49 protein-coding genes, 1 tRNA gene and 1 other RNA gene are annotated in these 57,184 nt (G+C 72.0%); 39 read left to right on the top strand and 12 right to left on the bottom strand.

The window, feature by feature from the left end; all coding sequences use genetic code 11:
• The first annotated feature begins 257 nt into the window (after positions 1 to 257).
• The 4 genes from ACZ69I_RS33365 (at position 258) to ACZ69I_RS33350 (ending at position 5,819) form a co-directional block, all read left to right on the top strand.
• Positions 258 to 1,913, top strand: a complete 1,656-nt coding sequence (locus ACZ69I_RS33365; RefSeq protein WP_470836325.1) for a serine/threonine-protein kinase — start codon at positions 258 to 260, stop codon at positions 1,911 to 1,913.
• 181 nt (positions 1,914 to 2,094) lie between these two features.
• Positions 2,095 to 3,333 (top strand): serine/threonine-protein kinase, encoded by a 1,239-nt coding sequence (locus tag ACZ69I_RS33360; protein ID WP_467670054.1) that lies wholly within the window; start codon positions 2,095 to 2,097, stop codon positions 3,331 to 3,333.
• A 429-nt stretch (positions 3,334 to 3,762) separates the two neighbouring features.
• Complete coding sequence (gene prfB / locus ACZ69I_RS33355; RefSeq protein ID WP_150218236.1) at positions 3,763 to 4,869, top strand: peptide chain release factor 2; 1,107 nt, start codon at positions 3,763 to 3,765, stop codon at positions 4,867 to 4,869.
• A gap of 281 nt (positions 4,870 to 5,150) precedes the next feature.
• Positions 5,151 to 5,819, top strand: coding sequence for an LPXTG cell wall anchor domain-containing protein (locus ACZ69I_RS33350; protein ID WP_467670052.1), 669 nt, complete (start codon positions 5,151 to 5,153; stop codon positions 5,817 to 5,819).
• A gap of 179 nt (positions 5,820 to 5,998) precedes the next feature.
• Here ACZ69I_RS33350 and ACZ69I_RS33345 read toward each other — a convergent pair whose 3' ends face one another.
• A complete protein-coding gene (locus ACZ69I_RS33345; RefSeq protein ID WP_467670050.1) occupies positions 5,999 to 6,190 on the bottom strand; it encodes a hypothetical protein in 192 nt (63 codons plus the stop codon).
• A 240-nt stretch (positions 6,191 to 6,430) separates the two neighbouring features.
• On the opposite strand from ACZ69I_RS33345, the gene ftsE reads away from it, so the two are divergent.
• From ftsE to dacB, 8 genes are all read left to right on the top strand, one after another.
• Complete coding sequence (gene ftsE, locus ACZ69I_RS33340; protein WP_055569411.1) at positions 6,431 to 7,120, top strand: cell division ATP-binding protein FtsE; 690 nt, start codon at positions 6,431 to 6,433, stop codon at positions 7,118 to 7,120.
• 53 nt (positions 7,121 to 7,173) lie between these two features.
• Positions 7,174 to 8,091 (top strand): permease-like cell division protein FtsX, encoded by a 918-nt coding sequence (gene ftsX, locus ACZ69I_RS33335; protein ID WP_389713114.1) that lies wholly within the window; start codon positions 7,174 to 7,176, stop codon positions 8,089 to 8,091.
• A 78-nt stretch (positions 8,092 to 8,169) separates the two neighbouring features.
• Positions 8,170 to 9,336, top strand: a complete 1,167-nt coding sequence (locus ACZ69I_RS33330; RefSeq protein ID WP_467670047.1) for a S41 family peptidase — start codon at positions 8,170 to 8,172, stop codon at positions 9,334 to 9,336.
• A gap of 18 nt (positions 9,337 to 9,354) precedes the next feature.
• The gene (smpB, locus tag ACZ69I_RS33325; RefSeq protein WP_384255002.1) at positions 9,355 to 9,876 is read left to right on the top strand and encodes an SsrA-binding protein SmpB; all 522 of its coding nucleotides are present in this window, start codon (positions 9,355 to 9,357) and stop codon (positions 9,874 to 9,876) included.
• A gap of 112 nt (positions 9,877 to 9,988) precedes the next feature.
• Positions 9,989 to 10,358: a transfer-messenger RNA gene (ssrA, locus tag ACZ69I_RS33320) on the top strand.
• 216 nt (positions 10,359 to 10,574) lie between these two features.
• Positions 10,575 to 10,847 carry a hypothetical protein gene (locus ACZ69I_RS33315; protein WP_467670044.1) on the top strand — a complete coding sequence of 91 codons (273 nt, stop codon included), beginning with the start codon at positions 10,575 to 10,577 and terminating at the stop codon, positions 10,845 to 10,847.
• Positions 10,844 to 11,632: a collagen-like domain-containing protein gene (locus tag ACZ69I_RS33310; RefSeq protein WP_470836323.1), complete on the top strand. Its 789-nt coding sequence runs from the start codon at positions 10,844 to 10,846 to the stop codon at positions 11,630 to 11,632. The genes ACZ69I_RS33315 and ACZ69I_RS33310 overlap by 4 nt, the downstream gene beginning before the upstream one ends.
• An 81-nt stretch (positions 11,633 to 11,713) precedes the next feature.
• Positions 11,714 to 13,309 carry a D-alanyl-D-alanine carboxypeptidase/D-alanyl-D-alanine endopeptidase gene (dacB, locus tag ACZ69I_RS33305; protein ID WP_470836322.1) on the top strand — a complete coding sequence of 532 codons (1,596 nt, stop codon included), beginning with the start codon at positions 11,714 to 11,716 and terminating at the stop codon, positions 13,307 to 13,309.
• Here the strand turns inward: dacB and ACZ69I_RS33300 are convergent.
• Positions 13,230 to 14,525 (bottom strand): MFS transporter, encoded by a 1,296-nt coding sequence (locus ACZ69I_RS33300; protein WP_470836321.1) that lies wholly within the window; start codon positions 14,523 to 14,525, stop codon positions 13,230 to 13,232. The genes dacB and ACZ69I_RS33300 overlap by 80 nt on opposite strands.
• 83 nt (positions 14,526 to 14,608) lie before the next feature.
• Here ACZ69I_RS33300 and ACZ69I_RS33295 point away from each other — a divergent pair, with 83 nt between their 5' ends.
• The 7 genes from ACZ69I_RS33295 to ACZ69I_RS33265 all read left to right on the top strand — a co-directional run bounded on the left by ACZ69I_RS33295 (position 14,609) and on the right by ACZ69I_RS33265 (position 23,079).
• Entirely contained in the window at positions 14,609 to 15,604 is a 996-nt protein-coding gene (locus tag ACZ69I_RS33295) for a LysR family transcriptional regulator (RefSeq protein ID WP_470836320.1), read from the top strand.
• 208 nt (positions 15,605 to 15,812) lie between these two features.
• Positions 15,813 to 16,535 (top strand): hypothetical protein, encoded by a 723-nt coding sequence (locus ACZ69I_RS33290; RefSeq protein WP_470836319.1) that lies wholly within the window; start codon positions 15,813 to 15,815, stop codon positions 16,533 to 16,535.
• A 158-nt stretch (positions 16,536 to 16,693) separates the two neighbouring features.
• A complete protein-coding gene (locus tag ACZ69I_RS33285; RefSeq protein ID WP_470836395.1) occupies positions 16,694 to 18,895 on the top strand; it encodes a glycosyltransferase in 2,202 nt (733 codons plus the stop codon).
• Positions 18,892 to 20,160: an acyltransferase family protein gene (locus ACZ69I_RS33280; protein WP_470836317.1), complete on the top strand. Its 1,269-nt coding sequence runs from the start codon at positions 18,892 to 18,894 to the stop codon at positions 20,158 to 20,160. Before ACZ69I_RS33285 ends, ACZ69I_RS33280 begins: the two co-directional genes overlap by 4 nt.
• Before the next feature lie 450 nt (positions 20,161 to 20,610).
• Positions 20,611 to 21,207 (top strand): hypothetical protein, encoded by a 597-nt coding sequence (locus ACZ69I_RS33275; RefSeq protein ID WP_470836315.1) that lies wholly within the window; start codon positions 20,611 to 20,613, stop codon positions 21,205 to 21,207.
• A 151-nt stretch (positions 21,208 to 21,358) separates the two neighbouring features.
• Entirely contained in the window at positions 21,359 to 22,027 is a 669-nt protein-coding gene (locus tag ACZ69I_RS33270; RefSeq protein WP_470836314.1) for a hypothetical protein, read from the top strand.
• Complete coding sequence (locus ACZ69I_RS33265) at positions 22,024 to 23,079, top strand: hypothetical protein (RefSeq protein WP_470836312.1); 1,056 nt, start codon at positions 22,024 to 22,026, stop codon at positions 23,077 to 23,079. Before ACZ69I_RS33270 ends, ACZ69I_RS33265 begins: the two co-directional genes overlap by 4 nt.
• Here ACZ69I_RS33265 and ACZ69I_RS33260 read toward each other — a convergent pair.
• On the bottom strand, positions 23,076 to 23,273 hold the full coding sequence (locus tag ACZ69I_RS33260; RefSeq protein WP_470836394.1) for a DUF397 domain-containing protein: 198 nt from the start codon (positions 23,271 to 23,273) through the stop codon (positions 23,076 to 23,078). The two genes, ACZ69I_RS33265 and ACZ69I_RS33260, sit on opposite strands and share 4 nt — an antisense overlap.
• Positions 23,274 to 23,294: 21 nt before the next feature.
• Positions 23,295 to 24,146 (bottom strand): helix-turn-helix domain-containing protein, encoded by an 852-nt coding sequence (locus tag ACZ69I_RS33255; RefSeq protein WP_467670022.1) that lies wholly within the window; start codon positions 24,144 to 24,146, stop codon positions 23,295 to 23,297.
• Positions 24,147 to 24,375: 229 nt separating this feature from the next.
• On the opposite strand from ACZ69I_RS33255, the gene ACZ69I_RS33250 reads away from it, so the two are divergent.
• Positions 24,376 to 24,849, top strand: coding sequence for an ATP-binding protein (locus ACZ69I_RS33250; protein WP_470836311.1), 474 nt, complete (start codon positions 24,376 to 24,378; stop codon positions 24,847 to 24,849).
• Here ACZ69I_RS33250 and ACZ69I_RS33245 read toward each other — a convergent pair.
• Both ACZ69I_RS33245 and ACZ69I_RS33240 read right to left on the bottom strand, forming a co-directional pair.
• Complete coding sequence (locus ACZ69I_RS33245) at positions 24,833 to 25,477, bottom strand: NAD(P)-dependent oxidoreductase (protein WP_470836309.1); 645 nt, start codon at positions 25,475 to 25,477, stop codon at positions 24,833 to 24,835. The genes ACZ69I_RS33250 and ACZ69I_RS33245 overlap by 17 nt on opposite strands.
• 56 nt (positions 25,478 to 25,533) lie before the next feature.
• Entirely contained in the window at positions 25,534 to 26,511 is a 978-nt protein-coding gene (locus tag ACZ69I_RS33240; RefSeq protein ID WP_470836308.1) for an EamA family transporter, read from the bottom strand.
• A 142-nt stretch (positions 26,512 to 26,653) separates the two neighbouring features.
• Here ACZ69I_RS33240 and ACZ69I_RS33235 point away from each other — a divergent pair, with 142 nt between their 5' ends.
• The 11 genes from ACZ69I_RS33235 to ACZ69I_RS33185 all read left to right on the top strand — a co-directional run bounded on the left by ACZ69I_RS33235 (position 26,654) and on the right by ACZ69I_RS33185 (position 38,716).
• Positions 26,654 to 27,208: a MarR family winged helix-turn-helix transcriptional regulator gene (locus tag ACZ69I_RS33235; protein WP_470836307.1), complete on the top strand. Its 555-nt coding sequence runs from the start codon at positions 26,654 to 26,656 to the stop codon at positions 27,206 to 27,208.
• A 53-nt stretch (positions 27,209 to 27,261) separates the two neighbouring features.
• A complete protein-coding gene (locus ACZ69I_RS33230; protein WP_470836306.1) occupies positions 27,262 to 27,915 on the top strand; it encodes a hypothetical protein in 654 nt (217 codons plus the stop codon).
• A 35-nt stretch (positions 27,916 to 27,950) separates the two neighbouring features.
• The gene (locus ACZ69I_RS33225; protein ID WP_470836305.1) at positions 27,951 to 28,661 is read left to right on the top strand and encodes a contact-dependent growth inhibition system immunity protein; all 711 of its coding nucleotides are present in this window, start codon (positions 27,951 to 27,953) and stop codon (positions 28,659 to 28,661) included.
• A 192-nt stretch (positions 28,662 to 28,853) separates the two neighbouring features.
• On the top strand, positions 28,854 to 30,194 hold the full coding sequence (locus tag ACZ69I_RS33220) for a nitrate/nitrite transporter (RefSeq protein WP_470836393.1): 1,341 nt from the start codon (positions 28,854 to 28,856) through the stop codon (positions 30,192 to 30,194).
• A gap of 171 nt (positions 30,195 to 30,365) precedes the next feature.
• Positions 30,366 to 31,523 carry a uroporphyrinogen-III synthase gene (locus tag ACZ69I_RS33215; RefSeq protein ID WP_470836304.1) on the top strand — a complete coding sequence of 386 codons (1,158 nt, stop codon included), beginning with the start codon at positions 30,366 to 30,368 and terminating at the stop codon, positions 31,521 to 31,523.
• Positions 31,524 to 31,670: 147 nt separating this feature from the next.
• Positions 31,671 to 32,264, top strand: a complete 594-nt coding sequence (locus tag ACZ69I_RS33210) for a CGNR zinc finger domain-containing protein (protein WP_470836302.1) — start codon at positions 31,671 to 31,673, stop codon at positions 32,262 to 32,264.
• Positions 32,265 to 32,418: 154 nt separating this feature from the next.
• Entirely contained in the window at positions 32,419 to 33,000 is a 582-nt protein-coding gene (locus tag ACZ69I_RS33205; protein WP_470836301.1) for a sigma-70 family RNA polymerase sigma factor, read from the top strand.
• Entirely contained in the window at positions 32,997 to 33,788 is a 792-nt protein-coding gene (locus tag ACZ69I_RS33200) for an anti-sigma factor family protein (RefSeq protein WP_470836299.1), read from the top strand. The genes ACZ69I_RS33205 and ACZ69I_RS33200 overlap by 4 nt, the downstream gene beginning before the upstream one ends.
• A 109-nt stretch (positions 33,789 to 33,897) precedes the next feature.
• Positions 33,898 to 36,303, top strand: a complete 2,406-nt coding sequence (locus ACZ69I_RS33195; protein WP_470836391.1) for a HelD family protein — start codon at positions 33,898 to 33,900, stop codon at positions 36,301 to 36,303.
• Between the two features lie 404 nt (positions 36,304 to 36,707).
• Complete coding sequence (locus tag ACZ69I_RS33190; RefSeq protein WP_467670000.1) at positions 36,708 to 38,138, top strand: NAD-dependent malic enzyme; 1,431 nt, start codon at positions 36,708 to 36,710, stop codon at positions 38,136 to 38,138.
• A 296-nt stretch (positions 38,139 to 38,434) separates the two neighbouring features.
• Positions 38,435 to 38,716 (top strand): HU family DNA-binding protein, encoded by a 282-nt coding sequence (locus ACZ69I_RS33185; RefSeq protein ID WP_016645140.1) that lies wholly within the window; start codon positions 38,435 to 38,437, stop codon positions 38,714 to 38,716.
• Positions 38,717 to 38,809: 93 nt separating this feature from the next.
• Here the strand turns inward: ACZ69I_RS33185 and murA are convergent, their stop codons facing one another.
• Positions 38,810 to 40,156: a UDP-N-acetylglucosamine 1-carboxyvinyltransferase gene (murA, locus tag ACZ69I_RS33180; protein ID WP_389713153.1), complete on the bottom strand. Its 1,347-nt coding sequence runs from the start codon at positions 40,154 to 40,156 to the stop codon at positions 38,810 to 38,812.
• A 253-nt stretch (positions 40,157 to 40,409) separates the two neighbouring features.
• Between murA and ACZ69I_RS33175 the strand changes: the two genes are divergently transcribed.
• Positions 40,410 to 41,009, top strand: a complete 600-nt coding sequence (locus ACZ69I_RS33175; protein WP_467669998.1) for a YqgE/AlgH family protein — start codon at positions 40,410 to 40,412, stop codon at positions 41,007 to 41,009.
• Here the strand turns inward: ACZ69I_RS33175 and ACZ69I_RS33170 are convergent.
• Positions 40,982 to 41,878 carry a LysR family transcriptional regulator gene (locus tag ACZ69I_RS33170; protein ID WP_470836297.1) on the bottom strand — a complete coding sequence of 299 codons (897 nt, stop codon included), beginning with the start codon at positions 41,876 to 41,878 and terminating at the stop codon, positions 40,982 to 40,984. The genes ACZ69I_RS33175 and ACZ69I_RS33170 overlap by 28 nt on opposite strands.
• A 137-nt stretch (positions 41,879 to 42,015) precedes the next feature.
• Here ACZ69I_RS33170 and ACZ69I_RS33165 point away from each other — a divergent pair, with 137 nt between their 5' ends.
• The 6 genes from ACZ69I_RS33165 to ACZ69I_RS33140 all read left to right on the top strand — a co-directional run bounded on the left by ACZ69I_RS33165 (position 42,016) and on the right by ACZ69I_RS33140 (position 50,594).
• Entirely contained in the window at positions 42,016 to 43,212 is a 1,197-nt protein-coding gene (locus ACZ69I_RS33165; protein ID WP_470836296.1) for an MFS transporter, read from the top strand.
• Between the two features lie 15 nt (positions 43,213 to 43,227).
• Positions 43,228 to 43,524 carry a DUF3039 domain-containing protein gene (locus ACZ69I_RS33160; protein WP_470836294.1) on the top strand — a complete coding sequence of 99 codons (297 nt, stop codon included), beginning with the start codon at positions 43,228 to 43,230 and terminating at the stop codon, positions 43,522 to 43,524.
• Between the two features lie 99 nt (positions 43,525 to 43,623).
• Entirely contained in the window at positions 43,624 to 45,249 is a 1,626-nt protein-coding gene (locus ACZ69I_RS33155) for a beta-N-acetylhexosaminidase (protein ID WP_467669991.1), read from the top strand.
• Between the two features lie 355 nt (positions 45,250 to 45,604).
• Complete coding sequence (locus tag ACZ69I_RS33150) at positions 45,605 to 46,510, top strand: FAD binding domain-containing protein (protein WP_467669989.1); 906 nt, start codon at positions 45,605 to 45,607, stop codon at positions 46,508 to 46,510.
• 98 nt (positions 46,511 to 46,608) lie between these two features.
• Entirely contained in the window at positions 46,609 to 48,300 is a 1,692-nt protein-coding gene (locus tag ACZ69I_RS33145) for a (2Fe-2S)-binding protein (RefSeq protein WP_470836389.1), read from the top strand.
• On the top strand, positions 48,297 to 50,594 hold the full coding sequence (locus ACZ69I_RS33140; RefSeq protein ID WP_470836292.1) for a xanthine dehydrogenase family protein molybdopterin-binding subunit: 2,298 nt from the start codon (positions 48,297 to 48,299) through the stop codon (positions 50,592 to 50,594). Before ACZ69I_RS33145 ends, ACZ69I_RS33140 begins: the two co-directional genes overlap by 4 nt.
• 303 nt (positions 50,595 to 50,897) lie before the next feature.
• Here ACZ69I_RS33140 and ACZ69I_RS33135 read toward each other — a convergent pair whose 3' ends face one another.
• The 3 genes from ACZ69I_RS33135 to ACZ69I_RS33125 form a co-directional block, all read right to left on the bottom strand.
• Positions 50,898 to 54,233, bottom strand: a complete 3,336-nt coding sequence (locus ACZ69I_RS33135) for a S8 family peptidase (protein WP_470836290.1) — start codon at positions 54,231 to 54,233, stop codon at positions 50,898 to 50,900.
• A 209-nt stretch (positions 54,234 to 54,442) separates the two neighbouring features.
• Positions 54,443 to 54,517: transfer RNA gene (locus tag ACZ69I_RS33130), tRNA-Cys, on the bottom strand.
• Positions 54,518 to 54,628: 111 nt separating this feature from the next.
• Entirely contained in the window at positions 54,629 to 55,291 is a 663-nt protein-coding gene (locus ACZ69I_RS33125; RefSeq protein ID WP_467669981.1) for a hypothetical protein, read from the bottom strand.
• Between the two features lie 278 nt (positions 55,292 to 55,569).
• Between ACZ69I_RS33125 and ACZ69I_RS33120 the strand changes: the two genes are divergently transcribed.
• Positions 55,570 to 56,115 carry a DinB family protein gene (locus ACZ69I_RS33120; RefSeq protein WP_470836288.1) on the top strand — a complete coding sequence of 182 codons (546 nt, stop codon included), beginning with the start codon at positions 55,570 to 55,572 and terminating at the stop codon, positions 56,113 to 56,115.
• A 42-nt stretch (positions 56,116 to 56,157) separates the two neighbouring features.
• On the opposite strand, the gene ACZ69I_RS33115 is transcribed toward ACZ69I_RS33120, so the two are convergent.
• Complete coding sequence (locus ACZ69I_RS33115; protein WP_470836287.1) at positions 56,158 to 56,910, bottom strand: VOC family protein; 753 nt, start codon at positions 56,908 to 56,910, stop codon at positions 56,158 to 56,160.
• Positions 56,911 to 57,184 lie beyond the last annotated feature (274 nt).

Here is a 57,184-nt window from a genome sequence, read left to right as displayed (position 1 = left end):
CTTGGACCGTTGGGGACAGGTGCGGGGGATATCGGGCGGAGGTCAATTCCGGACCTCTCGGCAACCAATGCCCACGGGTGAGCGTCTTTCCACCGAACAGCGATCCGGAACGCCCCGGAAAGAAAAGGCCGGGCGGAATCCGACCCGCCGTCGCCCTGTTCTGCGGCACTACAGTGGGTCGGAACACCTTCGGACAGACCCCCGGACAGAACCAGCGTCCGGACGGGAACCAGCCAGATCAGCAGGGAGCGCATGACGTGCGGCCGGTAGGCAGCAAGTACCTGCTCGAGGAGCCGCTCGGGCGCGGCGCCACGGGCACCGTCTGGCGAGCCCGCCAGCGGGAGACCGCGGGTGCCGAGGCGGCCGTTCCCGGCCAGCCCGGCGAGACCGTCGCGATCAAGGTCCTCAAGGAAGAGCTCGCCAACGACGCGGACGTCGTGATGCGCTTCCTGAGGGAGCGGTCCGTCCTGCTCAGGCTGACCCACGAGAACATCGTCAGGACCCGTGACCTGGTCGTCGAGGGCGATCTGCTCGCCCTGGTCATGGATCTGGTCGAGGGCCCCGACCTGCACCGCTACCTCCGCGAGAACGGCCCGTTCACGCCGGTCGCGGCGGCCCTGCTGACCGCCCAGATCGCCGACGCGCTCGCCGCGAGCCACGCCGACGGCGTCGTGCACCGCGACCTGAAGCCCGCGAACGTCCTGCTCAAGCAGGACGGCGGGGGCATGCACCCGATGCTCACCGACTTCGGCATCGCGCGCCTCGCGGACTCCCCGGGCCTGACCCGCACCCACGAATTCGTCGGCACGCCCGCGTACGTCGCGCCGGAGTCCGCCGAGGGCCGCCCGCAGACCAGCGCCGTCGACATCTACGGCGCGGGCATCCTGCTCTACGAGCTCGTCACGGGCCGCCCGCCGTTCTCCGGCGGCTCCGCCCTCGAAGTCCTGCACCAGCACCTCAGCGCCGAGCCGCGCCGCCCCTCGACCGTTCCCGGCCCGCTGTGGACGGTCATCGAGCGCTGCCTCGACAAGAACCCGGACCGCCGCCCCAGCGCCGAGAACCTCGCCCGCGGCCTGCGCGCCGTCGCCGAGGGCGTCGGCGTGCACTCCAGCCCGGCGCAGATCGCCGCGGCGGAGGGGGTCGGGGCCCTGCTCATGCCGGATCCGGCGCCGGCCCACGTACCGGACACCCCGGGCGCGGCCGACCCCACGCAGGTGCTGCCGAGCACCGCGGGCTCGTACGACCCGGCCGCGCCGACCAGCGTCATGCGGAGCACCGGCGGGTACGGCCCGGACGCCGACCCGACGTCCGTGCTGCCCACCGGCCCCGGCGCCGCCGACCCGACCGCGGTCATGCCGCCCGTCCCGCCGAACGGGCCCGGCGGGGACCCGAACGACCCGCACCCCTGGCAGAACCAGATGCGGGCGGCCCGCGACCGCAACGAACAGACCCAGTACCAGGCGCACCTGGACCCGAACGACGACCCGCTGCGCCGCCGCCCCCAGCGCCAGGTGGCCCGCCCCCAGCAGCCGCCGCAGCAGCAGCGCCCCCAGCAGTACGCGCCGCAGCAGCCCCGCGGCCAGCGGCCGCAGCAGTACGCGCCCGCGCAGCATCAGCCGCAGCACCAGCCCCAGCAGTACTCCGCGCCCCCGCAGGCGCCGCAGCCCGCCCCGCCGCCCACGCGCGAGCCGCGGCAGCCGCGCCAGCGCAGCGCCAACCCGATGAAGATCCCGGGTCTTGGCTGTCTCAAGGGCTGCCTGTTCACGATCCTCATCCTCTTCGTCGCGAGCTGGCTGGTCTGGGAGTTCAGCCCGCTCCAGGATTGGATCGGTACGACGAAGGGGTACTGGGAGCAGCTGACCGACTGGTACCACACGGTCGGCGACTGGATGGGCAAGGTCGGCGGCAACTAGCGCCTTCCGTTCGGATCAGGCCGGACACGACACGACACGACCCGGCACCGCCCGTGCCGACGCAATGCACGGGCGAGTCTGGGGATTTGTCGACATCTGCAGAGTGATTTCTGCTCCCGGAGTGAAGGTTGGCGGCAAGGCCGCGTAGTTTTGTCGCCAACACGCATCCGTAGGAGCAGTCTTGACGCGCAAGATCGGCAGCCGGTACACCGCCCACCAGATCCTGGGCCGTGGCAGCGCCGGCACGGTGTGGCTCGGTGACGGCCCCGAGGGGCCCGTCGCCATCAAGCTGCTGCGCGAGGACCTGGCCTCCGACCAGGAACTCGTCGGCCGCTTCGTCCAGGAGCGCACGGCTCTGCTCAGCCTCGACCACGCGCGCGTGGTGGGCGTCCACGACCTCGTGGTCGACGGCACCGACCTGGCCCTGGTCATGGACCTCGTCCGGGGCACGGATCTGCGCACCCGTCTGGAGCGCGAGCGGCGCCTCGCCCCGGAGGCCGCCGTCGCCATCGCCGCGGACGTCGCCGACGGCCTCGCCGCCGCGCACGCCGCGGGCATCGTGCACCGCGACGTCAAGCCCGAGAACGTCCTCCTGGACATGCAGGGCCCCCTCGGGCCCGGCGGCGCCCACCCGGCCCTCCTCACGGACTTCGGCGTCGCCAAGCTGATCGACTCCCCGCGCCGCACCCGCGCCACGAAGATCATCGGTACCCCGGACTACCTCGCCCCCGAGATCATCGAGGGCCTGCCGCCGCGCGCCGCCGTCGACATCTACGCGCTGGCGACGGTCCTGTACGAACTCCTCGCGGGCTTCACACCGTTCGGCGGGGGGCACCCCGGGGCGGTCCTGCGCCGCCACGTCACCGAGACGGTGGTCCCTCTCCCCGGCATCCCCGAGGAGCTCTGGCAGCTCCTCGTCCAGTGCCTGGCGAAGGCGCCCGCGTCCCGGCTGCGCGCCTCCGAGCTGGCCGCGCGCCTGCGGGAGCTGCTGCCGCTGATCGCGGGGATGCCGCCGCTGGACGTCGACGAGCCGGACGCGGAGGCCTCGCAGGCCGAGGAGGCGTACGAGGACGCCGCCCCCGAGCCGCGCGCGGCCGCTCCCCGGCGGGGCGCGGTCCCTCTCGTCCCCGGCTCCGCCTCCGCCGACTCCAACCGCGACACGCACACCTCGATGCGGGTGCCGGGCCCCGACGAGCTGGCAGGCGGCGCCCGCGGCACGGCTCGCGCGCCGCGTGCGTCCGGTGCGGCGCGTCCCGGCTCCGCCAAGCACCGGGCCTCGGCGCGGCGGCGCCGGATCACCCTCGGGGTGGCGGGGGCGGTGCTGGTCGCCGCGGCGGGCATCGGTACGTGGGCCGCGACGAGCGGCGACGACGACGCGCCTCCCTCGGAGCCGAGCGACTCGGCCCCCCGAACCCCCTGACTCCGTCACGGGCGCCTGCGGGCGGCGGGCGAGCGGGGTGGGGGTTGGGGGGGGGCTTCCCGTCCGCTGTTCGCCTGCGGCCGGCGGCACTTGCGCGCGCAGTTCCCCGCGCCCCTGGGGAGCCCCCCTCGTCCCGAGCCGAAGGCGCCCCGTAAGGGGCGCGGGGAACGGCGCGCTCAGCCCATGACGGCCCGCAGGCATAGGCGGTCAGGGCCGCGGGGAACTGCGCGCTCAGCTCACGACGGCCCGCGGCCAAAGGCAGGCGTGGCGTCGGCCCGAGCCGCAGGTGCCCTTTCAGGGGCGCGGGGAACTGCGCGACCGGGCCACCCCCACCCGCAGGGGAACGCGGACGGAAACCACCCCCCACCCCCACCGCCCCGCCCCCCCCGCAGGGCCCGCCCCCGCTGCCGCAACCGTTACGCTGGAGTCGTGGCAGTCGTCGATGTATCCGAAGAGCTCAAGTCCCTCTCCTCGACCATGGAGTCGATCGAGGCCGTCCTGGACCTCGACAAGATGAGGGCCGATATCGCCGTGCTCGAGGAGCAGGCAGCCGCACCGTCCCTCTGGGACGACCCCGACGCGGCGCAGAAGATCACCAGCAAGCTGAGCCACCTCCAGGCGGAGGTCAGGAAGGCCGAGGCGCTCCGTGGGCGCATCGACGACCTCAGCGTGCTGTTCGAGATGGCCGAGGAGGAGGACGACCCGGACACCCGCGCCGAGGCCGAGTCCGAGCTCGAGTCCGTCAAGAAGGCGCTGGACGAGATGGAGGTCAGGACCCTCCTCTCCGGGGAGTACGACGCCCGTGAGGCCGTCGTCACCATCCGCGCGGAGGCCGGAGGCGTCGACGCCTCCGACTTCGCCGAGAAGCTGCAGCGCATGTACCTGCGCTGGGCGGAGCGCCACGGCTACAAGACGGAGCTCTACGAGACGTCGTACGCGGAAGAGGCCGGCATCAAGTCGACCACCTTCGCCGTCAACGTCCCGTACGCCTACGGAACGCTCTCCGTGGAGCAGGGCACCCACCGCCTCGTGCGCATCTCGCCCTTCGACAACCAGGGCCGCCGCCAGACCTCCTTCGCCGGCGTCGAGATCCTCCCCGTGGTCGAGCAGACCGACCACATCGAGATCGACGAGAGCGAGCTGCGCGTCGACGTGTACCGCTCCTCTGGCCCCGGCGGCCAGGGCGTCAACACCACCGACTCCGCGGTGCGCCTGACCCACCTGCCGACGGGCATCGTCGTCTCCTGTCAGAACGAGCGCTCGCAGATCCAGAACAAGGCGACCGCGATGAACGTCCTCCAGGCGAAGCTCCTCGAGCGTCGCCGCCAGGAGGAGCAGGCGAAGATGAACGCCCTCAAGGGCGACGGCGGCAACTCCTGGGGCAACCAGATGCGTTCGTACGTCCTGCACCCGTACCAGATGGTGAAGGACCTGCGGACGGAGTTCGAGGTCGGTAATCCCGAGTCCGTCTTCAATGGCGAGATCGACGGTTTCCTGGAAGCCGGAATTCGCTGGCGCAAGCAGCAGGAGAAGTAAAAGCCGCGGAGAACGGCTTTATCGACAAGGCAACTGCCGCCCAAGAGGCGGCAGTTGCCTTTTACGTCACAGTCACATCTCCGTAGGACGGTCAACTACCCCGATATCGGACATCGCGCCCGCAACGACCTTGACGCTGCTGTGAAAAGTGGAAAGGCTAGCGCGCGGCATGCGTATTCCTGGGGCGCGTGGGATCCGTGGGGGCTGATCGAATCGCCCCCGGCGAATACGGCCCCGGACGCTGCCTCACTGACAATTGAGCTACTGGGGGTAGCAGCCAGATGACCAAGAAGACGCGGATCCGTGTCGCGCGGATAGCCGCCGGCGCCGTGATCGCCGCCGGTGCCTCGCTGACCGCCGCGGGTGCCGCATCGGCCCTCGACGTCGGCGTCGAACTCGGCGGTGTGGGCGTCGGCGCGCACGCCGACGAGAGCGGCGTCGGCGTGGACGTGGACGGGCCGGGCGCCGAGGACCCGCAGATCCCGGGGCCGGACGACCCCACGGACGAGCCGCCGGAGCCCACCGAGGAGCCCACCGCCGACCCGGAGGAGCCGACGGAGGAGCCGAGCGAGCCCACCGAGGACCCGGACCCGACGCAGCCCACCACCGAACCGACCGACGACCCCACCTCGGACCCGGGCGACCCGGGCCACGGTGACGGCGGCAACACCGGCAACGGTGGCGGCCACGGCGGCAACGACACCGACCCCGACGGCGGCGCCGCCCCCGTCGAGCAGGGCAAGGGTAAGGACAGCCTGACCGACACCGGCTCCAAGCCGGTCGAGCAGGGCGGCCACACCGCCGACAAGGGCGGCAAGGGCGGCGAGCTCGCCGAGACCGGCGCCGCTGAGACCACGTTCCTGCTGATCGGTGCCGCGACGATGATCGCCGGCGGCATCGGCTTCCGTGTCCTGCCGCGCCTCGTCGGCAACCGCGGCGCCGCTGCCTGACCCGGGCGGTGACGTACGCCACGTACGTGTGAAAGAAGGGCCCGGAGCTTCACGAAGCTCCGGGCCCTTCCGCACTGCTCATGGCGACACTGCATATGGCGACACTGTCCGTGCCGACCCTTGCCTCTGCCGACGCGTGCCGTGACGCTCCGTGGCCGCTCCGGGCGGTGAAAGTGCCGCTACGCGGTCTGGTGCGCCAGCAGCGCGACCGCCGCGATCAGCACGACGAGCAGCGCTATCAGTGCCGCGGGGTTGAGCCCGGCGAAGGGGCCTTCCTGCTGCATGCGCTCGCGACTGGCCCGGCACACGGGGCAGCGGCCTTCACTCACGGGCGCTGCGCAGTTCGCGCATACCAACCGATCCAGGGTCATGCGCTTCTCCTCCCGCACAGTCTCAGCCTGCCCAACGCTGGGGGGAACTCAATCGTTCCCCCTCCCACTGTGCCAGCTTCCGCGGATTTCGGCGCGGCCCGCCGCCTCTCGACGGTTTACGGCGGATCCGTACCCCCGTACTTCCGAGACAATCCGCGCAACTCCGGACGCCGACTGCGCTCGCGCACCGGCTTCGCGTAGGGTCACGCTCACCTACCCCCGGCAACCCGTGGTGCATCCGTGATCCGATTCGACAACGTCTCCAAGGCCTATCCGAAGCAGACCCGCCCCGCGCTCAGGGATGTCTCCCTGGAGATCGAGAAGGGCGAGTTCGTCTTCCTGGTGGGATCCTCCGGCTCCGGAAAGTCCACTTTCCTGCGGCTCGTCCTGCGCGAGGAGCGCACCAGCCACGGCCAGGTGCACGTCCTCGGCAAGGACCTCGCGCGCCTGTCCAACTGGAAGGTGCCGCACATGCGCCGCCAGCTGGGCACGGTCTTCCAGGACTTCCGCCTCCTGCCCAACAAGACCGTCGGCGAGAACGTGGCCTTCGCACAGGAGGTCATCGGCAAGTCCCGCGGCGAGATCCGCAAGTCCGTGCCCCAGGTCCTCGATCTCGTGGGCCTCGGCGGCAAGGAGGACCGGATGCCCGGCGAGCTCTCCGGCGGTGAGCAGCAACGCGTCGCGATCGCGCGCGCGTTCGTCAACCGCCCCAAGCTCCTCATCGCCGACGAGCCCACCGGAAACCTCGACCCGCAGACGTCCGTCGGCATCATGAAGCTGCTCGACCGGATCAACCGCACCGGCACCACCGTCGTGATGGCCACCCACGACCAGCAGATCGTGGACCAGATGCGCAAGCGGGTCATCGAGCTGGAGAAGGGCCGTCTCGTCCGCGACCAGTCGCGCGGCGTCTACGGCTACCAGCACTGACGACCCCGTCTCGCTCGTACCGTCTGATCCACCTGATCCACTGAAAGGCCGCCATGCGCGCCCAGTTCGTCCTGTCGGAGATCGGCGTCGGTCTCCGCCGGAACCTCACGATGACCTTCGCGGTCATCGTCTCCGTAGCGCTTTCGCTCGCCCTGTTCGGCGGTTCGCTGCTCATGCGCGACCAGGTGAGCACGATGAAGGGCTACTGGTACGACAAGGTCAACGTCTCGATCTTCCTGTGCAACAAGGCCGACGCCGAGCAGGACCCCAAGTGCGCCAAGGGCGCCGTCACGAACGAGCAGAAGGACCAGATCCTCGGCGATCTGAAGAAGATGCCCGTCGTGGACAAGGTCCAGCACGAGTCGGCGGACGAGGCCTACAAGCACTACAAGGAGCAGTTCGGCGACTCCCCGCTGTCCAGCTCGCTGACGCCGGACCAGATGCAGGAGTCGTTCCGCGTCAAGCTCAAGGACCCGGAGAAGTACCAGGTCGTCGCGACCGCCTTCTCGGGGCGGGCCGGCGTGCAGTCCGTGGAGGACCAGAAGGACTACCTGGACAACCTCTTCGAACTGCTCAACGGCATGAACTGGGCGGCCGTGGCGGTGATGGCGCTGATGCTCGTCGTGGCGCTGATGCTGATCGTCAACACCGTGCGCGTATCGGCGTTCAGCCGCAGACGCGAGACCGGCATCATGCGGCTGGTCGGCGCGTCCAGCTTCTACATCCAGATGCCGTTCATCATGGAGGCCGCGGTCGCCGGTCTCATCGGCGGCGGCCTCGCCTGCGGAATGCTGCTGGTCGGCCGGTACTTCATGATCGACCACGGTCTCGAACTCTCCGAGAAGATCAACCTGATCAACTTCATCGGCTGGGACGCGGTCCTGGCCAAGCTGCCGCTGGTGCTCGCGATCGGCCTTCTGATGCCCGCGCTTGCCGCGTTCTTCGCGTTGCGCAAGTACCTGAAGGTGTGACAAGAGACCTCAGCGTGTCAGGGCGCCGTGCGGTTCAACCCGCCGTACGGCGCCCTTCGTTGTCCTAGACTCACCGTCATGTCAGGCCTCGACCGGTTCACCGGCCGGTTCTCCTCGCCCCGCCGCATCCGCCGCGGGGCGACCCTGACATTGGTCTTCGTGAGCGTCCTCGCCACCGGAGCCGCCACCGGCTCCTGGAGCGACGCGGCGGACGAGGGCGGGAACGCGCCACCTCCCGCCGTGCGCTCCGGCACCGCCGAGGAGGCCGCGGACGCGGCCGCCGAGGCCATGGCCGACGGCAAGTCCGGCAAGAAGGCCGCCGAGGAGGCGGTCAGCCGCAGCGGGGACCGCTGGGGCTCGGTCTACTCCTCGGGGGAGTACCAGGAATTCGAGAAGGCCCTCGGCGGCGGGTACACGGGCGTCGGCCTGTGGGCCCGGCGCACGGCCGACGGGCTCATCGAGGTGTCCCGGGTCCAGCGGGGCGGGCCCGCGGACCGGGCCGGGCTCCGCGAGGGCGACCGGCTGCGCTCCGTGGACGGCGAGCGCGTCACCGGCCGGCCCGTCACGGAGGTCCTCGCCCTGCTGCGCGGCGACCGGGCGGGCACCCCGGTGACCCTCGGCATGGAGCGCCGCACGCGCGCGTGGCGGGTGACGCTGCGCAGGGCCCACCTCTCCACGGATCCCGTCACGGTCAGCAGGCTGCCGGGCGGGGCCGTCCTGATCAAGGTCGCGGCGTTCACCAAGGGCTCCGGAGAGGCCGTGCGGGACGCGGTGCGCACGGCTCCCGAGGGCGCCGGGATACTGCTGGACCTGCGCGGCAACTCCGGAGGCCTGGTGGCGGAGGCGGTCACCGCCGCGTCCGCGCTCGTCGACGGCGGCCTGGTCGCCACGTACGACGTGCGGGGCGAGCAGAAGGCGCTGCACGCCGCGCGGGGCGGTGACACGGTCAGACCCGTGGTCGCGCTCGTCGACGGCGGCACGATGAGCGCGGCCGAGCTCCTCACGGGCGCCCTGCAGGACCGCGGCCGGGCGGTCGTGGTGGGGACGAGGACCTTCGGCAAGGGGTCGGTGCAGATGCCGAGCCGGCTGCCCGACGGATCCGTCGCCGAGCTGACCGTCGGCCACTACCGCACCCCGTCGGGCCGCGCGGTGGACGGCCGGGGCATCAAGCCGGACCTGGAGGCCGAGGCGGGGGCCGAGAAACGGGCCGAGACAGTATTGACTGGCCTCGGACCCCCCTCGTAGTGCGAAAATGGCCGCACTATGGCGAAGGAAAAGGTAAAGCGCAAGGCCGCGAAGGCCGCTGAGAAGGCCCCCGCCCGGAAGATGGTCGCGCAGAACAAGAAGGCGCGGCACGACTACCACATCCTGGACACCTACGAGTGCGGCCTGGTGCTGATGGGCACCGAGGTCAAGTCGCTGCGGATGGGCCGGGCCTCCCTGGTGGACGGCTTCGTGCACATCGACCGCGGCGAGGCGTGGCTGCACAACATCCACGTCCCGGAGTACGTCCAGGGGACCTGGACCAACCACTCCGCCACGCGCAAGCGCAAGCTGCTGCTGCACCGCGCCGAGATCGACAAGCTGGAGTCCAAGTCGCAGGAGACGGGTCACACGATCGTGCCCCTCGCCCTGTACTTCAAGGACAGCCGGGTCAAGGTCGAGATCGCGCTGGCCAAGGGCAAGAAGGAGTACGACAAGCGGCAGACCCTCCGCGAGAAGCAGGACACGAGGGAGACGAGCCGCGCGATCTCGGAGGTGCGCCGCCGGCAGGGCATCGCCTAGCCCGCCCGACAGGAATGGGCTGGCACCGTCGTACGTTGGTCACGTACGATGGGTCTTGCCCCGCTGGTGACGGGGCGCCCGGATCGAAAGGTCCACCTTGAAAAATCAACATGGGGATGATCGGTTTCGACAGCGGATGTCGAAGCAGGGGAAGCGTGTCGAGGAAGCGGCAATGATCTCGTAAACCATATGTCGCAAAAAATAATCGCCAACACCAAGCGCGATTCCTTCGCCCTCGCTGCCTAAGTAGCGACTTGCGAAGTGTCAGCCCGGGGCTGTTCCCGACCCGGATCCTGGCATCAGCTAGGGAACTAAACTTCTAGACCCGGTCACGGGGCCTAGAAGGAAATCAAACAGTGACTGGGCCCGTCGGCGACTTGTTCGCGTGATCGCCGGGGCCGAGAAAATCGCAGCGAACTGCACACGGAGAAGCCCTGATTCTGCACCGTTGGACGCGGGTTCGATTCCCGCCATCTCCACAATTCCCATGTGAGGCGAAAGCCCTCTGGCCCCCGGGCCAGGGGGCTTTTTCCATGTCCGGGTACGGGTCAACCCAGGTATGACGAAAGCCTGTGGCAGCGGTCGTCGAAAAGCGGCACATCTTCCGGGCAGATGCCTCGTTACTGCTGCCAAGTGCAGGATCGCAGCGGCCCTGCGGCACAGCGCCCGGGCCGAGGGCAGGAGCAGGAGACCGTCGCTTGGATGCCAACGTCACTCTCTTCGGCTCCCTTCTCGCGAGCCTGGGCGTCCTGGGCGCGGCAGTGGTGGCGTATCTCGGAAAACGCGGGGAGAACGCGCTGACGGGTTTCTCCAGTCTGACGGAGAAACTCCAGATCGAGCGGGACAGGCTGGAGCGCCAGGTCGCGGAACGGGACGCGAAATTAGCCGAGTTGAGCGCCCTGCACGCCCACGACCAGAGTGAGATCGCCCGGCTGCTCATCGACAACCAACGGCTCGGAGGCACGCCGTGACCCAGCTCGAGCGACTCTTGGCCCCCCGCTGGCGCACCGTGTTCCTGGTCTGTGTGCTGCTCGCGCTCTCCGGCGTCGCGGCGATCCTGTGGGCCCGCATCGACGCGGGCGACCGCCGCGCCGACCGGTTCGCGGTGGAGGCGGACCGGCGCGGCGAGGCCGTCTCGACCCTGGCCCGCGATGTGCGCACCCTGCGCGCCCAGGTCAGGGCGCACGGCGACACCCCCGCCGTGCCGGACCCCGCCGAGGCCGTCGACGACCTGCTGTCCCGGGTGCGGGTGCCCGCCGGATCGCCCGGCGCGGACGGTACGGACGGCAGGCCCGGGGCGAAGGATGCCCGGGGGACCGGCGGACAGCAGGGGCCGCGCGGCGAGCAGGGCGAGCCGGGAGAACGGGGCGCACAGGGTCCGCGCGGGGCTCAGGGGGGTCAGGGCGAACCGGGCGTCGCCGGAGAGCAGGGGGAGCCGGGCGCCGCGGGCGCCGAGGGCAGGAGCGGCGAGCAGGGGCCGGTGGGCGCGGCGGGGCCGGTGGGTCCGCAGGGCGTGGAGGGGGCTGTGGGCAGGGACGGCGCGACAGGCCCGCGCGGCGAGCAGGGGCCCAGGGGCGAGAGGGGTGCCCCGGGGCCCGTCTGTCCCGAGGGCTACGCCCTCCAGCAGTCGCCGGCCGACCCCGACGCCGTGGTCTGCCGCCGCACCGGCGGGGGGCCGTCCGCCCCCGGCCCCGCCCTGACCCTGCTCGCCGCCCTGCCGCCGCAGCGCCGCCGTCTGCACGAACCCGACCACTGACCCGGCCGGCCGGAGACCCGCGGGCCGCCGCCCGGAGCGGGGTCTGTCGCACGGCGCCCGAGTCGGGGATGCTCCAGGGTCATGAAGAGACCCGTGAGACGCGTCCACACCCGCATGCGCCACTGGATCTGGCCCGCCGTGCTCGCCGTCGCGGCGGCCGGCCTCTCCGCAGGCTCCCCGGCCGGGGCCGACTCCGACCGTTCGGGACTGCCCGAAGCCATCGACACCATCCTCGGCGACCCGCGCATGGAGGGCGGCGCGGCCAGTGTCGTCGTCGCCGACTCCGCGTCGGGCGACGTCCTGTACCAGCACCGCTCCAGCGGGCGCCTGATGCCCGCCTCCAACACCAAGCTGCTCACCTCGGCGGCGGCCATGGAACTCCTCGGCCCCGACCACCGCTTCACCACCGACGTCCTCTCCGACGGGCCCCGGCGCGGCGGGACGCTCCGGGGCGATCTGTACCTGCGCGGCACCGGCGACCCGACGACGCTCGCCAAGGACTACGACCAACTCGCCGCGAAGGTCGCCGACTCGGGGATCCGGCGCGTCGCGGGGCGCCTCGTCGCCGACGACACCCGCTTCGACGACCGGCGCATCGGCGACACGTGGGGCGGCGACGACGAGTCCTCGTACTACGCGGCGCAGATCAGCGCCCTGAGTGTCGCGCCCGACACGGACTACGACACCGGGACGGTCATCGTCGAGGTGGCGCCCGGGGCGCGGCCCGGCGACAAGCCGCGCGTGAGCGTGACGCCGAGGACCCGCTACGTGGACATCGACCTGCGGGCGACCACGGTCGCCGGGGGCGGCGCCGACACCGTCGCCGTGGAGCGGCAGCACGGCAAGAACACGATCACCGTCAGCGGCACCGTCCCCGTCGGCGGGGCCACCACCAAGGAGTGGGTGACCGTCTGGGAGCCCACCGGATACGCGGCCGCCGTCTTCCGCGACGCCCTCGCCGCGCACGGCGTGCGGGTGAGCGGCCCGACCAGGACCGGGACCGCCACGCCGAGGGGCGCCCGGCGGCTGGCCTCGCACGACTCGATGAAGCTCAAGGACCTCATGGTCCCGTTCATGAAGCTCTCCAACAACATGCACGCGGAGAGCCTCACCAAGGCCATGGGGCACAAGGCGACCGGCAGGCCCGGGAGTTGGGGCGACGGTCTCACCGCGATCGGCGGGTACCTGAAGACGGCGGGCGTCGACCCGGGCAGGATCCGCCAGGTCGACGGCTCCGGGCTCTCGCGCAAGGACAACGTGGCGGCCGGGCAGTACATCACGCTGCTGCGGGCGGTGCGGGGCGAGCCGTGGTTCGCCGACTGGTACGCGTCCCTGCCGGTCGCGTGCGCCCCGGACAAGTTCACCGGCGGCACGCTGCGGTCGCGGATGTGCGGGACTCCGGCGGCCCTCAACGTCCATGCCAAGACGGGTACGTTGACGGGGGCGTCCGCGCTGTCCGGGTACGTCAAGGACAAGGACGGCCGGGAGCTGGTCTTCAGCATCATCCTGAACAACTACCTGCCGTCGTCCGTGAAGGCGCTGGAGGACGCGATCGTGGTGACCCTCGCCTCCTCGACCGAGGACAGGGCCGTCCCGGTCACGCCGCGTTCGACGCGTGCGGCCGAGCGGGACGGCGGCGACCTGGAGTGCTCGTGGCGCAAGCCTGTGCGCTGCTGAGCAGCAGGGCGCAGCAGGCGGCGGCGACCGGCACCCCGTAACCCGCGGCGGCGCCCTGGTGCTCCACCGCCCAGCCGCCGCCCGCCGCGCCGCACGCGATGCCCCCGAGGAGGCCGGTCACGGCGAGGGTCATGCCCTCGTTCAACCGCCCCTCGGGGGTGCGGCGCTGGACGAGCGTCATGCCGGTGACCATCGTGGGCGCCGTCGCCATCCCCGCGACGAGCAGCGCTCCGGAGAGGGCGATCAGCGAGTCGGTCGTCACTACGGAGAGCAGGGGCAGCGTCATCAGGGCCGCCATCGCGGCGGCGCACAGGAGGTGGCGCCGGCCGAGGGGCCCGCGCGGTGTCACCGCTCCGTAGATGAGGCCCGCGGCGCAGGACCCCGCGGCCTGGAGGGCGAGGACGGCTCCCGCGGCCGCCTTGTGGCCCTGGGCGTCCGCGTAGGCGATGGTGACGACTTCGAGGGAGCCGAAGACCGCTCCGGTGGCGAGGAAGGCGGCGAGGAGGGCGGGCATCCCGCGCGCGCGAAGGGGCGATCTCACCTGTGCGGACGTGCTCGTACGGGGCCGGGGCGGGGGTTCCGTCGCGCGCTGGGCGGCGAACACGAGCACGCCGGTGACCAGCAGGATCACGCCCGTCAGGGTGCCGGCCTGGGGGAAGAGCGCGCCGCAGAGGAAGGCCGCGAGGACCGGGCCGAGCATGAAGCAGAGCTCGTCGGCGGCCTGCTCGAAGGAGTTGGCGGTGTGCACGGCCCGCGCGTCGTCCTTGAGGAGGTGGGCCCAGCGGGCCCGGGACATGCCTCCCGTGTTGGGGGTGGTGGCCGTGGCGGCGTACGACGCGAAGAGCGTCCAGTCGGGCGCTCCGCAGCGCACGCACAGCAGCAGCGAGAGCGACCCGAGGGCGGCGACGAGGGTGGCGGGGACGGCGACGCGCGCCTGGCCGTGCCGGTCGACGAGCCGCGCCGTCCAGGGCGCGACGACGGCGGTCGCCGCGAGTCCGGTGGCGGTGACGGCACCGGCCAGGGCGTACGAACCGCGCGCCCCGGAGATCATGATGACGGCGCTCACGCTGAACATGCCCATGGGCAGGCGCGCGACGAGGTTGCCGACGGTGAAGGCGGTGGCGCCGGGTATCGCGAAGAGGCGGGCGTAGGGGGTGCGGGGGAGGCGGACGCGGGGGAGGGGACGGCGTGGGCGGGCCGGGGTGTCGCTGGGCATGGGGCCAGCCTCGCCGGGGGAGATCCGCGGGGTCCAACACCTTCTGGACGCCGATTCACGCACGTGCGTTGTAGGTTCCTGCGATGACCGCAGAACCAGTCGTACGCGGTGGCGTGCGCCGAGACGTGGATCCCCGGCTGCTGCGCGCCTTCGTGGCGGTCGCGGAGGAGCTGCACTTCACCCGCGCGGCCGCCCGGCTGTACGTCGCCCAGCAGGCGCTGAGCCGCGATGTGCGGCGCCTGGAACGGGAGTTGGGTACGGAGCTCTTCGCCCGTACGACCCGGCAGGTCACGCTGACCGCCGACGGCGAGCGGCTGCTGCCGTACGTGCGCCGGGTCCTGGCGGCCCAGGACGACCTGGCCGACGCCGTCACCGGCCCCGCGCGGCCGCTGCTCGTCGACGTGAACAGTCCGGGCCTGGTCTTCGGGCGCGTCCTGGAACGGGCCCGCGAACTCGCCCCGGAGTGCGAGCTGATGGCCCGTTTCGAGAGCGGGCTCACCGGCGCGGCGGCCGAGATGGTGGCCGGGCGGCTCGACGCCTCCTTCGGGCGGTTCGCGGGGCTCGGACCCGGGTTGCGGGCGGGGCTCTCCCAACAGCCCGTGCGGTACGAGCCGATGGCCGTACTGCTGCCGTCCGGGCACCCGCTGGCGGAGCTCGACGCGGTGCCGCTCGACGCGCTCGCGGGCGAGACCGTGTACGCGGGCGCGGGCAACCCCAGGACGCCCGAGTGGACCGACCTCGCGCGTCGGCTCTTCGAGGGGCGCGGCATCGGCATCGCGCCACCCGCGCCGCTCGCCGTCGGTGTCGAGGAGTTCGAACGGGTCATGGCGAAGAGCCGCAATCCGGTCCTGGCGGTGGTGGACTTTCCGGCCATGCCGGGAGCGGAGCTGCGGCCGCTGACCGACCCCGTGCCGCTCTCACCGGTGTCGCTGGTGTGGCGAAAAGGCCTTGTTCATCCGGGTATCACCGCCTTGCGGGCGGCGGCCGCGGCGCTCGCGGCCGAGGAAGGGTGGTTGGAGATGCCCGCGCACGCGTGGGTTCCCGCCGCAGATTCACTCATCATGATGAGCCGAGCCTGACTGATAAGCACACTCCGACTCCGGCGCGTACACATGGCTCAGTGCAGTGGCACAGGGGGGAGCGCTCGGCTCGGGTGGGGGCCCGGTCCGGACAGCGGGCATTCGTGGCCGCACGCGCACCCCGAGTCGGTTACGTGGGGGTTTGTACGTGCGCATGGAAACGTGGCGAGAAGCTGCCCGGCCAGGAGATACCCATGATCCGAACGAGGTGACCGTTCAGATCGACGGCCTGGGGCGACAACTGGCGGACCTGTCCGCCGAAGTCGGCCGGGAGAGCGCGGCCGACGGCCCGGTCTTCGTCGACGCGACGGGCCGGCGCGGCCGCAGGTACCGCCGGTTCGGCGTGATCGTCGGCCTCGTCTGCGCGGTGTACGCGGCGGTCATCGTCGGCACGCTGTTCTCCGGCAACTCCAGCGCGCCCTGGCTGCCCATGCCAGGCCCCGGGGACGACAGGCCCGCGAGCACGGTGGACACGCCGCCCGGCCGCTCGGCGGCTCCGGCCGGTCCGCCCGCCCCGGGCCGGGTGCCCCCACCGGCCGAGGCGACGGACGACTCCGGCACGGCGCCCGAACTCGGCGTCGGCGTCGGGCCCGCCCCCTCCCGTGCCGAGGACGGCGGCCCGACCGGCGCGCGGCCGGGACCCGACGCCGCGGACCGCGACACCGAGCCCGCCCCCGGCCCGGACCCGACGGGCGGCGCCCCCGCCCCGGCCCCGACCGGCGGCACCGCGGGCCCGCACCCCGCCCCGACCGAACCGGCCTCCCCGCCCGTGGACCCACCCCCGGGGCCGGGCTCCCCGGCGCCCGGGGCCAACGGCGGTGGCGGGGGCGGCACGGCTGGCGGAGGCAGCGGCAGCGAGGTTCCCGCCGGCTATACGCCTCCCGCCGCGGCCCCGGGTACCGGGTCGTCCTCGGGGGGCGTACAGCGATGAACTCCCGTACCACCGGGGGCTGGGCGGACCGCTTCCGGAAGGGCGCCGCGCGGGGCCGCCGTGCCCAGAGCCGCCGTACGCAGCCCTCCCGCGCGGCTCATCGCCACCGCTCCGGGCAGCACGGGGGAGCACCCGTCGGCGCGCCCGGCCCGCCCGGTATGCCCGGCCCGCCGCGGCCTTCGCCCGCCGCACCCGCCCCACCCCGCGCGACGACCCGCCGCAACCGCCGTCGCCTGCCCCTGCGCTACCTGCTGCCCTCCCTGCTGCTCGTCGCGCTGCTCGCGATGCTGATGCTGCGCGGGTACGTGCACAGCGAGATCCTCGCCGACCACCGCGTCAGGCCGCCCGCGCCCACCGACCACGTACCGCGCAAGATCCTGGAGGGCGGCCCGGTCATCGACACCCGGGGCGGCCGGGAGGCCACGCTGAGCGTGCCCGACCACCGGCTCGTGCTGACCTTCGACGACGGCCCCGACCCGAAGTGGACGCCCAGGATCCTCGACGTCCTCGCGGAGCACCACGCCCACGCCGTCTTCTTCGTCACCGGCACCATGGCCTCGCGCTATCCCGACCTCGTCCGGCGCATGGTGGACGAGGGGCACGAGGTCGGCCTCCACACGTTCAACCACCCCGACCTCTCCTACCAGTCCACCGGCCGCATCGACCGGGAACTGTCGCAGAGCCAGCTCGCCCTCGCGGGCGCGGCAGGCATCCGGACCTCGCTCTTCCGCCCGCCGTACTCGTCCTTCGCGGACGCCCTGGACGACATGTCGTATCCAGTCACCAAGTACGTGGGCAGCCGCGGCTACCTCACCGTCGTCAACGACACCGACAGCGAGGACTGGAAGCGCCCCGGCGTCAAGGCGATCGTCCGCAGGGCCACGCCCCGGGACGGCGCGGGCGCCGTCGTCCTCATGCACGACTCCGGCGGCGACCGCTCCCAGACCGTCGCCGCGCTCGACCGCTTCCTTCCCGAACTGCGCGAGCGCGGTTACGAGTTCACCCACCTGACCGGCGCCCTGGGCGCACCGAGCGCGCACACCCCGGTGACCGGCGTCGAGCTGTGGAAGGGAAAGGCCTGGGTCGTCCTGGTCGGCGCGTCCGAGCACCTCACCGACGCGCTCGTCGTGGCACTCGTCGTCATCGGCGTACTGGTCCTCACCCGCTTCGGGCTGATGCTGCTGCTCTCGGCGGTGCACGCGCGCCGGGTGCGCGCGCCGGACTTCCGCTGGGGTCCGCCGGTCACCGAGCCGGTCTCGGTCCTGGTCCCGGCCTACAACGAGGCCAAGTGCGTGGAGGCGACGGTCCGTTCGCTGACGGCGGGCGACCACCCCGTCGAGGTCATCGTCGTCGACGACGGCTCGTCGGACGGCACGGCGCTCCTCGTGGAGGGGCTGTGCCTGCCGGACGTACGCGTCGTACGCCAGCAGAACGCGGGCAAGCCCGCCGCCCTCAACCGCGGCCTGGCCAACGCCCGGCACGACATCATCGTGATGATGGACGGCGACACCGTCTTCGAACCGTGCACCGTCCGCGAGCTCGTGCAGCCCTTCGGCGACCCGCGCGTGGGCGCCGTCGCGGGCAACGCGAAGGTCGGCAACCGCGACACCCTCATCGGCGCCTGGCAGCACATCGAGTACGTGATGGGCTTCAACCTCGACCGCCGGATGTACGACGTGCTGCGCTGCATGCCGACCATCCCGGGCGCGGTCGGCGCGTTCCGGCGCACCGCCCTGGAGCGGGTCGGCGGCATGAGCGACGACACGCTCGCCGAGGACACCGACATCACCATGGCGCTGCACCGCGACGGCTGGCGGGTCGTGTACGCCGAGCGGGCGCGCGCCTGGACCGAGGCCCCGGAGTCGGTCCAGCAGCTCTGGTCCCAGCGCTACCGCTGGTCGTACGGCACGATGCAGGCGATCTGGAAGCACCGCGGGGCGGTCGTCGAGTCCGGTCCCTCCGGCCGCTTCGGCCGGGTGGGCCTTCCGCTGGTGTCGCTGTTCATGGTCCTCGCCCCGCTCCTGGCCCCGCTGATCGACGTCTTCCTCCTCTACGGCCTGGTCTTCGGCCCCACCGGGAAGACCGTCGCCGCGTGGCTCGGCGTGCTCGGGGTGCAGGCGGCCTGCGCGGCGTGGGCGTTCCGCCTGGACCGCGAACGACCGACCCACCTGATCGCGCTGCCCCTCCAGCAGATCCTCTACCGGCAGTTGATGTACGTCGTGCTGCTGCAGTCCTGGATCACCGCGCTCACCGGCGGCCGGCTCCGCTGGCAGAAGCTGCGGCGTACGGGGGCGGTGGCGGCGCCCGTCTCCATTCCGCGACAGCGGTCGGGCGGGCACGAGCGGAGGCCGGTCGGATGAGCCGTGGCCATGTACCGGGGCATGTACCCGTACCGGAGCCTGTACCTGTACGGGTACCGGAAGATGTATTGGTGCCGGAACCCGCTCCGGCCCCGCCGCCTTCGGCCGCGCCCGGCAAGCAGCCGGGCGGCCGCGACCGCTACCTCGACCTGCTCCGCTCCCTCGCGCTCGTCCGCGTCGTCCTGTACCACCTCTTCGGCTGGGCCTGGCTGACGATCCTCTTCCCCTCCATGGGCGTGATGTTCGCGCTGGCGGGTTCGCTGATGGCGCGTTCGCTGAAGCGCCCGGCGCGGGAGGTGGTGCTCGGCCGCGTCCGCCGCCTCCTGCCGCCCATGTGGGTGTTCGGCGCGGTGGCGCTCCTCCTGCTCTTCGCGGGCGGCTGGAACGTCTCCGACGACCCCGACCACGGGGGCACCTGGGGCCTGTTGTCGCTCCTGAACTACCTCGTCCCGGTGGGCGCTCCGCCCTACCCGTGGCACGTGGGCGACGCGACGGGCCTCCTGGAGGCCACCTGGGCGGACCAGGCGGTGGGCCCGCTCTGGTACATCCGCGCGTACCTGTGGTTCGTCATCGCGTCCCCCCTGCTGCTGTGGGCGTTCCGCAGGCTCCCGTGGGCGACGCTGCTCGCACCGCTGGCGCTGACGGCGATGCTCGGCACCGGTGTCGTCACGATCCCCGGCGAGGCGGGCGACGCGGTCTCGGACTTCGCGGTCTACGGCAGCTGTTGGATCCTGGGCTTCGCGCATCAAGAGGGCGTGCTGGCGCGGGTGCCCCGCTACCTGGCGGTGTCGGCGGCGGCCCTCGTCATGGCGTTCGGCCTGTGGTGGGCGTCGGGCCATCCGGGCCCGGACGGCTGGGACCTGAACGACATCCCGCCGGCGCAGGCGACGTGGTCGTTCGGCTTCGTGGTCATCCTGCTCCAGTACGCCCCGTCGTGGCGGGAGTTGCCGGGACGGCTCGCGAAGTGGGACCGGCTGGTCACGCTCTCCAACAACCGCGCGGTCACGATCTACCTCTGGCACAACCTCCTCATCATGGCGACGGTGCCGATCATCGACATGGCGTACGACCTACCCCTCATGGAGGACGAACGCTGGAGCGCGGCGCTCGACTCCACGTACATGCTGTGGATGACCGTGCTGGTCTGGCCGTTGATCGCCCTGATGGTGGCGGCCGTGGGCTGGGTCGAGGACCTGGCGGCGAAACGGAAGCCGAGGCTGTGGCCGACGGGCCCGGAGCGGAGGCCGCGCGGGCGGCGCCGCTGACCGGATCGAGCCGGTGACCGGGAACGAGCCGGTGACCGGGAACGAGCCGGTGCCCGGGAACGAGCCGGTGACCGGGAACGAGCCGGTGACCGGGAACGAGCCGGTGACCGGATCAATGCGTTGTGCGACTGTTACGTACGGGCAGGTGATCGCAATGGGCTGAAATGCCGCACTAAAGCCGGGCGTTGACCGCTCGGCACACACGGGCCACAGCGACACCACAGGCAACATCGTTCGCTTGAGCGAACATCACCGTTCGTGAAACCCGCCGTCCCTGACGGGGTTGCCGCCCCCACCAAGCAAATAGTTGCGATTGCAAGCTAGCTGTCGTTGATGGTCCGTAATGATCTCGACGCCTCCTGTAGTCAACTCCTAAGCTGACGGCTCTCCCTGCCGCTCGCGACCCCACCATGAGCCGGGCGGCGGACCCACCTCTGCCAGGAGATCTCTTTGCTTTACAGGAAGACCGCGCTGCGCGTCGCCGCCCCCCTCGCCGTACTGGCGCTCGCGCTCACCGCTTGCGGTGGCGGTGACGACAAGAAGTCGGACGACAAGAAGGCGGACGCCCCCAAGTCCCAGAACAAGCCGGCCGAGCCCACCACGCTGAAGGTCGGCGAGACCACCACGGGCAAGGTGAAGGAGGGCGACGCGACCGTCACGTACGACGTCGCCGCCCAGAAGGTCGACGTGGGCACGGAGGCGGAGACCAAGAAGCTGGTCTCGGACCCCAAGAAGGCGAAGGGCCTGGTCGTGGCGACCGCCCACATGAAGATCACACACAAGGCCGGCGCCCCGCTCAAGGACACCCCGGACGTGGCGGAGACGACGGAGATCTACGCGGACGGCACCCGCGGCGGCCTCCTCATCGGCGCCGCCGAGGACGCGCCGGGCTGCGAGGACGAGCTGGAGCTCGAGGGCTGGAAGACGGGCGAGACCCACGTCCTCTGCGAGACGTACCTGGTGCCGGCGGGCTCCAAGTCCCTTGAGGTCCACTGGGCCGAGAAGGAGGACGGCAAGCCGGTGATCTGGAAGCTGGCGGGGGCGTAACGGTCGAGCGGGGGGTGGCTGGGCGCGGTCCTGGCCACTCACCGTACGGCCCGGTGAACCCGCCGTTGGCATGGCACAGCCCTCATGGATAGCTTGGTTCACCCCATCCCCTCCATGCACTGACTTGCACCTTCCCCCACAGGAGCTGACCGTGAACCGCCGCCCCACCTTGCTCGCAGCGACCGCCCTGGCTGCCGCTGCGGTCCTCTCGCTCTCGGCCTGCGGAGGGAGTGACGGAGACGCCAAGGGCAGCGACAAGATCGCGGGTGCGGACTCGGATTCGGGTGACAAGGCGAGCGGGTCGCCGTCCGGGAAGGCGTCCGACGACGGGGTCGACCGTCCGGAGATCAGGTTGCCCAAGGGCGTGCAGAACGTCTTCGAGGGTGGCAAGACCGGAGACCCGAAGAAGGACGCCGTGCTGGCGGACAACGAGCGGTGGGTGGACTCACTGATCGAGGCGGTCACTGTTCAGGCCAAGGATCATCCGGCGCTGAAGTTCTACGCGGCGGGCGACGGCCTGATCTCGTCGGCGGAGTACATCCAGGGCTTCCAGGAGAAGAAGAAGACCTTCGTCGGGACCATTCGGTACTACGACCGTCAGGTCACCTTCCTCAAGGACGGTGTCGCAGCGGTGTCGTACTGCAAGGACGGCACCAAGACGTACCCCAAGGATCTGAAGACCGGCAAGGTGGACAGGTCGATCGCGCCTTCCGCGAGCGACTACGCCTTCGTCAACACCCGTGTGAAGAAGAACGGCAAGGGTGTGTGGCAGACCGATTCCGTCACGTCCACGACGGCGTCCAAGAAGTGCACGCCGTGAGGGCTCGGAAGCCGTCGTCCCACTGGATCGCTCCCGGCCTCGCGGTGGCTGTGGCCCTGATCCCCGCGACCGCCTACGCCGGAGGCGGCGACACCGTCGGCGGCGGCGACGTCGGGCGCGAGCAGCATTCGCAGGGCACTCGCCAAGGCAAGAACCTAGGCGTCGAGACCAAGATCCAGACAACGGTCGAAGGCAGCCCGCACTCCGCGAAGACCGGCACGCTCACGCCCGCCAACAGCAACTGGGACCCGCCCGCCTGCTGGTACGAGCCCGCGTACACCCCGAAGCAGATCGAGGCCACGGTCAAGGCGATCCGTCAGATGAAGGTCTTCGGGATCGGCGACTTCGTGGGTGGGGTCTTCGACTCGTACTTCAAGGAAGGCCACCCCTACAAGGACTACAACCTCGACAAGCAGGGTGACGGACGGTTCTGGGCGGCGGCCGTGGACGAGAAGCGCAAGGACGAGCCGAGCGCCAAGGCCTGCGACAAGCTCCCGTTCTGGGTGCCGAACGGCGAGCCGCCGAAGGAGCGGCTCGCGGTCACTCCCAAGATCCTCGCCGAGTACGCGTACGGTCAACTCCCGGTCCCCGACACCGAGATCGAGATGGCGCCCGAGGGCGAGACGAAGGTCAACCTGCCGACGTGGGTGTGGCTGGACAAGGCCAGGTTCAAGAAGGTCTCGGTGACCGCGAGCCTGCCGGGGACGGACCTCTCCGCCACGACCACCGCCGAGCCGGTCTCCCTGACGATCGAACCGGGCACGGGGGATGCCGAGACGTACCCGGCCTCCGGCGAGTGCCCCATCGAGAACGGCCACATCGGCAGGCCCCGCGCCAAGGGCACGCCCGCGGACACGGATCCGCCGTGCGGGGTCCGGTACCTGCGGTCCTCGGGCGACGGCCCGTACGAACTCCGGGCCACCCTCACGTGGAAGGTGAGCTGGACGAGCACGGCGGGAGAGGGCGGAGACCTGCCTGCCGGGGAATTCGGTGCGGGTCAGGATGTGCTGGTGCGAGAGGTGCAGTCGGTCAATCGGAGTCCGCGCGCTTAGCGTTTAGGCCTTGGCTGTTGGGCTGCCTTCAGCGTCCGTATCAGGGCGTGCAGGGGTGCGGGGGCTGTGACGAGGATGGTCTCCGGGGTGTCGCTTTCGCGGAGGTGGATCGTGGTGGGGGCGGGGGCCGCCACGTATACGCAGTTCGAGGAGTCGGGACTGAACGTGGACTTCTGCCAGGGCGGGGTGGGCATCTCCGGCATGACTGGTGCCTCTCAGGTGTCCTGGGCGATGCGGTGGATGAGGTCGCGGGACTCGGCGGGCCCCAGCGCGCTCTCCTCCATGCGGGCAATCACGAAGCGGTACTTCTCCAACTGTGCTTCGGCGTCGAGGAACTCGCAGCCGTGGTGCGCGTCCAGCTGGACTGTATCGAGCTGTGGCACGGGGCCACTGAGGTAGTCGATGGGCTGCCCCGTGCCGGGAAAGGAGCCCCGGCCGAACGGGAGAACGCGCACGGTGACGTGTTCGAGCTCGCTCATCTCCAGGATGTGGTGGAGCTGGTCCCGCACGGTGGAGGCTCCGCCGTATCCCATGTGCATGGCGGACTCGTGGATGACTGCTCGGTACGGGGGCGGGACCTCTCGGTGGAGGATGGCCTGCCGTTTGATGCGGTGGGTGACACGGTGTTCGATCTCGTGCTGCCGCAACGGCGGAACTGCCTCGTTGAAGAGCGCCCGAGCGTGGGCGGTCGTCTGGAGCAAGGCCGGGATGTGGACGACCAGGGCGACTCGCAGCGCCGACGCGTGATGCTCCAGCTCGGCGAGGTCGATCAGGCCCACGGGGAGATGCTCTCGGTAGTCGTCCCACCAGCCGCGGGTCCGGCGGCCCGTCATGGCGGCCAGGGCATCGACGAGGGGCAGGTCGGAGCAGTCGTAGGCACGCGCCGTGGCGCGGACGCGGTCGGCGCTGATGGGTGTTCGGCCGGTCTCGATCATGCTGACGCGGGCTTGGTTGACGCCGAGGCGGACGGCTGCCTGCGTTGCGGTCAGTCCGGCCCGCTCGCGGAGCTTGCGCAGCTCGGCTCCGAGGCGGCGCTGGCGCAGTGTGGGGCTGCTGGTGGGTGGCAAGTGGCGTCCTCTCGCGGCGCGTTGCGGCTTCTCGGTCCCTCACATGAGTGAAGTACGGATACATCTGGGGAGTTTAGTTAGAAGTATCTAACTCTTCGCCCTACGGTGAATCTCGTACCGCTCAACTCGCAAAACCGTCTGGCGGAAGCGCACCACATCCGTGGCATTGCCACCGCATGGCGACAACTGCGTCGAGCGGACCGAATCCCCTTCCTCCCAGGAGCCATCCATGGTCACCGTAACCCCACCCGAAGGCTGGTCCTACGCGCTTCACCTGCCCCACGATCCCCGCGCCCCGCGCGTCGCCCGGATGACCCTGCGCGCGGCCCTCGCCGGGCACGGTATGGCCGAACTCGGCGACGTAGCGGAGCTGTTGACGTCCGAGCTGGTCACCAATGCCTACCGGCACACCCAAGGGCCCGCCTCGCTGCGACTGCGGTCCGTGCGGGCGGGGCGGCTCCGCGTGGGGGTGTGGGACACCAGTTCCCACATTCCCGCCCCCTTCGACAAGCCGCCCGGAGCCTTCGGGGGCCCAACGGCGCCGCCCGCTCCGGAGGGTGCCGGTGGCGGGCGGGGGCTGTATCTCGTATGCGAGTGTGCCGACTCGTGGGGCGGGTGGCTGCTCGGGCATGAACTCACCGGCCGGGGCGGCAAGTTGCTGTGGTTCGAGCTGGACCGCAGAGGGATCAGTAGCCGACCGTGAATCGTGCGCGGTGGTGGGCGGGGTGCTCCGCCTCGTCCAGGAGCGCCACCGCGAAGTCCTCCATGGAGATCGCCGAGTTGCCGTCCGCGTCCACCAGCAGCTCGTCCTTGGAGAGGCGGTACGTGCCGGTGCGTACGCCGGGTTCGAAGCGCGCCGCCGGGCTCACGTACGTCCAGTCCACGTCCGTCTCCGTCGTGCGCACCGCGTCGTACTGGGCGTTGGACGCCTCGGCGATGTGACGCCAGGCCGCGGGCACGAAGCGCGGGTCGTCGATCGCGAGGACCCCCTCCGCGCCGGGCACCGTGAGGCTGCCCGCACCGCCGACCACCAGCAGGCGGACGCCCGTGCCCGCCAGGCCCTCGAACAGCGCCCGGGACACGGCGGCGTGGTCGTCCTCGCGGCCCGGGGCCGGTCTCGTGGCGTTGACCACCAGGTCCTGTTGCGCGCTCAACTCCCTTACCTCGTACGGGTTCGCCGCGTCGCCCGTGCGGTGTGCCGCGTCGGGGTGCAGCTGCGTGAAGCGGGCGGCGTCGCGGACGACGGCGGTCACCTCGTGGCCCCGGGAGAGGGCTTCGGTGACGATGCGGCTGCCGGTGTTTCCTGCTGCTCCGAAGACGGTGATGCGCATGGGAGTGCTCCTTGGGATAGCGGTTCTCGGGGTCGTGGGTGCGTGAGGAGGGGGCGTCAGCTCGACTTGGGCTTCCGGGGACCGGAGGCCTTGGCCTGGCCGAGGAGCACGCTTGCCAGCACCAGGGCCAGGCCGACGAGCTGCCACACGGTCAGGGTCTGGCCCAGGAGCAGCAGGCCCGCGAGCGTGGCGACCACCGGGTTGGTCAGGCCGAGGAAGGAGAGCGAGGACGCGGGGAGGCGTTCGATGCCGCGGAACCACAGGGCGTACGCGAGGGCCGTGCCGATGATGCCGAGGTAGGCGTATCCGGCGATGTTGGAGCCGGTGAAGTGGTCGGGCAGGCCCTCGGCGGTGAGGGCGACGGGGGCCAGGATGAGGCCGCCCGCGGTCAACTGCCACCCGGTCAGGGCCAGTAGCGAGACGCCCTCGGGGCGGCCCCACCGCTTGCTGAGCACCACGGCGAAGGCCATCAGCGTGGTGGCCGTCAGCATCGCCACGATTCCCGCGAGGTCGACCACCGCGCTGCCGCGCAGGACGAGGAGGGCGACGCCCGCGACGCCGACGAACCCCGCGATCAACGTACGGCGGGTGGGGCGCACCTTCAGTACGCCGACCCCGAAGCCCGCCACGAGGAGCGGCATGACCGCGCTGATCGTCGAGGCGACGCCGCCGGGCAGGTGGTAGGCGCCGAAGAAGACGAGCGGGAAGAAGGCGCCGAAGTTGAGCACGCCGAGCACGGCCGCTTTCCACCACCAGTCGCCGCGCGGCAGGCGCCGGGTGAGGGCGAGGAGGATGAGCCCGGCGGGCAGGGCGCGCAGGGCGGCGGCGAGCAACGGCCGGTCGGGGGGCAGGAGTTCGGTGGTGGTGACGTAGGTGGTGCCCCAGGTGGCGGGGCCGATGGCGGCGAGGGCGGCGATGCCGGCGGCGGCCTTGGCGGAGGGGCGGGGTGCCGGTGTCGAGGCCTGTGCCGGGGCCGGGGCCGGGGCCGAGTGGCTTCCGGTGGCGGTCGGGCGGTGAGCGCTGGTGATGGACATGATGTTCCCCCTCGTCGTTCCCCTGAACGCTGTTATTCTCAACGTTGAGATAAATATGAGCCCTGGGTCTGTGAACGTCAAGTATCTGAACGTTGAGAGATTGCGGGAGGGGATCCGGCTCCGGTGCAGGAGGAGGAAGCGCATGGCCGCTCAGGAAGCCGCCGACCAGGAGGGCGTGGAGGCGGGGGGAGCCGACGCCATCGACGAACTGCGCGCGCAATGGCGCCGCGAACGCCCCGACCTGGACCTCGCGCACCTGGACGCGATGGCCCTGGTGGGCCGCATCAAGCGCGCCGACCACCTGCTGAGCAAGGGCATGAAGCGGGTCTTCGTCGAGTACGGCCTGGAGTTCCCGGAGTTCGACGTCCTCGCCACGCTCCGCCGGGTCGGCGCCCCGCACGAACTGACCGCGGGCGGTCTGCTCAAGACGGCGATGGTGACCTCCGGGGCCATCACCAACCGCCTCGACAAGCTGGAACGCAAGGGCCTGATCCAACGCCGCCCCGACCCCGACGACCGCCGCGCCATCCGCGTCCGCCTCACCGAGGAGGGCAAGGACCTGGTCGACCGCGCGGTGGTCGACCACGTGGCGAACGAGGACCACATGCTGGCGGCGCTGACCTCGGAGGAGCGCGCGGCGCTCGACGGGGCGTTGCGTCGGCTGCTGGTGTCGCTGGGGGACACGCATCTGGGGTGAGTCATGGGTAGCTTGGTGCGCTCCGGAGAACCTTCGCCCCACAGGAGCCGACCGTGAACCGCCGACCTGCCCTGTCCGCAGCGGCCGCCCTGACCGCTGCGGCGGTCTTCTCCCTCTCTGCCTGCGGAGGGGGAGGCAGTGGTTCCGAAGACAACGACAAGATCGCGGGCGCCGGCTCGGGGGATGAAGCCGAGAAGTCCCCCTCGGCCTCGCCCGACGGGATCGATCGGCCCAAGATCTCCGTACCGAAGGACGTCGACCTGGTATTCGCTCCCGAGACGGCGGGTGACGCCAAGGCCGACGCGGTGCTGCGCGACAACGCGGAGTACTGGCGGGCCATCGTCGAGTCGATCGAGAAGCAGGATCCGAAGTCGGACGCTGTGCGGTTCTACAGCAAGGGGTCGGGGCTGCTCGGGACGATCGAGTGGTCCGGCAACTTCATCAAGTCCGACCTGACACTGGCGGGAACGGTGCGCTTCACCGACCGCAAGGTCAAGTTCAGCAAGGACGGCTCGGCCGGCCTCACGTACTGCTCGGACGAGTCCAAAGGCTTCACGAAGGACCGCAAGACCGGGAAGAAGCACGTCACGCCGGCCAGCACGGACTCGTACATCCTCTACAACGACCGTCTGCGCAAGACCGCCGACGGCGTGTGGCAGCTCACCAACAGCACGTCGGAGATGGGCAGCGCGCGGTGCCGACCGTGAGCCGGAAGGGCGCCGTGGTGGCGACGCTCGCCGCCATGGCTGTCACCAAGTTTGTCGAGCTCCCCGAACTCCTGCGTGCCTATGTGTCGACGCAGGTCGCGAACCACTCCCGTGACGGGGAGCTGATGCCGCCGGGCGACCTGGACACGGCCGAGGTTCCTTCCCGTGCCATGCGGTCCTATCTGCGTGTGGCGGCTCTTCACCCTGGCCGGGCCGGGCGGGTGATGGCCGAGATCGAGCTTCTGCTGCAGTTGGGGCCCGTCGACGAGGTGTTCGACGCGCTCGATGACGCGGGCGTCCCGCCGGAGCGGCTCAGGCCCTCGGACGGCAAGGATCCCGATGAGTTCTTCGGGCTGATGTTGCCGCACCTTCGTGCGTTCGTCGCGGACGGCGAGCGCGCCGATGCCGCGTCCCCGGAGTCCAGATGGGAGTGGAAGAACCGGTATGTGGCCATCAGTCGGTTGATGAGCGGCGGGTTTCACCCGGACTGCCTCGACTTCTTTCCGGACCGCGATGCTGTGGTGGACGGCTACTTCGTGGGTGAGCAGCCCGAATACGCTCGCGCGATGTTGCGCGACATCGAGGCGCTCCGGTCCGTCGCTCCGACCGACGAGGGGTTGGAGGAGGCCTTGTCCGGGATGGGCTGCGGGTTGCTCGCGCCGCCGGACATGACCTCCTGGGAGTGGATGCGGCGCATCGAGGACCGGCTCCGGCTCAAGGTGGGGGAGTGGGAGGGCCGGGCGTGAAACGCGACCCTCGCCTCCTCCCCGCCCTCCCCGGGTAACCGGCCCGCCCCTCACCACCCCACCCCACCCCAAGTGAGAGCAACGTTCCCCCACGGTCACCGGAGGCCACGAGGTGGAAATGCGGGGTGTCTAGCTTCGGGAGGCGTGGGGTCGTCGTTGTGGGGCGGCCGGGGCGAGCTCTGGAGGCGCGTGATGTGGATCGAGCGGTGGGAACCGGAGGACGAGAGGTTCTGGAAGGAGGAGGGCGGGGAGCGGGTCGCGCGGCGGAACCTGGTGTTCTCCGTGCTGTCCGAGCACGTCGGGTTCTCCGTGTGGAGCCTGTGGTCGGTGATGGTCCTGTTCATGGGGCCGGAGTACGGGATCGACGCCGCCGGGAAGTTCTTCCTCGTGTCGATGGCGACCCTCGTCGGGGCCGTCGTCCGCGTCCCGTACACCTTCGCCGTGGCGCGGTTCGGAGGGCGCAACTGGACCGTCATCGCCGCCTCCCTGCTGCTCCTGCCGACCGTCGCCGCCTTCGTCGTCATGGAGCCGGGGACGTCGTACGGCACCTTCATGGCGTGTGCGCTGCTCACCGGCATCGGTGGCGGCAACTTCGCCTCCAGCATGACCAACATCAACTCCTTCTTCCCGCTGCGGCAGAAGGGGTGGGCCCTCGGGCTCAACGCCGGGGGCGGCAACATCGGCGTGCCCGTGGTGCAGCTCGTGGGGCTCGCCGTCATCGGCGCGGGCGGCGGGCCGCGCCTCGTGCTCGGCATCTACATCCCGCTCGTCCTCGTCTCCGCCGTCTGCGCCTTCCTCTTCATGGACAGCATCTCGTCCGTCCGCAACGACACGGGGGCGGTCAGGGCGGCGGTCCGCGACCCGCACACGTGGATCATGTCGTTCCTGTACGTGGGGACGTTCGGGTCGTTCATCGGGTACGGCTTCGCCTTCGGCCTCGTCCTGCAGACGCAGTTCGGGCGCACGCCCCTGGAGGCCGCCCAGCTGACCTTCGTCGGGCCGCTGCTCGGCTCGCTGATCCGGCCCGTCGGCGGGCGGCTCGCCGACCGGTTCGGCGGGGCGCGCATCACGCTGGGGAACTTCGTCGGGATGGGCGCCGCGACCGGCGTGGTCGTCGTCGCGTCCGTGCGGGAGTCCCTGCCGCTGTTCGTCGGCGCGTTCGTCGCGCTGTTCGTGCTCACCGGGCTCGGCAACGGATCGACGTACAAGATGATCCCCGGGATCTTCCAGACGAAGGCCGAGGCCAAGGGGCTCGGGGGGGAGGCGGCCGCGGCGTACGGGCGGCGGCTCTCCGGGGCGGCGATGGGGCTGATCGGGGCCGTCGGCGGGCTCGGTGGGCTCGGCATCAACCTCGCCCTGCGGCAGTCCTTCCGTACGGTCGGCTCCGGCACGGGGGCCTACGTCGCCTTCCTCCTCTTCTACGGGGTGTGCTCCCTCGTCACCTGGGCCGTATACCTTCGGGGAGCTGCCGCCCGTACGGCCGGAGCCACCGACCCCGAGGAGAAGCCGCAGCTCAGCTACGCCGAGGTGTGACACGGCACGGCCGAGACGTGACGTAACACGGCGGACATCGGAGCGAACCGGGACCGTCACGCGCCGTTGACAGGCTCGGTCGTCCGCCGCCCACGAGCACCCCGAGCCACGAGCGGAACGGAAGCCACGAGCAGGACGAGAGCCACGAGCGGGACGAGACGAGACAGAGCTATGCACGACACCTCAGCGAACACCCCGGCCGGCGACGCCCCTCCCCTCGCCGGCTTCACCGTCGGCGTGACCGCGGCCCGGCGCGCCGACGAGCTCGGCACGCTGCTCCAACGGCGCGGCGCCGCCGTGTTGCACGCCCCCGCGCTGCGCATCGTGCAGCTCGCCGACGACAGTGAACTCCTCGACGCCACCAAGGAGTTGATCGACCACGCGCCGGACGTCGTGGTCGCCACCACCGCCATCGGGTTCCGCGGCTGGGTCGAGGCCGCCGACGGCTGGGGGTGCGGGGAGGCCCTGATCCAGTGTCTGCGCGGGGTCGAACTGCTCGCCCGCGGACCGAAGGTGAAGGGCGCCGTGCGGGCCGCGGGGCTCACCGAGGACTGGTCGCCCTCCTCCGAGTCCATGGCGGAGGTGCTCGACCGGCTGCTCGGCGAGGGCGTCGCGGGGCGGCGCGTCGCCCTGCAGCTGCACGGCGAGCCGCTGCCCGGCTTCGTCGAGGCGCTGCGGGCCGGGGGAGCGGAGGTCGTCCTGGTGCCCGTCTACCGGTGGCTGCCGCCGGAGGACCTCACCCCCGTGGACCGGCTCCTCGACGCGGCCGTCGGGCGCGGTGTCGACGCGCTCACGTTCACCAGCGCGCCCGCCGCCGCGTCGCTGCTCGCCCGCGCCGAGGAGCGGGGCATGACGGCCGAGCTGCTCGCCGCCCTGCACCACGACGTGCTCGTCGCCTGCGTGGGTCCCGTCACCGCGCTGCCGCTGCAGTCCCTCGGCGTGGACACCGTGCAGCCCGAACGCTTCCGGCTCGGCCCGCTAGTCCAGGTGCTGTGCAAGGAACTCCCTTCCCGCGCAAGGGTGTTGGCCGTCGGCGGGCATCGCGTGGAGATCCGCGGCCAGGCCGTCCTGGTCGACGGCGATGTGCGCGCCGTACCGCCCGCGGGCATGGCGCTGCTGAACGCCCTCGCCCGGCGGCCCGGCTGGGTGGTGGCCCGCGCAGAGCTGCTGCGCGCGCTGCCGGGCGCGGGGCGCGACGAGCACGCGGTGGAGTCCGCGATGGCCCGCCTGCGTACGGCGCTCGGGCAGCCGAAGCTGATCCAGACGGTCGTCAAGCGGGGCTACCGGCTCGCGATCGACCCGGCGACGGGGTCGAAGTACGCGCAATGAGCCCGAAGTGCGCGGGTTCGCGCCCCGCGGGGGAACGCTTCTGCGGGCAACCTGGTACGCCGGGTTCCGGACCCGCCCGGGGAAGGGCACTGTAGGGGTACGCAACGGCATTCCCTCACCGGTGACCCCCAAGGCGGTGACAGACGCATGGCGTTGGGCACGGCCCCGGCCCCGTACGAGCTGCGATTCGACTCCGGGCGGAGCTGCCTGGACCTCGTGGCGACGAACCATCCCGTGGAACGGCTCTACTCCGTGGAGAGACTGCGTGCCTGGCTCGCGGGCGCGGGCCTCGTCCCGCCAGGTGCCCCGCTGCCGGGCGCGGGCCCGCAGTGGCTCGCGGCCTTCCGTGAACTGCGCGGCCACGTCGCCCAGTTGGTGCACGGCGAGATCGGGAGCCGGACCGCCGTCGCCGCCGCCGCGCTCGACCGCGTCAACGCCCTGGCGGCCGCCGCACCCCCGGCCCCCTGCGCGGTGCGCGCCCCCGACGGCACCCTGGTCCGCGTGCTGCGCGGCGACCCAGGCTGCGCGGGGCTCGTGGCCGCCGTCGCCCGGGACGCCGTCGACCTGCTCACCGACCCGGTGGCCCGCGCCCTGCTGCGCCAGTGCGAGGGCGACAACTGCCCCCTCGTCTACCTCGACACCTCCCGCGGCCGCCGTCGCCGCTGGTGCTCCAGCGAGGTGTGCGGCAACCGCGAACGGGTGGCCAGACACCGCCGCAGGGCCGCGCTCGCCCGTACGTGAGCGGGGCCCCGGGCGAGACGGGCGGGGCGGGCGGGGCGGGCGGGGCGGGCGGCCTCGCGATCAGGAACGTACGCGGGCGTTGAACGCCCGTCGCTCCTCGTACGTACCTCCGACGTGAGACCCGCCCGACCGCGCCAAAGCGCGGACACCGGAGGTGCGCGTGCGCAAGGATTCCGCCGTGGCCGATGAGCGCCCACAGCCGCACCGGCATCGCCTCGGCCGGCCCCCTGGCCCGGACGAGGAGCTGATGCGCGCCCTCTACCGCGAGCACGCGGGGCCCCTTCTCGCCTACGTGCTCCGGCTGGTGGCGGGCGACCGGCAGCGCGCCGAGGACGTCGTGCAGGAGACGCTCATCCGTGCCTGGAAGAACGCCGGTCAGCTCAACAGGGCGACCGGTTCGGTACGCCCCTGGCTGGTGACGGTCGCACGGCGCATCGTCATCGACGGCCACCGCAGCCGGCAGGCCCGGCCGCAGGAGGTCGACCCGTCGCCACTGGAGGTCATTCCCGCGGAGGACGAGATCGACAGGGCGCTGTGGCTGATGACTCTCTCGGACGCACTGGAGGACCTGACTCCCGCGCACCGGGAGGTACTTGTCGAAACCTATTTCAAAGGGCGTACGGTCAATGAGGCGGCCCGGACGCTGGGCATACCCAGCGGGACGGTGCGTTCACGGGTGTTCTACGCCCTTCGCTCGATGAAGCTGGCGCTGGAGGAGCGGGGGGTGACGACATGACCGGGGCCCACGGCCACCACGACGCGCGCCGGGACGACGAACTCCACGAGACCGTCGGCGCCTACGCCCTCGGAATCCTGGACCGGGCGGACGCCGTGCGGTTCGAGGAACACCTCACCGGGTGCGGCACCTGCCGGCACCGGCTGGAGGAGTTCTCCGGCATGGAACCGATGCTCGCGGCGCTCGCGGCGGGCCCGCCCGGCGTACCGGCGCCCGCCGAGCCGCTCGGCGCCCGGCCGGGCCCCCGCCTCGCCGAACGCCTCGCCGACGAGGTGGCGGGCCACCGGGAGCGCAGGCGCAGGCGCGGCCTGTACCTGGTCGCGGCGGCGGCCGTACTGATCGTCGGCGGCCCGTTCACCGTCCTCGCGCTGACCGGCGACGGCGGCGGCTCGAAGGACGCGGTGGCCGACCCGCACCCCACCAGCCCCGCCGAGGACGCCTTCTTCCACCACATGACGCGCAAGTCGCGCGCCACGGACCCGTCGACCGAGGTCAGCGCCACGGTCGGCACGGAGGAGAAGGCGTGGGGCACGCACGCCGTCCTGGAGCTGAAGAACGTCAAGGGCCCGCTCAAGTGCTCGCTGGTCGCGGTCGGCAAGGACGGCGAGAAGGAGACGGTCACCAGCTGGTCGGTGCCCGCGTGGGGGTACGGCATCAAGGACAGCCCGAACAAATGGGCGCGCGGCCCGCTGTACGTCCACGGGGGCGCCGCCATGGACCGCAACGACATCGACCACTTCGAGGTGACCACGTTCGACGGCAAGCGCCTGGTCGAGGTGGACGTGTAGCGCACGACAAGTGCACAGGAGGGGCCCCTTTCGCCTATGGTGGACGGCTGCTCGGTACGGGCAGCAGCACGGTGCGAAAGGGGCCTCGGTGGCCGACGTCAACGCAGTAATGCCGTCAGGCACACGCGACCGCGAGATCAGCGTCGAACAGGACCATCTCGACCAGGTCTACCGGCGCCTCGAGGAGAAGATCCACGAGGCCGAGTTCCTGATGAACGACGCCGCCAAGCGCTCCCAGGTGGGTACGCCGGGCGCGCTCGCCGAGCGCGACGCGCAGGTCTTCCGGGCGGGCGTCCATCTCAACCGGCTCAACAACGAGTTCGAGGACTTCCTCTTCGGCCGCATCGACCTGCTCCCGGGCAAGGACGGCAAGAAGGGCCCCGACGGCGCCTACACAGCGGTGGAGCCCGCCGAGGGCGCCGTCCGCGAGGACGAGAGCGGCAAGTACGCCGACATCGCCGAGACGCTGCACATCGGCCGGATCGGCGTCCTCGACGCGGACTACTCCCCGCTCGTCATCGACTGGCGCGCGCCCGCAGCCGCGCCCTTCTACCGCTCGACCCCGGTCGACCCGGGCCGCGTCGTGCGCCGCCGCGTCATCCGCTCCAAGGGCCGCACGGTCCTCGGCGTCGAGGACGACCTGATGCGCCCGGAGCTGACCGCCCGCCTCGACGGCGAGGAGCTCCCGGTGATCGGCGACGGCGCCCTGATGGCCGCGCTCGGTCAGGCCCGCAGCCACTCGATGCGGGACATCGTGGCGTCGATCCAGGCCGAGCAGGACATGGTGATCCGCGCGCCCGCCGCGTCGGTGACGTACGTGGAGGGCGGCCCCGGTACCGGCAAGACGGCGGTGGCCCTGCACCGCGCCGCGTACCTGCTCTACCAGGACCGCCGCCGGTACGCGGGCGGCATCCTCATCGTCTCCCCGACCCCGCTCCTGGTCGCCTACACGGAGGGCGTGCTGCCGTCCCTCGGCGAGGAGGGGCAGGTCGCGATCCGCGCGGTCGGCTCCCTGGTCGACGGGGTGGAGGCCGATGTCTACGACTCTCCGGCGGTGGCCCGCGTCAAGGGGTCCTCCCGGATGCTCAAGGTGCTGCGGAAGGCGGCGCGGGGCGCGCTGGAGAGCGGGTCGGGACCGGCCCCGCGGGAGCGCTCGCGCGAGCCCGAGGGCCAGCTGTCCTTCGGTGACGTGAGCGATGCGAGCGACGGGAGGGACGGGAGCGACGACGGAGACGAGGCGGGTACGGGGCGGGCGCGGGCCCACGGCACCCCCACACGCCTGCGCGTCGTCGCCTTCGGGCGCCGACTGGAACTCGACGCGGGGCAGCTGAACCGTATCCGCGGCAACGCCCTCGGAGGCACCGCCCCCGTCAACCTCCTGCGCCCGCGGGCCCGCAAGCTCCTCCTGGACGCCCTGTGGTCCCAGTCGGGCGCGGCGGGCCGCCACACGGACCCCGAACTCGCCGCCGAACTCCGCTCCTCCTTCGACGACGACGTCTCGTCCGAGGACGACTTCATCCACTTCCTGGACGCCTGGTGGCCGGAGCTCACCCCGCGAGGGGTGCTCGCCGCGATGGGCGACGAGCGGCGGCTCGGCCGCTGGGCCCGCCGCGTCCTGAACCCCGGCGAGGTCCGCAAGGTCGCCCGCTCCCTCAAGCGCGACGGCCTGTCCGTGCACGACGTGGCGCTGCTCGACGAGCTCCAGGCGATCCTCGGCACCCCGCACCGGCCCAGGAAGAAGCGCGAACTCGACCCCCTCGACCTGCTCACCGGCCTGGAGGAGCTGATGCCGCAGCGCGAGGAGTCCCAGCGCGAGCGCGCCGAGCGCCTCGCGGCGGAGCGCACCGAGTACGCCCACGTCATCGTCGACGAGGCACAGGACCTCACCCCCATGCAGTGGCGGATGGTGGGCCGCCGCGGCCGGCACGCCACCTGGACGGTCGTGGGCGACCCGGCCCAGTCGTCCTGGTCGGAACCGGACGAGGCGGCCGAGGCACGCGACGAGGCCCTCGGCACCCGCCCGCGCCGCCGTTTCACGCTCACCGTCAACTACCGCAACCCGGCCGAGATCGCGGAGGTCGCCGCCAAGGTCCTCGCGCTCGCGATGCCGGGCGCCGAGTCCCCGTCGGCGGTGCGTTCGACCGGCGTACGGCCGAGGTTCTGTGTCGTACGGGACGGGGACCTCGCCGCGTCGGTGCGCGAGGAGGCGGCCCGGCTCCTGGAGCGGGTCGACGGCACGGTCGGCGTCGTCGTGGCCATGAACCGGCGCGAGCAGGCGGCCCGCTGGCTCGCGGAGCTCGGCGAGCGCGTCGTGGCGCTCGGCAGCCTGGAGGCCAAGGGTCTGGAGTACGACGCGACGCTCGTCGTCTCGCCCGCGGAGATCGCCGACGAGTCCCCGGCGGGCCTGCGGGTCCTGTACGTGGCGCTGACGCGAGCGACGCAGCAGCTCACGGTCCTCTCCGGGGAGCGGGACGAGCCGGACGCGGACGGGGTCGCGGACCTGCTCAGGGACTGATCCCGGAGCGGGTGCGCGGCCGGGGCGCGCGGCCGCCGGGGGATTGACCGGAGCGGCTTTGCGGGACGGGAATTGCCTTACGGGGATCGTTTGTTACCTTGGATGTGGCACCGGCCCGATCCAAGCCCCCGGGCCCAACCTTCGTCGCTACGAGCGACCACTTGCCGCGAGGCGAGCATGGCGGGTCGGTGTCATGAACGTATGAGAGAGGCCCACGTCACCGAGTGACGTGGGCCTCTTTCTGTTTCGTTCAACTTCTCGTATGGTGGAAACAGGTTTCCAAAAACGCAGCGCACTGGCCGGTGAACAAAACGTTCTCAATCCGGGGCGGCTACCACGTACTCGGCGGTAGGTGCGACCATCGGACGGCAAGAGCTACAAGGTGAAAGCAGAGGAAGTCGGCCATGGCAACGGCGCCCAGCGTCTCCTACTCGATGACGGTCCGGCTGGAGGTGCCCGCGAGCGGAACCGCGGTCTCCCAGCTCACCACGGCCGTCGAGTCTTCCGGGGGCTCGGTCACCGGCCTCGACGTCACGGCCTCCGGCCACGAGATGCTGCGGATCGACGTGACGATCGCGGCGTCCTCCACCACGCACGCCGACGAGATCGTCGAGCAGCTGCGCACCATCGAGGGCGTCACCCTCGGCAAGGTCTCCGACCGTACGTTCCTGATGCACCTCGGCGGCAAGATCGAGATGCAGTCCAAGCACCCCATCAGGAACCGTGACGACCTCTCCATGGTCTACACGCCCGGCGTGGCCCGGGTCTGCATGGCGATCGCCGAGAACCCCGAGGACGCGCGCCGCCTCACGATCAAGCGCAATTCCGTTGCGGTCGTAACGGACGGGTCGGCCGTGCTCGGTCTCGGCAACATCGGCCCGAAGGCCGCGCTGCCGGTCATGGAGGGCAAGGCGGCCCTCTTCAAGCGCTTCGCGGGCATCGACGCCTGGCCGCTCTGCCTGGACACCCAGGACACCGACGCCATCGTCGAGATCGTCAAGGCCATCGCCCCCGGCTTCGCGGGCATCAACCTGGAGGACATCTCCGCGCCCCGCTGCTTCGAGATCGAGGCCCGGCTGCGCGAGGCCCTCGACATCCCGGTCTTCCACGACGACCAGCACGGCACGGCCATCGTCGTCCTCGCCGCCCTCACCAACGCCCTGCGCGTGGTCGGCAAGAACATCGGCGACGTGCGCGTGGTCATGTCGGGCGCCGGCGCGGCCGGCACGGCCATCCTCAAGCTGCTGCTCGCCGCCGGTGTGAAGAACGCCGTCGTGGCCGACATCCACGGCGTCGTGCACGCCGACCGCGAGGACCTGGTCTCCCACGAGGCCGACTCGCCGCTGCGCTGGATCGCCGACAACACCAACCCCGAGGGCCTCACCGGCACGCTCAAGGAGGCCGTCGTCGGTGCCGACGTCTTCATCGGCGTGTCGGCCCCGAACGTGCTGAACGGCGACGACGTCGCCGCCATGGCCGAGGGCGCCATCGTGTTCGCGCTCGCGAACCCGGACCCCGAGGTCGACCCGGCAATCGCGCGCCAGACGGCGGCAGTTGTGGCCACCGGACGCTCGGACTTCCCGAACCAGATCAACAACGTCCTGGTCTTCCCCGGCGTCTTCCGCGGCCTCCTGGACGCCCAGTCGCGCACGGTCAACACCGAGATGATGCTGGCCGCCGCGGGCGCCCTCGCGGACGTCGTCGCCGAGGACGAGCTGAACCGGAACTACATCATCCCCAGCGTCTTCAACGACAAGGTCGCGGGCGCCGTGGCTGGTGCCGTGCGCACCGCCGCGAAGGCCGCGGGAGCCGCTGTGACGGGTGCCACGGCCTAGCGGCCCGGCGCGTCGCGGAACCCGGGCCCGAAAGGCCCCTCTAGGGTGGCTTGGCAGCAAGCCCCCCGGCCCCGCCGTTCAGGGGCGGCGGAAGCTTTTCGTGTGACCCCCCAGGGCGCCGGATTGGCTTTCCCGCCGCAGGTGGGGGCAGGATGCGTAATCGGGCGCGAGGGTCTGACGTCAGACCCGGGTCCGGGGACTGTCCGAGGACCCTGGCAGCATCGTCTTCGCTGTGCCCATCATGCGGCCCTGCCGCGTGGCACGCCTCAACGGCAAAAGAACACGGGAGTACAAACATGAACCGCAGTGAGCTGGTGGCCGCGCTGGCCGACCGCGCAGAGGTGACCCGCAAGGACGCTGACGCCGTGCTGGCCGCGTTCGCCGAGACCGTCGGCGAGATCGTTGCCAAGGGCGACGAGAAGGTCACCATCCCCGGCTTCCTGACCTTCGAGCGCACCCACCGTGCGGCTCGCACCGCCCGCAACCCGCAGACCGGTGAGCCGATCAACATCCCGGCCGGTTACAGCGTCAAGGTTTCGGCTGGTTCCAAGCTGAAGGAAGCGGCGAAGGGCAAGTAGCCCTGAGCAGCTAGAAGGGGCGGTCACCCGTTGGGTGACCGCCCCTTCTGCTTGCGTCCGCAAGATGGCCTCAAGCGCCGGCCGGGCTGAAAACTACAGCGCCGCCCGGCCCGGGAGCTCGACCTTCGCGCCGAGTTCCTGGAGCTTCTCCATGAAGTTCTCGTAGCCGCGGTTGATCAGGTCGATGCCGTGGACGCGGGACGTGCCCTGCGCCGCGAGGGCCGCGATGAGGTACGAGAAGCCGCCGCGCAGGTCGGGGATGACCAGATCGGCGCCCTGCAGCTTCGTGGGGCCGCTGACGACCGCCGAGTGCAGGAAGTTGCGCTGGCCGAAGCGGCAGTCGGAGCCGCCCAGGCACTCGCGGTAGAGCTGGATGTGCGCGCCCATCTGGTTGAGCGCGGACGTGAAGCCGAGGCGCGACTCGTAGACCGTCTCGTGGACGATGGAGAGGCCCGCGGCCTGCGTCAGGGCTACGACGAGCGGCTGCTGCCAGTCGGTCTGGAAGCCGGGGTGCACGTCCGTCTCCAGGGCGATCGCGTTGAGCGAGCCGCCCGGGTGCCAGAAGCGGATGCCCTCGTCGTCGATCTCGAAGGCACCGCCCACCTTCCGGTAGGTGTTCAGGAACGTCATCATCGAGCGCTGCTGGGCGCCGCGGACGTAGACGTTGCCTTCGGTCGCCAGGGCCGCGGAAGCCCACGAGGCGGCCTCCAGGCGGTCCGAGAGGGCGTGGTGGGTGTAGCCGCCGAGGCTGTCGACACCGGTGACCCTTATGGTCCTGTCGGTGTCCATGGCGATGATCGCGCCCATTTTCTGCAGGACGCAGATCAGGTCCTCGATCTCCGGCTCGACCGCGGCGTTCGAGAGCTCGGTCACACCTTCGGCGAGGACGGCGGTGAGCAGCACCTGCTCGGTGGCGCCGACGGAGGGGTACGGCAGCTTGATCTTCGTGCCGCGGAGCCGCTGCGGGGCCTCCAGGTACTGGCCGCCCTCGCGCTTCTCGATGGTCGCGCCGAACTGGCGGAGCACCTCGAAGTGGAAGTCGATCGGCCGGCCGCCGATGTCGCAGCCGCCGAGGCCGGGGATGAAGGCGTGGCCCAGACGGTGCAGCAGGGGGCCGCAGAAGAGGATCGGAATGCGCGACGAGCCCGCGTGGGCGTCGATGTCGGCGACATTCGCGCTCTCGACGTGCGACGGGTCCATGATGAGCTCGCCCGGCTCCTCACCGGGGCGGACCGTGACGCCGTGCAGCTGCAGCAGGCCGCGTACGACTCGGACGTCCCGGATGTCGGGGACATTGCGCAGTCGGCTCGGCGCGCTGCCGAGCAGCGCGGCGACCATGGCCTTTGGCACGAGGTTCTTCGCGCCGCGGACACGGATCTCGCCCTCCAGCGGGGTTCCGCCATGGACAAGCAGTACGTCTTCGGTGCCGGTGACGGTCATGAATCTCGCGTTCCGATTGGATGGACGGGGGGACCAAAGGGCCAAGCGTAATGGCCGTGTACCCCCCTTCCGTAAGGCCGAGGCACGCAGAACAGGTCATGAGTTCGTGACAACACGAACCGTGCGGAACCGGACACTCCGGGTCACTGCCCGCTTCGGGCGCTCCACCTGCCCCTTCGGCCCCTGAGCTGCGTTCACTCCGGTATGCCCATTGGCTCCCCGCGCGGGGCGAAGATGCGGGATCATGTGCACCATGACCGAGGTGTCCTCGCTCACAGGGCGGCTGCTCGTGGCCACACCGGCCCTGGCGGACCCCAACTTCGACCGCGCGGTGGTGCTGCTCCTCGACCACGACGAGGAGGGCTCGCTCGGCGTGGTCCTGAACCGCCCGACCCCGGTGGGCGTGGCCGACATCCTGGAGGGCTGGGGGGACCTGGCGGGTGCGCCCGGCGTCGTCTTCCAGGGCGGGCCCGTCTCGCTGGACTCGGCGCTCGGCGTCGCGGTGATCCCCGGTGAGGAGGGGGCCGCGCAGGGCGCCCGTTCGCGGGCGGGGCGGCAGGACCCGGTCGGTTTCCGGCGCGTGCACGGCGCGATCGGCCTCGTCGACCTGGAGGCCCCGCCGGAGCTCCTCGCCGCGGCCCTCGGCTCCCTGCGGATCTTCGCGGGCTATTCGGGCTGGGGCCCGGGTCAGCTGGAGGACGAGCTGGTGGACGGCGCCTGGTACGTGGTCGAGTCCGAGCCCGGCGACGTCTCGTCCCCGGACCCGGAGCGGCTGTGGCGCGCGGTGCTCAGGCGTCAGCGCAGCGAGCTCGCGATGGTCGCCACCTATCCGGACGACCCGTCGCTGAACTGATCGGCCTCCCGCAGGTAACGCTCGGCCAGCGGGTGGGCGTCCCGCGCGGGGACGGCCAGGTGCACGGTGACGGGCGGGGCGTTCTTCAGGCGTACGTGGCGCAGCGCGGGGTGGGAGTGCCTGCGGGCCACCGGCTCGGGGGCCACGCCGATCCCGTGCCCCGCCGCGACCGCCTCCAGCCACTCGTCGAAGTTGTCGGCCGTGCAGGCGAGCCGGGGGCGGCGGTCGGGGGGCCACAGGTCGGGGCGGGTCGTGCCGGTGACGGTGTTCACGACCAGGGGGAACTCCGCCAGCTCCGACCAGTCCACGACGCGGCGCCCGGCGAGCTCCGCCGCGCCGCGCGCGACGACCGCGACGCGCGGTTCGCGCAGCAGCAGCCGTGCGCGGACCGCGGCGCCGGGCGGGGGGTCGCCCCGGACGACCGCGACGTCGCAGGCGCCCGACGCGAGCCCGGCCAGGGGCGCGTCGCGCCGCACCAGACGCACCCCCGCGCCGGTCGCCGCCTTGAACGCGGCGGTGAGGCCGACGCAGGCCTCGGGCAGTACGGAGGTGAAGCCGAGCCGGAGCAGCGGCGGCTCGGCGCGGGTCGCGCGCAGGGTGGCGTCCAGGCGGGTCAGCAGCGGGGCGAGGTCGTCGCGCAGCCTGCGGCCCGCGTCGGTGAGGGTGACGCGGCGCGTGGTGCGCTCCAGGAGCCGGGTGCCGACGGCCTCCTCCAGGGCGCGCACGGTCCGGGTGAGCGCGGGCTGGCCGATGCGGAGCCGGTCGGCCGCGTGCGTGAAGCTCAGCTCGTCGGCGACGGCGGCGAATCCCCGCAGATGCCGCAGCTCGACGGTGTCGAGGAGCGGCGCGGGGGCGCGTTCGTGATCCATGCCGCCCCAGCATAAATGGGCGGCCGCGGCATTTCCCCCGCGATACGGAGGCTCCCTACGTTTCCCTTCGCCGGTTCACGCCGGTGAAGAGGCGCGACGTAAGAGGCGCGACGTAGGAAGCACGACGTACGAGGGAGATGAGTGGCGTGCGCAAGGTGTGGCTGCTGATGTTGGGGGCCTTCACATTGGGGCTCGACGCCTATGTGATGGCGGGGCTGCTGCCGGTCGTCGCCGGGGACCTGGGGACGACCGTCTCCCTCGCGGGGCAGATGGTCACCGTCTTCACGCTCGCCTACGCGGTGAGCGCGCCCCTCGTCGCGGGCATGGCCGCGGGCGTGCGCCCCCGCGCGCTCATCCTCGGCGCACTCGGCCTCTTCACGCTCGGCAACGCCCTGACCGCCCTCGCGCCGGGCCTCGCGGTGCTGCTCCTTTCCCGGGCCGTCGCGGGCGCGGGGGCGGGCGTCTACTCCGCGCTGTCCACCGCGGCCGCCGCCGCCCTCGTACCCCGCGAGCGCCGCGGCCGCGCCCTCGCCCTGGTGATGGGCGGCATGAGCTCGGGCACGGTGCTCGGGGTGCCGATCGGCGTGCTGCTCGCCGAGCACGCCGGGTGGCGCGCCACGATGTGGGGCGTGACCGGGCTCGGGGCGCTCGCCCTCGCCGGGCTCGCCGGGTGGCTGCCCGCCGTCCCCGCCGACCCGCCGGTGCCCGCGCGGGCCAGGCTCGCCGCGCTCACCGACCGGGGCGTCCTGCCCGTCGTCGGCGTCTCCTTCCTCGGGGCGATCGCGAGCCTCGGCCTCTACACGTACCTCGCGCCGGTCCTCGCATCGGCGGGTGGCGTGGGGGAGGGCGACGTCGCCCCCTACCTCTGGGCCTGGGGCATCGGCGGGGTCATCGGCAGCGTCCTCGCGGGTCCGCTCGTGGACCGTACGGGCAGGGCGGTCGCCCTGGTCGGCGGGCTCATGGCGGCCCTGGTCCTCGCCCTCGGCGCGCTCCCGCCGCTCGGCGCCGCCGCCTTCCCCGCGCTCGTCCTGTGGGGCGCCGCGGGCTGGGCGCTCCAAGTCCCGCAGCAGCACCGCCTCCTGGCCCTGCGCGCCGAGCGCGGCACGGTCGCCCTCGCGCTCAACAACTCCGCGCTCTACCTGGGCAGCGCGGTCGGCTCGGCGGTGGCCGGGCTCGCCCTCTCCGCGGGCCTCGCGCCGCGCGACCTGCCGTGGGCGGCGGCCGCGGTGGCGGGGGCGGGGCTGGTGCTGCACCTGTGCGCTACGCGGGGCGGGCGCGCCGGGCGCGGGCCGGGCCGTCGTGAGCCTGCGGCTGCCGGGGCGCGGCGCGCGTGAGTACCCTTGGCCCTTATGAGCACTCTAGAGCCCGAGCCCGAGCGCGGGGCAGGTACGGGGACCCTCGTAGAGCCGACGCCGCAGGTGTCGCACGGTGACGGCGACCACGAGCGCTACGCGCACTATGTCCAGAAGGACAAGATCATGGCGAGCGCGCTCGACGGCACGCCCGTCGTCGCGCTCTGCGGCAAGGTGTGGGTCCCCGGCCGCGATCCGAAGAAGTACCCCGTCTGTCCCATGTGCAAGGAGATCTACGAGTCCATGAGCGCCGGCGGCGACAAGGACAAGGACGGCAAGGGCGGCAACAAGTAGTCCCTTTCGGTCCCCTGTGAGACCTCTTCGCCCGAGGGGCGTTGCGCGTGCCGCAACGCCCCTTTTGCGTTGTGCAATCGCGTGACAGCCTACGGTTCCATGACCTTTGAGCACCTCATCCCGGCGCCCGCACGCGCCGAGGCCACGCAGAGCTCCTCCTTCGTCATCGACGCCTCCACCACCCTCCACGGCGGTCCCGGCACCGAGTCCACCGAGCGGTGGCTGCGCGCCGCGCTCGGCCCCGCGCTCGGCCTGCCGCTCACCGGCGGCGCCGAGGGCGCGGCCAACTCCCTCTCCCTGCGCGTCGACGACTCCCTGGAGCCGGAGGCCTACCGGCTCACCGTCGACAGCGACCGCGTCGAGATCCGGGGCGGCGCGAGCGCCGGTGTCTTCTGGGGTGCCCAGACGCTGCGCCAGCTCCTCGGCCCCGACGCGTACCGCCGCTCGCACCTGCGGCCCGGCGCCGAGCACTCCGTCCCGGCAGGCGTCATCGAGGACGCCCCCCGCTTCGGATGGCGCGGCATGATGCTCGACGTGTCGCGGCACTTCATGCCGAAGGACGGGGTCCTGCGCTACCTCGACCTGCTCGCCGCGCACAAGCTCAACGTCTTCCACTTCCACCTCACCGACGACCAGGGCTGGCGCGTGGAGATCAAGCGCCACCCCAAGCTCACCGAGGTCGGCTCGTGGCGCGCCCGCTCCAAGTGGGGCCACCGCGCGTCCCCGCTCTGGGAGGAGCGCCCGCACGGCGGGTACTACACGCAGGACGACATCCGCGAGATCGTCGCGTACGCCGACTCCCTGCACATCGCCGTCGTCCCCGAGATCGACCTGCCGGGCCACTCGCAGGCCGCCATCAGCGCGTACCCGCACCTGGGCAACACCGACGTCATCGACACCGAGGCGCTCACCGTCTGGGACACCTGGGGCGTCAGCCCGAACGTCCTCGCCCCGACGGAGGACGTACTCCGCTTCTACGAGGGGGTCTTCGAGGAGATCCTCGACCTGTTCCCGTCCACCTTCATCCACGTGGGCGGCGACGAGTGCCCCAAGGACCAGTGGAAGGCGTCGGCCACCGCGCAGGCCCGCATCAAGGAACTGGGCGTGGAGGGCGAGGACGGCCTGCAGAGCTGGTTCATCCGTCACTTCGACAGCTGGCTCACCGCCCGCGGCCGCCGCCTCATCGGCTGGGACGAGATCCTGGAGGGCGGCCTCGCCGAGGGCGCGACCGTGGCGTCCTGGCGCGGCTACCGGGGCGGTGTCGCCGCGGCCAAATCCGGCCATGACGTCGTCATGTGCCCCGAGCAGCAGGTGTACTTCGACCACCGGCAGCACGGCGGCCCCGACGAGCCGATGCCCATCGGGTTCATCCGCACCCTGGAGGACGTCTACCGCTTCGAGCCCATTCCGGCCGAGCTCACCGAGGAGGAGGCGGCCCACGTCCTGGGCACCCAGGCCAACGTCTGGACCGAGGTGATGGAGCACCAAGGACGCGTCGACTACCAGGTGTTCCCGCGCCTCGCCGCGTTCTGCGAGGTGGCGTGGCGGAAACTGCCCCCGCCCGCCGAGCGGGACTTCGCGGAGTTCGAGCGCCGAATGGCCACGCACTACCGGCGACTTGACGCCCTGGGCGTCGACTACCGTCCGCCGAGTGGCCCGTTGCCGCGACAGCAGCGACCGGGTGTGCTCGGACGCCCGATCGAGGGGGCGCCCCCGAACGTGTGAGACACCCTCCGGGGTGGGTTCTTCCGGCGGTCCGCGCCACGAGCGCGGGCCGTCGGCGGGACCGCGGGCCGCCCGGCGGAGAAGCCGCCCGAGAAGGCGGCGGACCGGGGCAATTCCCGCCCACCGGTGAGGGCCTGCGAAACCGGCACATCCCCCCGTACCAGGGACGAATGCCTCCTAGCGGACCCCCGCGTCGGGGCCCGGCGAAGATGTGCCAGAGTTGCCACGTCCGGGTTGTGAGCACGTACCGTACGGCGGAACAGGCGTAACGGTGACACGTCGCGAAACGGCGAGCACTTCACATACACGTCGTACGTGGAGCAGGCGGCCGGACATCGGGAAGGGGCAGCCGGTTTTGAGCACGCACGCACCGCAGGCGGCGCAGACACCGCATTCGGTGAAGCTGCCCGCCACGCTGGACGAGGCCGTGGCGGCGCTCACCGCCATGCCCGCCGCCGTGCCCGTCGCCGGCGGCACGGACCTGATGGCCTCGGTCAACTCGGGACAGCTGCGCCCCGCGGCCCTCGTCGGCCTCGGCCGCATCAGCGAGATCCGCGGCTGGCAGTACCAGGACGGCCACGCCCTGCTCGGCGCGGGCCTCACCCACGCCCGCATGGGCCGCCCCGACTTCGCCGCGCTCATCCCCGCCCTGGCCGCCGCCGCGCGCGCCGCGGGACCGCCCCAGATCCGCAACGCGGGCACTCTCGGCGGCAACATCGCCTCGGCCGCGCCCACCGGTGACGCGCTGCCCGTCCTCGCCGCCCTCGAAGCTGTCCTGATCATCGCGGGACCCGGCGGCGCGCGCCGCGAGATCCCCGTCTCGCACCTCCTCGCCGGCATGGAGATGCTCCGCCCCGGCGAGCTCATCGGCTTCGTGCGGGTACCGCTCCTGCACGCCCCCCAGGTCTTCCTCAAGGCGACCGGACGCACCGGGCCCGGCCGGGCGACGGCCTCCGTCGCGCTGGTCCTCGACCCGGCGCGGCGCGGCGTGCGCTGCGCGGTCGGCGCCATCGCGCCGATGCCGCTGCGGCCCCTGGAGGCCGAGGAGTGGGTCGCCGCCCTCATCGACTGGGACGGCGAGCGGGGCAGCCTCGTCCCGGAGGCGGTCACCGCCTTCGGCGAGTACGTGGCCTCCGCCTGCATCCCCGAGCAGCCCCCGGCGGCCGACGGCACCGAACGCCCGCTGTCGCCCGCCGTACTGCACCTGCGGCGCACCGTAGCCGCGCTGGCCCGACGAGCACTGGGGAGGGCGCTGTCGTGAGCGACGACCAGAACACCCACAACGGCGGCGGCTGGCAGCCGCATCCGCAGGGCGAGTACGACTCCGACGCCACGGCGTTCGTGCAGCTCCCCGAAGGAATGCTGGACGCCCCGCTCGCCGCGCCCGGACACGGCTTCGTGCCGCCGCAGATAACGGTCAGCCCCACCACCGCGGACGCCACCGACCCGGCGGCCACCGGCGCGTGGGTCATGCCGCCCGAGGTGACGGGCACGCCCGGCGGCGGACACGCGGTGCGCTGGCCCGAGGCGGGCACGGCCGCTCCCCAGCAGAGCCACGGGACGGAGAGCCACGGGACGGAGAGCCACGGGTACGACCCGCGGGCGACCGGCCAGTGGAACTTCGCCGAGGCGGACGCGGCGCAGCCGCCGATGTACGGGCAGGGGTACGAGCAGGGCCAGGCGTACGAGCAGGGCCAGGCGTACGGGCAGGACTACGGGCACCAGTACGGGCAGCAGCCGCAGCACGAGCCGCAGCAGCACGAGCTGCATCGGAACGAGCCGCAGCAGCACGAGCCGCAGCACTCCGACGTCACCGGTCAGTGGTCGATCCCGGTCGCCGACGGTGATCTTCCGGACGAGTCGGGCGAGTTCACCGCCTCGTCGCTCGCGTCCCAGTGGGGCGGCACGCCTCCCGCGACGCTGCCGGGCGGCGCGCCCGCGCCGTGGGCGACGGGTGCGGGGGCCGGTGCGCCCTGGGGGGCGCAGGCGCAGGAGGCGCTGCTCGCGGCCCCGCCGGAGAGCCCTGTCCAGGAGCCCGAGGGGCCCCAGGAGTCCTCCGAGCCGGAAAGCCGGTTCGAGAAGACGCAGTTGCTGCGGGCGATCCGGATTCCTTCCGAGGACGAGCCGGTCCACGAGCCCGTGCAGGAGCGCGAGGAGGAGCCCGTCGCGGAGGCCGAGCCTTCGGACGAGCCCTTCGAGCCCGTCGAGGTCGGGGCCGCTCCCGAGGTCGAAGAGATCCCCGAGGCCGAAGCTGCCCCTGAGACCGCTGAGGTCGCAGAGGTCGCAGAGGTCGAAGATGCTCCCGAGACCGCTGAGACTGCTGAGACCGCCGAGGCCGCCGACGTCGAGCCCGTTCTCACCGACACCGAACCCGAGCCCGCGCCCGAACCCGAACCCGACGACCCCGCTCCCGTCACCCCCGCCCCCCTCCACGACGACCACCCCCTCGTCTCCTACGTCCTGCGCGTGAACGGCACCGACCGTCCCGTCACCGACGCCTGGATCGGCGAGTCCCTGCTCTACGTCCTGCGGGAGCGGCTCGGTCTCGCGGGTGCCAAGGACGGCTGCTCGCAGGGCGAGTGCGGGGCCTGCAACGTCCAGGTGGACGGCAGGCTCGTCGCGTCCTGCCTGGTCCCGGCCGCGACCACCGCGGGCAGTGAGGTGCGTACGGTCGAGGGCCTCGCCACCGACGGTGAGCCCTCCGACGTGCAGCGCGCGCTCGCCGCGTGCGGCGCGGTGCAGTGCGGCTTCTGCGTACCGGGCATGGCCATGACCGTGCACGACCTCCTGGAGGGCAACCCCGCCCCCAGCGACCTGGAGGCCCGCCGCGCGCTGTGCGGCAACCTCTGCCGCTGCTCCGGGTACCGCGGCGTGCTCGACGCCGTGCGCGAGGTGGTCGCCGAGCGCGAGGCGTCCGCGACCGCGGCCGAGCCCGCCGCGCACGAGGAGCACGGCGACACGGCCCGCATCCCGCACCAGGCGGGCCCGTACGACGCACCAGGACCCGAAGGACCGCAGGGCCCCTACGGCCAGGACGGAGGCCACGCGTGAGCACCGAAGCCACCACCGCGACCACGCCCGCCGCCCTCGAGGGGGCCGAGTCGCCGCACGGTGTCGGCTCGTCGCTGCCGTCCGCGGAGGCCCGGGTGAAGACCGAGGGCACCTTCCCCTACGCGTCCGACCTGTGGGCCGAGGGCCTGCTGTGGGCGGCGGTGCTGCGTTCCCCGCACGCGCACGCCCGCATCGTCTCCATCGACACCACCCACGCCCTCGACATGCCGGGCGTGCACGCGGTCGTCACGCACGAGGACGTCCCGGGCGAGGCGTTCCACGGCCGCCGGACGGCCGACCGGCCGGTCTTCGCCTCCGATGTCGTACGCCACCACGGCGAGGCCATCGCCGCCGTCGCCGCCGACCACCCCGACACCGCGCGGATGGCCGCCGCCGCCGTCATCGTCGAGTACGAGATCCTCGAACCGGTCACCGACCCGGAGAAGGCCTTCGAGGCCGAACCCCTGCACCCCGACGGCAACTTGATCCGGCACATCCCGCTGCGGCACGGCGACCCGGAGGCGGCGGGCGAGATCGTCGTCGAGGGCCTGTACCGCATCGGGCGGCAGGACCCGGCGCCGATCGGCGCCGAGGCGGGCCTCGCCGTGCCGCGCCCCGACGGGGGAGTGGAGCTGTACGTGGCCTCCACCGACCCGCACGCCGACCGCGACCGGGCCGCCGCCTGCTACGGCATCGCCCCCGAGCACGTGAAGGTCGTCGTCACGGGCGTGCCGGGCGCGACCGCCGACCGCGAGGATGCGAGCTTCCAACTCCCGCTGGGTCTGCTCGCGTTGCGGACCGGCTGCCCGGTCAAGCTCACCGCGACCCGCGAGGAGTCCTTCCTCGGCCACGCCCACCGCCACCCCACGCTCCTGCGCTACCGCCACCACGCGGACGCCGAGGGGCGCCTGGTCAAGGTGGAGGCGCAGATCCTGCTCGACGCGGGCGCGTACGCGGACACGTCGTCGGAGGCGCTCGCCGCGGCCGTCTCCTTCGCCTGCGGCCCGTACGTCGTGCCCAACGCCTTCATCGAGGGCTGGGCGGTCCGTACGAACAACCCCCCGTCCGGGCACGTCCGGGGCGAGGGCGCCCTCCAGGTGTGCGCCGCGTACGAGGCGCAGATGGACAAGATCGCCAAGAAGCTGGGGGTCGACCCGGCGGAGCTGCGGCTGCGCAACGCCATGGCGACGGGCGACATCCTGCCCACCGGACAGACGGTGACCTGCCCCGCCCCGGTGGCCGAACTCCTCGCCGCCGTACGGGACTTCCCACTGCCCGACCTGCCCAAGGACACCCCCGAGGACGAGTGGCTGCTGCCCGGCGGCCCCGAGGGCGCGGGTGACCCGGCCGCGGTGCGCCGCGGCGTCGGCTACGGCCTCGGCATGGTCCAGCTCCTCGGCGCCGAGGGCACGGACGAGGTCTCCACGGCCACGGTGAAGGTGCACGGCGGCACGGCGACGGTGATCTGCGCGGCCGTCGAGACCGGCCAGGGCTTCACCACGCTGGCCCGCCAGATCGTCCAGGAGACGCTCGGCATCGACGACGTGCGGGTCGCCCCCGTCGACACGGACCAGCCCCCGGCCGGACCGAGCTGCCGCGGCCGCCACACGTGGGTGTCGGGCGGCGCGGTCGAGCGGGCCGCGAAGATGGTCCGCACCCAGCTCCTCCAGCCCCTGGCCCACAAGTTCGGCATGTCCACGGAGCTGCTCCAGATCACCGACGGCAAGATCACCTCGTACGACGGCGTGCTCTCCACGACGGTCACCGAGGCCCTGGAGGGCAAGGAGCTCTGGGCCACGGCCCAGTGCCGCCCCCACCCCACCGAGCCGCTCGACGAGGCCGGACAGGGCGACGCCTTCGTCGGCATGGCGTTCTGCGCGATCCGCGCGGTCGTGGACGTCGACATCGAGATCGGTTCCGTACGGGTCGTGGAACTGGCCGTCGCCCAGGACGTGGGCCGCGTCCTCAACCCCGCCCAGCTGCGGGCCCGCATCGAGGCGGGCGTCACCCAGGGCGTGGGCGCGGCGCTCACGGAGAACCTCCGCACCCCGCGCGGCATCGTCCGCCACCCCGACCTGACCGGTTACGCGCTGCCGACGGCCCTGGACACCCCCGACATCCGCATCGTGAAGCTGGTCGAGGAGCGGGACGTCGTGGCCCCCTTCGGTGCGAAGGCGGCCGGCGCGGCCCCGGTGGTGACGTCCCCCGCGGCCATCGCCTCGGCGGTCCGCGCGGCGACGGGCCGCCCGGTCAACCGCCTCCCGATCCGCCCGCAGGCGGCCGTCGCGACGTGACCCGGGCGCTCCCGCCCCCGCTCCCGGCCCTCGACTGAGACCGGGAGCAGGGCGGGCGACGGCGCCTAGCGGCGCGTACTCGTGGCCGACACCTCGCTCGCCCCGGCCGCGTCCGGCGCACGACCACCGGAGCCGGTACCGGTCGGCCTCCCGCGATGTCCCGGTCGCGCAGGAGGTCGTCGAGGATACGACCGGTGCTGTTCACGCCCGGGTCACGGGTCACGGGCGCGTGGCGCGGACAGGCGCGCGGCCCGCCGGAACTGGAGGTCCCGGCGGGCCGCGCGAGAGGGGGCGGGCGCAGGGCTACTTGCCGCGGTACGCGTCGTACACGGACAGCGTCGACTTGTTGCCGTCCTTGTCCGTGATCCTGGCGCGCAGGGCGATGCCCTTGCCCTTCGCCGGGTTCCGCACGGCGACCTTCCCGTCCCGGACCTGGGTCTTCTTCCAGGTCCGGCCGTCGTCGTAGGAGACGTACACGGCAAGGGACTTGAGGTTGCCCGGGCCCGCCGCCGAGCCCTGGACCCGCACCGGGAACGTCTGGGTGGCGTCCGCGGGGGCGCGGCCCGAGAGGTCGAGTTCCGGGGTGAAGCGGGCGGTGGAGGCGGGCAGGCGGCTCCGGTCCTGGCCCGTGTTCGCGGAGCGGAACGTCCAGCTCGCGTCGACGCGCGACGAGGTCGCGGCCACCTTCGGGTCGCGTCGCACGGAGGTCGTCAGGCGGTACTCGGCGTCCGTCGCCGGGACCGGGAAGGTCTCGGAGCCGGTCACCGGGTCGGTGTTCTCGGCGATCTTCGTGCCGTCGCGGTACAGGGCGGACTTCGCCGAGGAGTACGCGCTCCAGCCCCGGTGGCCCTTGCCGTCGGCGACGACGGGGAGGCGGCCGCCGATCCTGTCGCCCTCGCGGAAGAGGCCCGTGTCCTTGCCGAGGGCGGGGCCGAAGACGCCGGTGTTGAACGTCCTGGCGTAGGTGCGGCCCGCCTTGAAGGTGCCCGGCGGCATGACGTACATGCCCTCCAGGACCCGGTCGCCGTCCGCGTCCGCGTCGCCGAACTGCTGGAAGTCGACGCCCCACCGGGTGCCGTCGAGCGCGGAGACGTGCACGGTCTGGGTGCGCGGCAGCTTCCGCGGGGGAAGGACCGGTGAGATGCCGCCGGCCAGCGGCAGGTAGCCGGCGACGCTCAGGGAGCCCGAGCGGCCGGGCGACGAGGCGCCCATGCCGACCTTCAGGGTGGCGAAGTCGCCGCGCTTCAGGTGCCGCGTGTAGCCGGTCGCGAGCTTCTTCACGGTGCCGCCGACGAGCATGTCGTAGCGGGTGTTCGCGCTCTTCAGCCAGGTGCCGAGCCACTGCTGACCGAGGCCTTCGGGCACCTTCGGGCCGAGGTGGGCGGTGCGCATGCTCTCGAAGGAGGTGACGTTGAGGGCGCCGAGCTCGTACCCCGCGTAGGTGTAACGGCCGTCCATGAAGGCCAGCTCGGCGGCCGGGTCGGGGCCCGTGATGTCGACCGGCTTCGTCGTGCGGGCGTCGACGGTCACCGTCATGTCCTTGTCGACGGTCAGCTTCGGTCCCGCGAGCCAGTCGACGCCCTTGTCGCCGTCCTCGGGGTCGACGTAGAGCGCCGAGTCGAGCAGGTAACTGCCCTTGGCGACCCGGGCCTTGAAGGTCGGCGCCGAGCCGTCGGGGAAGAGGTTGAGGCCCTTGTCGGCCCCGGTGAGGGCCGAGAACGACGAGGAGTGGTGCTGTGCGGGCCGTCCGTCGCGGCCGATGAACTTCAGCGTCACGTCGTACCGCTCGATCTCGCGCTCGATCACGGCGGCGGTGCGCACGGTCTGGCCGCCGCCGTTCGCCACGACGTACGCGGAGTACGTGCCGTCGGCCGTGCCGCCCGGCCTGGAGTCGGCGGTCAGGTCGACGGAGGCGGTGCCGCCCGCGGGGACGGTGACCTTCTTCGCGCCGAGCGTGAAGAACCCGGCCGGGGCCGGACGGCCCTCGGGGTCGGTGGCGGTCGCCGTCAGGTCGAGGGTGACCTCGTCCTTGCCGAGGTTGCGGTACGTCACCTTCTTGGTGACCGGCTCGTCGTCGGTGTGCGGCCACGCCTGGGAACCGAAGTTGACCGAGACGGGCTCGGCCACGACCGTCTGCCCGATCGCCCTGTCCACGGCGATGCGGCCCGAACCCTGTTGGTGCGGGGCGTAGTCGCCAGGGCTGGTGGAGGCGGTGAGGGCGCCCTTGAGCTCGGGCTGCTTCCAGTCGGGGTGCTGCTGCTTGAGCAGGGCGGCGGCGCCCGCGACGTGCGGGGACGCCATCGACGTACCGGAGATCGTCAGATAGCCCTCCGGGTTCTGGCCGACCTGCTTCTCGATGACGGAGCCGGGCGCCGCGGCGGCCGTGATGCCCACGCCGGGCGCGGTCACGTCGGGCTTGACCGCGCCGTCGCCCACGCGCGGGCCCCGGCTGGAGAAGTCCGCGAGCTTGTCGTTGTCGTCGACCGCGCCGACGGTCAGGGCGGCGTCCGCGCTGCCGGGCGAGCCGATCGAGCCGGGCCTGCCGTCGTTGCCCGCCGAGACGGCGAAGAGGATGCCCTTGTCCTTGGAGAGCTTGTCGACGGTGGCTTCGAGCGGGTCGATGCCGGGGTCGTCGCCGCCGCCGAGGCTGAGGTTGACGACGTCGGCGCCCTCCGCCGCCGCCCACTCCATGCCCGCGACGATCCCGGAGTCGTCGCCGAACCCGTCGTCGTCGAGGACCTTGCCGTTGAGGAGCTTGGCACCGGGCGCGACGCCCTTGAGCGTGCCGCCGGACTTGGCGCCCGTACCGGCGGCGGTGGACGCGACGTGGGTGCCGTGGCCGACGCGGTCCTTCGTGTCGGGGGAGGCGGAGAAGTTCTTCTCGGCGACGACCTGGTCCTTGAGGTCGGGGTGGGTGGTGTCGACGCCCGTGTCGAGGACGGCGATCCTGACGCCCGTGCCGTCGTATCCGGCGGCCCAGGCCTTGTCGGCGCCGATCTGCTTGACGCTCTTGTCGAGGGTGGCCTCGCGGGTGCCGTCCAGCCAGACGCGGTCGACGTCCTTCTGCCCGGAGCCGTCGGTCAGGGCCTTCCACAGGCCGGCGGCGTCCCGCGCGGGCGTGGTGACGGCGTCGGCGTTCAGGGTCTTGAGGGACCGGCGGACGGTGGTGTCACCTGCGGCGCGGACGTCGGCCTTGGCGCGGGCGGCGGTGCCCTTGTAGGCGACGATCAGCTTGAGGCCGTTCTTCTGGGCCGCACGGTTGCGCTTCTTGTTCAACTCCGTGACGTCGAAGAGCCGTTGGTCGACCCGGCCGTCGGCTATCAGACGCTGCGCGTCCGCGGGGAGTACGAGGGTGTGGCCGCTCGGGGAGCGGAGCGTACGGACGGGGACGCGCTCGCGGCCCTTCGCCGGGGCGAAGCCCGTGACGCGTCCTTCGGTGTCGACGGTGACGTGGTCGCCGGTGACGAGGGTGAGCCGGTGGGGCGTCCGGTCCTGTGCGGTGGCGTCGGAGCCGCTGGGGCCGGGACGTAACGGCCCCGTCCGCTGGGCCGCGGCGGTGCCGGTCATGCCCGCCGTGAGGGCCATGGCGGCGGCCGTGGCGACGGTCGCCGCGCAGGCTCTCTTCACGTGGTCGCGCAAGTTTCCTCCCTGGAACCGTGTGAAACATGTGAGACGAGTGGACTCGTGTGACAGGAGTCCTGTTCCGGGAGTATGTCGGCGCAACTGGCCCTGAAAGTGGCTTTGTTACAAGAATCGAACCAGAAATGCGGCGCGCTGCGGGTCTGGGGCCGGGCATGCGAAAGGGGTGGTCCTCGTGAGGACCACCCCTTCGGTTCGCGTCTTCCGGCTGGAGGCCGTGGCGGGATTCGAACCCGCGTTACTGGATTTGCAGTCCAGCCCCTGAGCCTCTCGGGCACACGGCCAAGTCGTCGACCTGACTCCTCGACCGTAGCGGGGGCCCGGCGGCGGCCTCAAGCGATCAGGGGGTGCCGCAACGGGACTGCCATGCGGCGTTCATGAACGGGGCCTGGTCCCTAGCGCACGGTGACGTCGAAGACCGGCGAGAGGGTGGCGCCGCTCTTCACGCGGAGGTCGTTCTTGCCCTTCAGGCCGAGCTTGACGCGCAGGGAGTACGCGCCGGACTTGTTGACGGTCGTGCCGGCGGGCAGCGTCTTCCACGCGCCGCGCTGCTTCTGCTGCAGGGTCACCTTGCTGCCGGCCTTGATGCCCGTGGCCTTGCCGCTGACGCGCAGCTCCTGCCAGGCCTTCACGGAGGTCGCGGACGGCTTGGCGGTCAGTGCGGCCTTCGCCTTCGCGGTGGGGCTGGTCTTCTGGGTGCCGAGGAGCTTGCCGGTCCTGACGTCCCAGATCGCGTACGGGGTGCCGCCGCCCTGCGTCTTGCTGTACAGGCGCTTGCCGTCGGCGCTCAGGTGCACGTAGATGCCGTCGTCGACGGTCTGACCCGGCTTGATGACCTTGCCGTTGTAGTACGGGTGGCCGTCCTTGACCGTGATGGTGACGCCCGCGCCGATGTCGATTTTCGTCGTCTTCGCGGCGGCGGACTGCGCGGCGGCGGGACGCTGGGGGGCGGGTGAACTCGCCAGGGCCGCGGCGGCCGGGGCCAGCAGAGCCGTACCGGCGATGACCGAGACGGCGGCGGTACGCAGGGCGCTGCGGCGGTGGGTGATGGTGCGCATAACGGCGTGTTCCCCTTCACGATGCGATGGTGTGCTCCCGCGTGCCGCGGATCCACTGGTCCGGTGGATCCGCCCGGTACCGACCTTTTGCCCTCGGTCGTCCGGCGGGTGTGGAATAAAGGTAGAACACCCACCATTGCGACCGGTTGGCGGTCTTGTAACGGTGTCCCGTAGATCACCGCACGAATCCGCGTCGGGCCACTAGGTCAAGGTCTGTCCTATTGGGGTCCTAGCGTTGCACCTGTCCGACGGAGCAGCGGCAACGGAAGGTCGAAACCATGACGAGCGAGACGACGAAGACCCGCGATGACGTGACCACCGGCGAGCGCGCCGACCTCCTTGAAGCGCTCACCCATCACCGCACCATGCTGCGCCGCGCCACCCGCGACCTCACCGACGAGCAGGCCGGGCTGCGCACCACCGCGAGCGAGCTGTGTCTGGGCGGCATCGTCAAGCACGTCACCTCGGTCGAGAGGGTGTGGGCCGCGTTCATCGAGGGCGGCCTCCCGGCGCTGGGCGGCGTCGCCGACATGACCGAGGAGGACTGGGCCGCGCGGGCCGACGAGTTCCGGATGCTGCCCGGGGAGACGCTGACCGGGGTACTCGACGCCTACGCCGAAGTCGCCGTCCGCACTGACGAGTTGGTACGCGGGCTGCCCGACCTCAACGCGTCCCACCCCCTCCCGGAGGCCCCGTGGTTCGAGCCCGGCGGCCGGTGGACGGCTCGCCGGGTCCTGCTGCACGTCATCGGTGAGACCGCGCAGCACGCCGGGCACGCGGACATCATCCGGGAATCCCTGGACGGCGCCCTCACCATGGGCTGACCGCAGCCCGGTTCCGGTCCGGGAGGTGCGGTCGGCGTGGCGTCAGGCCGGGGTGAGGACGCAGAACTCGTTGCCCTCCGGGTCCGCCAGGCACGTCCAGGGGGCGTCTCCCTGGCCGAAGTCGATCCCGGTGGCGCCGAGTTGCCGCAGTCGGGCCGCCTCCGCCTCGTGATCGCCATCACGGTAGGGCCGGAGGTCGAGGTGGATGCGCGGGCGGGCCGAACGGTCCCAGACGGTCGGTACGCCGGGTGTGCGGAGGAACTCCAGGTAGGGCCCGACGCCCTGGGCGGAGCGCAGCCGGGCGATGTCGTCGGTCACCTCGACGAGGGTCCAGTCCGTTGCCTCGTCCCAGAACCGGGCCATGGCGCGCGGGTCGGCGCAGTCGACCACCACGGCGGCCATCGGGCCGGTGTCCCGGTAGACGTCCCGGGGCTCCAGCACGCAGAACTCGTTGCCCTCCGGGTCCGCCAGGCAGGTCCACGGGACGTCGCCCTGGCCCACGTCGACGGGGGTCGCGCCGAGGTCCCGGAGGCGGGCGACCAGGTCCGCCTGATGGGCGGCGGAGGTCGTGGCCAGGTCGACGTGCACGTGGTTCTTGGCCGTCTTGGGCTGGGGGTCGGCGACGACGTCGATGACGACGGCGGTGGGGTCGGGGTAGGTGAAGCCCTCGGGTTCGAGGTTGGTGACGCCGGGGCCCTCGCTGTCGATGCGCCAGCCGAGTGCGTGGGCCCAGAAGCGGGCGAGTGCCGCGTCGTCCTGTGCCTTGAGATGAATCTGAACGAGTCGCGTCGTCATGGCGGCGATCCTAAGTCCATGATCCTTCGTCCCGCGAGGTCCCGCGAGGTCCCGGGTTGGCCTGCTGGGCCGGGGACGTTGACGGTCACCGGGGCCGCCCGGTTTTTTGCGGAGTGTGGCGCCTCCGGGCCGGCAGTAAAGGGCGCTCCTACGTCGCGTCGGCTCCGCCGATTCCGCTGCGCTCCACCCTTGACTCCCGCCCCTCCACCGCACGTTGACCTTGACCCGGACGGCCAGGGGTGGGACCCACGGGATCGCGGGGATGGGTCATTCC

The organism is Streptomyces sp. NPDC036815 (assembly GCF_055609205.1).
This window is presented reverse-complemented; position numbering and strand designations above follow the sequence as displayed.

Excerpts from the sequence above, each read along its gene's own strand:
- ACZ69I_RS33350 (WP_467670052.1), top strand. The coding sequence starts at position 5,151 with ATGACCAAGAAGACGCGGATCCGTGTCGCGCGGATAGCCGCCGGCGCC.
- ACZ69I_RS33345 (WP_467670050.1), bottom strand. The coding sequence starts at position 6,190 with ATGACCCTGGATCGGTTGGTATGCGCGAACTGCGCAGCGCCCGTGAGT.
- ftsX (WP_389713114.1), top strand. The coding sequence starts at position 7,174 with ATGCGCGCCCAGTTCGTCCTGTCGGAGATCGGCGTCGGTCTCCGCCGG.
- ACZ69I_RS33330 (WP_467670047.1), top strand. The coding sequence starts at position 8,170 with ATGTCAGGCCTCGACCGGTTCACCGGCCGGTTCTCCTCGCCCCGCCGC.
- smpB (WP_384255002.1), top strand. The coding sequence starts at position 9,355 with ATGGCGAAGGAAAAGGTAAAGCGCAAGGCCGCGAAGGCCGCTGAGAAG.
- dacB (WP_470836322.1), top strand. The coding sequence starts at position 11,714 with ATGAAGAGACCCGTGAGACGCGTCCACACCCGCATGCGCCACTGGATC.
- ACZ69I_RS33300 (WP_470836321.1), bottom strand. The coding sequence starts at position 14,525 with ATGCCCAGCGACACCCCGGCCCGCCCACGCCGTCCCCTCCCCCGCGTC.
- ACZ69I_RS33295 (WP_470836320.1), top strand. The coding sequence starts at position 14,609 with ATGACCGCAGAACCAGTCGTACGCGGTGGCGTGCGCCGAGACGTGGAT.
- ACZ69I_RS33285 (WP_470836395.1), top strand. The coding sequence starts at position 16,694 with ATGCCCGGCCCGCCGCGGCCTTCGCCCGCCGCACCCGCCCCACCCCGC.
- ACZ69I_RS33280 (WP_470836317.1), top strand. The coding sequence starts at position 18,892 with ATGAGCCGTGGCCATGTACCGGGGCATGTACCCGTACCGGAGCCTGTA.
- ACZ69I_RS33260 (WP_470836394.1), bottom strand. The coding sequence starts at position 23,273 with ATGCCCACCCCGCCCTGGCAGAAGTCCACGTTCAGTCCCGACTCCTCG.
- ACZ69I_RS33250 (WP_470836311.1), top strand. The coding sequence starts at position 24,376 with ATGGTCACCGTAACCCCACCCGAAGGCTGGTCCTACGCGCTTCACCTG.
- ACZ69I_RS33245 (WP_470836309.1), bottom strand. The coding sequence starts at position 25,477 with ATGCGCATCACCGTCTTCGGAGCAGCAGGAAACACCGGCAGCCGCATC.
- ACZ69I_RS33240 (WP_470836308.1), bottom strand. The coding sequence starts at position 26,511 with ATGTCCATCACCAGCGCTCACCGCCCGACCGCCACCGGAAGCCACTCG.
- ACZ69I_RS33235 (WP_470836307.1), top strand. The coding sequence starts at position 26,654 with ATGGCCGCTCAGGAAGCCGCCGACCAGGAGGGCGTGGAGGCGGGGGGA.
- ACZ69I_RS33225 (WP_470836305.1), top strand. The coding sequence starts at position 27,951 with ATGGCTGTCACCAAGTTTGTCGAGCTCCCCGAACTCCTGCGTGCCTAT.
- ACZ69I_RS33220 (WP_470836393.1), top strand. The coding sequence starts at position 28,854 with ATGTGGATCGAGCGGTGGGAACCGGAGGACGAGAGGTTCTGGAAGGAG.
- ACZ69I_RS33215 (WP_470836304.1), top strand. The coding sequence starts at position 30,366 with ATGCACGACACCTCAGCGAACACCCCGGCCGGCGACGCCCCTCCCCTC.
- ACZ69I_RS33210 (WP_470836302.1), top strand. The coding sequence starts at position 31,671 with ATGGCGTTGGGCACGGCCCCGGCCCCGTACGAGCTGCGATTCGACTCC.
- ACZ69I_RS33200 (WP_470836299.1), top strand. The coding sequence starts at position 32,997 with ATGACCGGGGCCCACGGCCACCACGACGCGCGCCGGGACGACGAACTC.
- ACZ69I_RS33195 (WP_470836391.1), top strand. The coding sequence starts at position 33,898 with ATGCCGTCAGGCACACGCGACCGCGAGATCAGCGTCGAACAGGACCAT.
- ACZ69I_RS33190 (WP_467670000.1), top strand. The coding sequence starts at position 36,708 with ATGGCAACGGCGCCCAGCGTCTCCTACTCGATGACGGTCCGGCTGGAG.
- ACZ69I_RS33185 (WP_016645140.1), top strand. The coding sequence starts at position 38,435 with ATGAACCGCAGTGAGCTGGTGGCCGCGCTGGCCGACCGCGCAGAGGTG.
- murA (WP_389713153.1), bottom strand. The coding sequence starts at position 40,156 with ATGACCGTCACCGGCACCGAAGACGTACTGCTTGTCCATGGCGGAACC.
- ACZ69I_RS33175 (WP_467669998.1), top strand. The coding sequence starts at position 40,410 with ATGACCGAGGTGTCCTCGCTCACAGGGCGGCTGCTCGTGGCCACACCG.
- ACZ69I_RS33170 (WP_470836297.1), bottom strand. The coding sequence starts at position 41,878 with ATGGATCACGAACGCGCCCCCGCGCCGCTCCTCGACACCGTCGAGCTG.
- ACZ69I_RS33165 (WP_470836296.1), top strand. The coding sequence starts at position 42,016 with ATGAGTGGCGTGCGCAAGGTGTGGCTGCTGATGTTGGGGGCCTTCACA.
- ACZ69I_RS33160 (WP_470836294.1), top strand. The coding sequence starts at position 43,228 with ATGAGCACTCTAGAGCCCGAGCCCGAGCGCGGGGCAGGTACGGGGACC.
- ACZ69I_RS33155 (WP_467669991.1), top strand. The coding sequence starts at position 43,624 with ATGACCTTTGAGCACCTCATCCCGGCGCCCGCACGCGCCGAGGCCACG.
- ACZ69I_RS33145 (WP_470836389.1), top strand. The coding sequence starts at position 46,609 with ATGCTGGACGCCCCGCTCGCCGCGCCCGGACACGGCTTCGTGCCGCCG.
- ACZ69I_RS33125 (WP_467669981.1), bottom strand. The coding sequence starts at position 55,291 with ATGCGCACCATCACCCACCGCCGCAGCGCCCTGCGTACCGCCGCCGTC.
- ACZ69I_RS33120 (WP_470836288.1), top strand. The coding sequence starts at position 55,570 with ATGACGAGCGAGACGACGAAGACCCGCGATGACGTGACCACCGGCGAG.
- ACZ69I_RS33115 (WP_470836287.1), bottom strand. The coding sequence starts at position 56,910 with ATGACGACGCGACTCGTTCAGATTCATCTCAAGGCACAGGACGACGCG.